The sequence below is a fragment of the Neomegalonema perideroedes DSM 15528 genome (genome assembly GCF_000374145.1).
GTDB lineage: Bacteria > Pseudomonadota > Alphaproteobacteria > Rhodobacterales > Rhodobacteraceae > Neomegalonema > Neomegalonema perideroedes.
In genome coordinates this window covers 1-54,374 of sequence record NZ_KB893666.1, presented here as the reverse complement: position 1 = coordinate 54,374, position 54,374 = coordinate 1, and the positions used below count along the sequence as shown (strand labels likewise).

The following is a 54,374-nucleotide window of genomic DNA, read 5'->3' as shown; positions in this document are numbered from 1 at the left end:
CGCGTCGCCGGGGCCCGCGGGCGTCGTTCTCCAACCCATCGCTCAGGATGAGGAAACTTCGCATGACCGACGAAACCGAGGCCCTCAGACCTCCCAGCCCGGCCTTTTCTTTTGCGCGGGCGGAGGCTTACAGAGTCCCTGTTTGGGGATGATGCTCATGGCCGCAGAGGCTGTGGTCGCCCAGCACCTCGATCACCCGGCAATCCGCGACGACCCCATGGGCGCAATCGGCGATCATGCGCTCAAGCTCCGCCTCCAGCGCCTTCAGACGCAGGATGCGCGTTTTGACCGCAGCCAATTGCGCCTTCGCCGCGCCGTCCGCCGCCGCGCAGGAGCTTTGCGGCTGATCCGCGAGATCCAGCAGATCCCGGATCGCCTCCAGCGGAAAGCCGAGCTCCCGGGAATGGCGGATGAACCTCAGGCGATTCAAAGCTTTGTGGTCGTAGATCCTTTGTCCGCCTTCGCTGCGCGGCGCCTCCGGCAGCAGGCCGATCTGCTCATAATAGCGGATGGTGGGGATCTTCACCCCCGCCGCCGCGCTGAGTTTTCCAATGGTCGACATGCGCGAATCCTCTTGAAGCTCTAGCCGCTATAGGGGGTAGCCCTGACTTCGGCAAGGGAATCGCCCCTCTGCCCGGCCTCTCTGAACGGTTCAGCCGCGGCGCTTCAGCGCTCGGCGGCGACGATCGGAAATCTCAGATCGCCTGCAGGTTGTCGGCGGAGTTCTTGCCGGAACGACGGTCCTGAACGATGTCGTAGCCGATCTTCTGGCCGTCGGCGAGCGAGCGCCAGCCGGCGCGCTCCACGGCGGAGATGTGCACGAAAACGTCCGGGCCGCCATTGTCGGGCTGGATGAAGCCGAAACCCTTGGTGGCGTTAAACCACTTCACAACACCAGTATTCATAACGATCTCCTTCTAAGCAATCGTTGTGGTTCCCGCGATGCCCTGCGGGGTTGGATCGATTCTTTGAAAGGAAATCGGACGAAGCGAAAACTCCGAACCGGCGTCACAAGCAATGGTCGATGCGCGTGATATAGGCCAAATCTCCAGATTTGCAATATGGAAAAGCCATGAAGGCCGCAAGGTTTTCACGCAGCGAAGCGACGCAGCCTCAGAGCGTTCCCCAGCACGAAGACGCTCGACAGCGCCATGGCGCCCGCCGCGAAAACAGGCGAGAGCAGAATCCCGAAAGCCGGATAAAGCGCCCCCGCCGCCACGGGAATCAGGGCGGCGTTATAGGCGAAGGCCCAAAAAAGATTCTGGCGGATGTTGCGGATCGTGGCTTTGGAGAGCGCCGCGGCCCGCGCCGCGCCGCGCAGATCTCCCGACATCAGCACCACGTCCGCCGCCTCTATGGCGATGTCGGTTCCCGCGCCGACGGCCAGCCCCACGTCGGCCTCGGCCAGAGCGGGCGCGTCGTTCACCCCGTCGCCGACGAAGGCCACGGCGCCATATTCGCGCCGCAGACGCCGAATCGCCTCCACCTTGCCCTCGGGAAGAACCTCCGCGACCACCTCGTCGATTCCGAGCCGGGCGGCCACGGCGCGCGCGGTGCGGGCGTCGTCTCCGGTGATCATGGCGGTCTTGAGCCCCAGATCATGGAGCGCCTTGACCGCCTGAGGCGTGGTCTCCTTGATCGGATCCGAAACGGCGAGGATCGCCGCCAGCCGCCCGTCGAGGGCCGCATAGAGGGGCGTCTCGCCCTCCTGCGCCAGACGCTCCGCGATAATGGCGAAAGGCGCGGCGTCGAGCCCCAGAGCCTGCATGAAGCGCCCGGCGCCCACCGCGACGCGCCGTCCTCCGGCCAGAGCCTTCACGCCATAGCCCGTGACCGATTCGAATTCCGAAACGGGCGGCGGCCTCAGCCCTTCCCGTTCGGCGGCCGCGACGAGGGCCTGAGCTATGGGATGCTCCGATTTCGCCTCGACCGCCGCCACGGCCTCCAGAACCTCGGCGCGCGAGAAGCCCGCCGCCAGCTCCAGCTCCGTGAGGCTCGGGCGCCCTTCGGTCAGAGTGCCGGTCTTGTCGAAAGCCACGACCCTGGCGCCCTTAAGTACCTGTAAAGCCTCGCCCTTGCGGAAGAGGATCCCCATCTCGGCGCCGCGCCCCGTCCCGACCATGATCGAGGTCGGCGTGGCCAGCCCCATGGCGCAGGGACAGGCGATGATCAGCACCGCCACCGCGTTGACCAGCGCGAAGCTCAGAGCGGGCGAGGGTCCGAAGATCAGCCAGAGCCCGAAGGTCAGCGCCGCGACCGCCATCACCGCCGGGACGAACCAAAGGGCGATCTTATCCACCAAAGCCTGAATCGGCGGCTTGGAGCCCTGAGCCTCCTCGACCATGCGGATGATCTGCGCGAGGAGCGTCTCGCCGCCCACCGCCGTGGCCGTGAAGGCGAAGGCGCCTTTCTGATTCACCGTCCCGCCGACCACCTCGGCGCCAGGAGACTTCAGCGCCGGAATCGGCTCGCCGGAGATCATGGATTCGTCGACGTAGCTTTCCCCCTCGACCACGCGCCCGTCCACCGGAATGCGCTCGCCGGGGCGGACCTCCAGCAGATCGCCCGCCACGACGGCGGAGATGGGCGTCTCGACGATTTCGCCGCCGCGCCGCACCCGCGCCGTCTTGACCTGAAGTCCGACCAGCCGCTGGATCGCCTCGGAGGTCCGGCCCTTGGCGCGGGCCTCCAGCAGACGCCCGAGCAGAATCAGCGTCACGATGACCGCGGCGGCCTCGTAATAGACGTTGACGGTTCCGGACGGCAGCAGCCCGGGCGCGAAGGTCGCCGCGAGCGAATAGCCGTAGGCCGAGAGAGACCCCGCCGCCACGAGGGAGTTCATATCCGGCGCGCCGCGCAGCAGAGCCGGAATCCCCGTTTTGAAGAAGCGCAGTCCGGGGCCGAAGAGCACGAGAGTCGTCAGGAGGAACTGGAGAATCCAGCTCGCCTGAACGCCGATGGTCGAGGCGATCAGATGATGGACGCCCGGAATGAGATGAGACCCCATCTCCAGAACGAAGACCGGCGCGGTCAGGAGCGCCGCCCGCCGGAAGGCGCGGGTCAGCTCGTGAAGCTCCTCCTCCTTGCGGGCGGAGCGCTCTTCGGCTTGCTCCTGCGCCGCCTCGGGCGCGGCGGAGGCCGGAACGGCGTAGCCGATCTTCTCCACCGCCGCGACCAGCTGCGCCCGATCCACGGAGGCCGAAGCCTGCACGCTGGCCCTCTCCGTGGCGAGGTTCACATTGGCCTCGGTCACGCCGGGCACGGCCCTCAGGGCTTTTTCGACGCGCCCCACGCAAGACGCGCAGGTCATGCCCTCGATGGGCAGAGCGAAGACCGCAGAGCCTGCGGTCCGAACAGGGGCGTCCATGATCGCCTCCTTCATCATTGACTCGAATCGATCGCCTACGGATGTGGGGCCTCCCATCGTGGGAAGGTCAAGCCCGGATTCTCCTGACGCGCCCCTTGACCTTCCCATGGTGGGAAGCCCTAGATCAGAAGGCGGAAGATGGAGCCCTAAGGAGATCTCCCATGCGTTTGCACATCGAAGACATGGCCTGCGGCGGCTGCGCGCGCTCGGTCAAGGCCGCCATCCTCGGCCTCGACGCGCAGGCCGAGGTCGAGGCCGACCTCGCGACCCGAATCGTGAAGGTCGAGAGCGCGGCCTCTCCGGAGGAGCTGCGGAAGGCCCTCGCCGAGGCGGGCTTTCCGGCGACCGCCGCCTAGAACGGCGGCCGCAGCCTTTTTCTTCGTCGCCGGAAAGCTTTTTCCGGGCTAAAGGGGGAGTCTGGCGGATCTCCGCCGCGCTTAGGATTCGGCTTGGCCGGACGAGCGCCCCCCTCCGAAACTGGTGACGAAGATGGATGGAGACGCCTCCTCAGGCGAGCCCGCGCGCATGTCTTTCAGCGAGAGCGCGCCCGCGCGTTCCTGGTTGGAGCATGTGAAGGCCACGATCCGGCTGGGCTTGCCGCTGATCGGGTCGCAATTGGCGCAACTCGCGCTGAACGTCACCAACACCGTGACGCTGGGCCGCCTCGGACCCGACGAACTGGCCGCCGCCGTGCTCGGATGGCAGGCCTTCTTCGTGATCTGGATGTTCGGCTCGGGCTTCGGCTACGCGATCATGCCGCTGGCGGCCAACGCCCTCGGCGCAAGGGATCCGCGCGGCTTGCGCCGCTTCCTGCGCATGGGGCTTTGGCTCGGCTTCGCCTATGCGCTGCTGGCGACGCCTCTGCTCTGGCGCGGCGAGGCGCTGTTTCTGGCGCTCGGGCAGGAGGCGCGGATCTCGGCGCTGGCCGCCGAATATCTGCGGATTCTGCAATGGTCGCTGTTTCCGCAATTGGCGATCATCGCGCTGCGCTCTTTTTTCGGCGCGCTGGAGCGGCCCGGAATCGCGCTTCTGGCGCTGGTGATGGGCGGCGCGCTGAATCTTCTGTTGAATCTCCTCTTGGTCTTCGGAGGCTGGGGGATTCCGGCCATGGGCATGGCGGGCGCGGGGCTGGCGACCTTGCTCTCGACCTCCTGCGTGGCGCTGTTTCTGGCGGCCTACGCCGCAGGGGCGCCTTCTGTGAGGATCCATGCGGCGTTCGGGCGATTCCTGAAGCCCGACCTCCCCGCCCTGCGCGAAGTCTTCCGGCTCGGCTGGCCCATCGGCGCGACCATCGTCGCCGAGGTGGCTTTGTTCAGCGCCACGACGATCATGATGGGGTGGGTCGGCGCGCGCGAATTGGCGGCGCATGGCGTGGCGCTGCAATATAGCGGCCTCGCCTTCATGATTCCGCTGGGCCTCTCGGCGGCGGCGACGATCCGGGTCGGGCGCGCCCAAGGCCGGGGCGACGCCTCCGGCGTCTCGCGGGCGGCGATTGCGGCGCTGGGGGTCGGCGCGGTCTTCGCCTGCCTCTCCGCCCTGGCTTTTCTGACCATCCCCGAGACGCTGGCGGGACTTTACCTTGACCTGAAGAATCCCGAAGCCGCCGCCGTGGCGCCTTTCGTGGTCGGATTTCTGGCGGTGGCCGCCGTCTTTCAGATCGTGGACAGCCTGCAGGGACTCGCCAGCGGCGCCCTGCGCGGGCTGAAGGACGCGCGGACGCCGATGCTCATCGCTTTGGTGAGCTACTGGGGCGTCGGAGCGCCGGCCAGCTACGGATTGGCCTTCGGGCTCGGCTGGGGCGGAATCGGGATCTGGTGGGGATTGGCCCTCGGCCTGACCACAGCCGCCGCGCTGATGACTTGGCGGCTGGCGGGGCGGCTCCGTCGACCTCTGGCCATGGCGGCGGCGGGATAAGCTCCTCATGCGGGAGCGCCTGCGCGCCCTCCTCGCCGCACAAGCGCGGCGGGGAAGGCGTCCAGCGTTTTGATCTGCTTTTTATATGCGATAATATCACAATAAAAGACCCCTACGGATTAAATTCTCCCGAATCTCTCCGCAAATCTCTGGCGCCGCACGGTTTTTCCATCGCGCTTCCAAAGCCCCTTCAGATAAAGGACGCCAAGGCGGATATTTTCCCAAGCCTTTCAATAATCGCATATAAATCAGTTAATTAAATCGAAAACCCCTTCGTATTTCCTCAAGTTTCTTCAAGAATCGCGCCTTTCCGTCGCAGCCTCCCGAGAATTCCACGGATCTTTACAGCCGGACGCCGGGGCGTAAGATCGTTTTTGCGAAAAGATCATATATGCGAATAATTTATAAGGAAAGCGGCGAATGGGCTATCGCATCGGCCTTCTGGATAAAAGCCCCATCCCGCCTGGCGCCTCCGCCGCCGAGGCTCTGGCGCTGACTCTCGCCTATGCGAAGCGCGCCGACGAATTGGGTTATCATCGCTTCTGGCTCGCCGAGCATCACGGCTTCGCGGGCTTCGCCAGCGCCGCCCCCGAGGTTCTGGCGAGCCATGTCCTCGCCCGGACGCGCCGCATCCGGGTCGGCGCGGGAGGCGTGCTGCTCCAGCATTACAGCGCCTATAAGGTGGCCGAGGTCTTCGGCGTTCTGGCCAATCTCGCGCCGGGGCGGGTGGATCTCGGGATCGGCAAGGCGCCGGGCGGCTTCCCCCTCAGCACGCAAGCCCTGCGCGCCGATCTCCAGCCCGCCCCCCATGAGGATTTCGCCCGACGCCTGACCGATCTCGAAGCTTGGCTGCGCGGCGCTCCGCCTGAAGGCGCTCCCGCCGCCGAGGCTCTGCCGCGCGCGGAGATCCTCCCGGAGCGCATCCTGCTCGGCGCCAGCGTGGAGAGCGCCGAACTCGCGGCGCGGCTGGGCTGGGACTTCACTTACGCCGGACATCATGACGGCGATCCTCAAACCATCGAGCGCAGCCTCGCCGCCTATGAGGCCATTGCGGGCGCGCGTCCGAAACTGGCGCTTCTGGCGGTGGCGGCGCGCACGCAGGCCGAGGCGGAGCGTCTGGCGGAGGGGGCGCGGGTCTTCCGCCTCGTGCTGCCGAACGGCCAGAGCGTCAATCTCGGCTCGCCGGAGGGCGCGCAGGAATACGCCCGCCAGCTCGGGGCCGAGGATTTTAAGATCGTCGAAAAGCGCCCCGAGGCTCTGGTGGGCACGCCCGAGAAGGTGCGCGCGCGGCTCGACGAGCTCAGCCGCCGCTTCGGGGTCGAGGAGTTCATCCTCGACAGCCCCATCGCCGAGGCCGCGCCGCGTCTGGCCGCCATCGAGCTTCTGGCGGGCGTTCCCGCTCAGGCCGCCGCCTAGAGGGTTTTCCAGCGAAGCCGTTCGGCTGCGCGTCGCGAAAACGCGATCACAAAAACGCTCCCCGGAATCTTGAGAAAGGACCGCGCCATGAGCCTCGAAGCCGCTCCCCGCAAGCTTTCCTTCGGCCTGATGCTGCATGGCGCCGGAGGCCATATGAATTCCTGGCGGCATCCCTCCGGCCCCGCCGACGCCAGCGTTAATCTCCCCTTTTACGTCGGGCAGACCCGCAAGGCCGAAGAGGCCGGATTCGCCTTCGTCTTCGTGGCGGACGGGCTTTATATCAATGAGAAATCCATTCCGCATTTCCTCAACCGCTTCGAGCCTCTGACGATCCTTTCGGCTCTGGCGGCGGTCACGACGCGGATCGGGCTGGTGGGCACGGTCTCGACCTCCTATTCCGACCCCTTCACCGTGGCCCGGCAATTCGCTTCTCTGGATCTGATCTCCGGCGGGCGGGCGGGCTGGAACGTGGTGACGACGCCGCTGGAGGGCTCGGGGCGCAATTACTCGCGGCCTCATCCCGAACACGCCCTGCGCTATGAGATCGCCGAGGAATATCTTCAGGCGACGCAAGGGCTCTGGGACAGCTGGGACGAGGACGCCGTGATCCGCGACCGCGAGACGGGGCGCTTCTTCGATCCGGCCAAGCTCCACCGCCTCGATCACAAGGGCCGCTTCTTCCAGATCGAAGGGCCGCTCAACGCGCCGCGCTCGAAACAGGGCCAGCCCGCGATCTTTCAGGCCGGGGCCTCCGACGCCGGAATTTCTCTGGCGGGGAGATATGGCGAGGCGATCTTCACCAACGCCGCCGATCTGGAGGAGGCCCGCGCCTTCCGCGCCCGCGTTCAGGACGCCGCCGTCGCTCATGGCCGCGCCCGCGAGGAGGTGAAGATCTATCCGGGGATCCATCCCGTCGTCGGCGCCACCCGCGCAGAGGCGGAAGCCAAATACGCCGCGATTCAGGCCCTCGTGAGCCTTGAGGAGGCCCTCGCCTATCTCGGGCGCTATTTCGATCATCACGACTTCGCGCAATATGATCCCGACGCGCCTTTCCCCGAACTCGGCGAGATCGGGCGCAACAGCTTCCGCTCCACCACCGACCGCATCAAGGCGCGGGCCAAGGCGCGCGGCCTTTCTCTGCGCGAAGTCGCGCTGGAGGAGACGTCGCCGCGCAGCGCCTTCCTTGGTTCAGGGGCGGAGGTGGCCGAGGAGATCATCCGCTGGCTCGACGGGGGCGCGGCGGACGGCTTCATCCTCGGCTTCGCGGTCTCGGCGGAGGGGCTGGAGGATTTCCTCCGCCATGTCCTGCCGGAGCTGGAGGCCCGGGGCCGCTACGACCGCGCCGCCCCAGGCGAGACTCTGCGCGACCGGCTCGGCCTGCCCTTCAAGATCAGCCGCCATGCTTCGCCCTCGGCGGAAGCCTCCCGGAGCCGCAGCGCATGAGCCGCGACCTCGCCCCGCTTTCTCCGCGCGCGCTGAGCCGTCGCCGCGCCATAGAAGCCCGGATCGGGGAGTTCGTCGAGCTGCGCCGCGAGCTGCATCAGCGCCCCGAGCTGGCCTTTCAGGAGCAGGAGACCAGCGAGCGTCTGGCCGGGCTCCTGCGCGGCTGGGGCTATGACGTGGCCTCCGGGCTCGCGGGAACGGGCCTCGTCGCCAGCCTGACGCGCGGCTCGGGAAGCCGCATCCTCGGGCTGCGCGCCGATATGGACGCTCTGCCGATTCAAGAGACGACGGGGCTCGACTGGGCCAGCGTGAATCAGGGCGTCTCGCACGCCTGCGGCCATGACGGACATATGGCGATTCTGCTCGCCGCCGCCCGCTGGCTGGCCGAGGAAGGCGAATTCTCCGGGGTTTTGCGTCTGATCCTCCAGCCCGCCGAAGAGATCGGCGCGGGCGCGAAGAAGATGATCGAGGAAGGGCTCTTCACGCGCTTCCCCGTGGACGCCGTCTTCGGGCTGCATAACTGGCCGGGCGTTCCGGTCGGGAAGTTCGGATTCGTGACGGGGCCGGCCATGGCCTCGGTGGATCTGGCGGAAGTCCGGATCAAGGGCCAGGGCGGCCATGGCGCCGAGCCTCATGAAACCATCGATCCGGTGCTGGCGGCGGCCCATGTGGTCACGGCGCTGCAATCCATCGTCTCGCGCAACGTCGATCCGCGCGAGATGGCGGTGGTCACGGTCGGAGCGATCCATGGCGGGGCGGCGGCCAACGTCATTCCGGAATTCGTGGATCTGCGGCTGTCGCTGCGCGCCTTCACCCCGGAGAACCGCGCCTTTCTGCAAGAGCGCGTCCCCGCCGTGATCAAAGCGGCGGCGGCGGTCTTCGGCGCCGAGGCGGAGGTCCGGCTGAAGACCGGCTTCCCGAGCCTGATCAATCCGGCGGCGCAAATCGCCTTCGCTCAGGAGGCCGCAGAAGAGGCGCTCGGGCCGGAGGCGGTCCTGACGGATTTCCGTCCCCGCACCGCCAGCGAAGATTTCGCCTACATGCTTCAGGCGCGCCCCGGCGCTTACCTTTTCGTCGGGATCGGCGAGGGCGCGCCCCTCCATAGCCCGGCTTATCGCTTCAACGACGCGATTCTGGCTCCCGCCGCGACCTTCTGGGCCGCGCTGGCCGAACGCTTCCTTCAGGAGAGCCCCGCATGACCGATCTCCTTCCCGATCTCCTGATCGAGAGCGGCCCGACGGATCCGCGCGCCCGGCCTTTGGTCGAGGATCTGATCCGCGAATACGACTCGCGTTACGGAACGCTCTTCGACCGCGAGGGCGCGAAGACCGAAGTTCATCGCTATCCGCCCGAGGCCTTCGCGCCGCCCGATGGGAATTTCCTGCTGCTCCTGCGCGAGGGCGAGGCCGTGGCGGGCGGCGCCTTCATGCGTCACGCCGATCCCGGAACCGCCGAATTCAAGCGCATCTGGACGCGCGGCGATCTGCGCCGCCAAGGTCTGGCGCGGCGGATCGTGCGGGCTTTGGAGATTCAGGCGACGCGTCAGGGCTATCGGCGGGTTTATCTGACCACCGGATTCCGCCAGCCCGAGGCCGCCGGACTTTATCTCACCGACGGCTATCGGCCGCTCTTCGAGCCTGATCTCGATCCGGCTTTCTACAAGACCTTGCCTTTTGAAAAGCACATCGGCGCCGAGGCCGGAAAGCCCGGCTCCGCGCCGCTGAAGACGCCGGATCCCGATCTGCCCGCGCAGCTCGGCGTGACGGTCTCCGCCGAAGCCCTCGCGGCTCTGCGCGCCCGCGCCGGACTGGAGGTCCAGATCCGATGACCAGCATTTCAGATTTTCCCCGCAGCCGCCTTCCCGCCGCCGAAAGCTCCGCCCCGCAGGATCTCCCCAAGGATCTCCGTAGCCTGACCATCGTGCCCGCGCGCAATTACGGAAGACTGGCGGGCGGATTGCTCGGCGCGGCGGTCCTGCTGCTGGTTCTGAACTCGGTGCTGGGGAATCCGCGCTGGGGCTGGGACGTCTTCGCGGAGTGGTTTTTCTCGGAGCCGGTCCTCGCCGGACTCGGGCGCACGCTGCTGCTGACGCTGCTCGGCTCGATCTTCGGCTTCGCCTTGGGCACGGTTCTGGCTCTGGCGCGGGTGTCGGGCGCGCCGCTGCTGGCCGCCACGGCCTGGGGCTTCATCTGGCTTTTCCGCTCGATTCCGCTGATCGTGCTGCTGCTGATCCTGAACAACCTCGGCTATCTTTACGAGCGGGTGTCTTTGGGTCTGCCCTTCACCGAATATAAGCTTTTCGATTACTCCACCACCGCGCTGATCACGCCTTTTCTGGCGGCGGCGATCGGCCTGACGCTGAATCTCGGCGCCTTCTCGGCGGAGGCGATCCGGGGCGGCATCCTCTCGGTGGATCAGGGCCAGCATGAGGCCGCCGCCGCTCTGGGTCTGCCGAAGGGGCGTCAGGCGCGGCGGATCGTGCTGCCTCAGGCGATGCGCGCCATTCTGCCCACCGCCTTCAATGAGATCATCGGCTTGGCCAAAGGCACCTCGATGGTCTATGTGCTGGCCCTGCCGGAATTATTCTACACCATCCAGATCATCTACCGCCGCAATCTGGAGGTGATCCCGCTGCTGATGGTGGCGACGGTCTGGTATCTCGTCATCCTGAGCGCGCTTTCGGTGATTCAATATCACGTCGAGCGCCATTACGCCCGGGGCGCGCTGCGCAATCCGCCGCCCAACGCCTTCCGCGAACCCTTCGTCAAGCTCGGGCTGCTGCGCCCCGAGGCCCCTTCCCGCCCTGCGCCGATCCGGGAGACTCCCCGCGCCGCCGCCCCCCTCGCCGGAAGCTGGACCGAAAGCCCGCCTCCCGGCGGAGAAGTGGTCGTCCGCAATCTCTCCAAGAGCTTCGGCGATCTGAAGGTTCTGGACGACGTGTCTCTGACCCTGCCGCCCGGCAGCGTGACGGCGATCCTCGGGCAATCGGGCTCCGGGAAATCGACGCTCCTGCGGGCGATCAACCATCTGGAGCGCGCGGATTCCGGCTTCGTCGCGCTGGACGGCGAGCTGATCGGCTATCGCCGCGAAGGGGATAAGCTCTATGAGCTGCGCGAAAGCGAGATCCTCGCCCGCCGCGCCGACCTCGGCATGGTCTTCCAGAACTTCAACCTCTTTCCGCATCTGACCGTTCTCGAAAACCTCGTCGAGGCGCCGATTTCCGTGCGGGGCGTCCCGCGCGCCGAAGCCGAGGCCCTCGCCCGCGAGCTTCTGGCCCGCGTCGGGCTGGCGGATAAGGCGAACGCCTATCCGCGCCAGCTTTCAGGCGGACAGCAGCAGCGCGTCGCCATCGCCCGGGCTCTGGCGCTCAAGCCGAAGGTTCTGCTCTTCGACGAGCCGACTTCCGCGCTGGATCCCGAACTCGTCAATGAAGTCCTCGACGTGATCAAGCGGCTGGCGCGCTCCGGCGCGACCCTCGCGGTGGTGACTCATGAGATCGGCTTCGCCCGCGAGGTCGCCGACCGCGTGGTCTTCATGGACAAGGGCCGCGTGATCGAAAGCGGACCCCCGGAGCAGGTGCTCGGCGCGCCGAAGCATCCCCGCGCCGTCGAATTCCTCGCCAAAGTTTTGTGACGCATCCTCCCCAGACGAAAGGCTTTCCCCATGACCGTTCAATCCCGAATTCGCGGCCTGCTGCTCGGCGCCGCTCTGGCCTTGGCGCCCGCCGCCGCTTTCGCCACAGAGCGAAACGCTCCGGTCGTCGAGATCGACCTCAGCCCCGAGCAGGCGGGCCGCGTGCGCGCCGAGCCCGTTCCGGCGGCCGTGGCGCTCATCCCCGCCGATTTCAAATTCGCGACGCCCGGCAAGCTGACCGTGGCCTCTGTGCCGGGACATCTGCCCTTCGCGGCCTACGCCACGGATACGAGAACCTCCGTCGGCGCCGAGCCGGACGTCGCCCAGCTGCTCGCCGACAGCCTCGGGCTGGAGCTGGAGCTGATCGCCGTGGCTTGGGCCGACTGGCCGCTCGGCCTGACCTCGGGCAAATACGACGCGGTGGTCCATAACGTCACCGTCACCGAGGAGCGCAAGGATAAGTTCGACTTCGCGACCTATCGTCAGGATCTCATCGGCTTCTACGTCGCCAACGACAGCGGGATCCTGAAGATCGAGAAGCCCGCGGATGTGGCGGGCCTGAAAGTGGCCGTGGGCGCCAGCACCAATCAGGAGCAGATCCTCCTGCGCTGGATCGAGGAGAACAAGGCGGCGGGCCTGCCCGACACGCAGGTTCTCTATTACGACGATCCGGCGGTTCTGGATCTGGCGCTGCAATCGGGCCGCATCGACGCCTATTTCCATCCGAACGCGGTTCAGGCCTTCAAGGCCCGCACGGTCGGGAAAACCCGTCTGGTCGGCGTGTTTTCGGGCGGCTATCCGGAGACGGCTGAGATCGCCGTGGCGGCCCGTAAAGGCTCGGGAATCGCTCCGGCCTTCGCCGCCGCCCTCAACGCTCAGATCGCCAACGGCGATTATCTGCTCGCGCTCAAACGCTGGGGCCTTGAGGCCGAAGCCGTGACGGAATCCCGCGTCAATCCGCCCGGCCTTCCGCGCAAGTGATCCCGCCCCGCGCATGACCTTGCGGCGGCCTCTCCGCGGAGAGGCCGCCCGGATTTGAAGGAGCCGCCGCCGTGACCGATCGCGCAGAGGGCGATTTCGCCAGAGGCTTCACCAGAGGCTTCACCAGAGGCTTCAAAGGAATCTCCGAATTCCATTTCCTCCTCCCCGGCAATTTCGCCGAGGCGAATCCCCGCGCCGGGCTGGAGCGCACGCTCGAGCTCATCGCCGAGGGCGAAAGGCTCGGCTATGCGGGCGCCTGGTCGCGTCAGCGCCATCTGGAGCGCGGAGTCTCCTCGGCGGCGGTCTTTCTCGCCGCCGCGACACAGCGCACGACGCGGATCAAGCTCGGGACGGCGGTGATTCAGCTCGGCTATGAGACGCCTTTCCGCCTCGCCGAAGACCTCGCCATGGCGGACGTCCTCTCCGGCGGGCGGCTTCAGGCGGGCGTGAGCGCCGGGCCGCCGCCTTTCGGCCGTCTGCTCGGCGATCTGCTTTACGACGGCGATCCGGAGAAGATCGACTACTCCCACGTCCGCGCCGAGCGCCTCGCCCGGGCGATCCGCTCCGAGCCGCTCCATGACGAGGCTCTGGCGGGCAACGCCGCGGGGGCGCAGATTCCCCGGCTTCAGCCTGTGGCGCAGGGCCTGGCGGATCGGCTTTGGTATGGCGGCGGCTCGCTGAAATCGGCGGTCTGGGCGGGAGGCGCGGGCTTTCGTCTGCTCAGCGGCAACATCGTGACGGGCGAACAGACGGAGGATTTCTTCGCCGCGCAAAACGCCCTCATCGACGCCTTTCAAGCCAGTTGGCGCGGGAGGGGCGCGGCCGAGGTGGGCTTAGGCCGGGTGATCCTGCCGACGGATTCCGCCTCCCCCTCGACCCGCCGCCGCTACGCCGAATTCGCGGCCTCGCGCGACGCCCGCACCAAAGCGCCGCAAGGCGAGCGCCGGACGCTCTTCCTGCCCGATCTCGTCGGGACGACGCAGGAGATCGCCGAGCGCCTGCGCGCGGATCCCGTCGTCGGCCGGGTCTCCTCCTTGCGGCTTGAAGCGCCCTATGAATTCGAGGCGGAGGATTACGCCCAGATCCTCCATGACGGAACGGCGCTGTTCAGGCTCCTCGCGCCCGCAAGCGCGGCTCCGGCCCTATAGGCGCTTGTCATAGCGCAGCCCGCGCGCCAGCCAGCAGCCGACCCGCGCCCCCGCGACCGCCCCCGAGGCGTCGCGCGAGAGCTGAAGCGTCCAGTCTCCCGGCGCGGGGGCGTCCATGGAGCGGCGCGTCGAGATCAGCCAGAGATCCGGCGCGACGAAGCTCAGAGGCTCGGGCCGCCCCTCGCCGAGGAAGCCTTTGAACCAGACGTGAGCCGCCCCGCCCCGCGCCTCGATCCGCATCTCCGCCCCGCCCAGATCCGCCGAGACGTAACGTCCCGCCAATTCCCCCGCATCCTGAGGCGGAGCCTTGGGAAGCGGCCGCAGGCGCTCGGTCAGATTCTCCGAGGCGCGCCGCAGGATCAGCCCTTCGCCTTCCCGCTCGATCCGGGAGAGGGGCGAGACGAGGGCGCCCTCATGCTCGCGCAGAGGCTCGGCGCCCACCGCGAAGCGCAGCGAGCCGCCGCCCTCATGGCGGGAGATCCGCGCGATCAGCCCCGTCTCCGCGCCGATCCAACTCCTGACCCATTCGGCGGAGATCGGCGCGGCGGGAGAGGCTTCGGCCTCGCCGAGCGCCGCCCGCGCCAGTCTTTGCGCCGCGCCATGGGCGTCGGCCTGATGGTTGAACATCACGACGACCGACAGCCGCGCCGCGCGGATGTTCAGCCGATGGCAGCGGAATCCCCGCAAGGCGCCGCCATGGCCTGTGGCCTCCAGTCCGGCGACGGCCGAGCGGCGCAGCCCATAGCCGTATTCCGCCGGAGTCCCGTCGCGGAAGGCGACGGGCTCCGAAATGCGGCGATAGAGGCCGCGCGGATCCTCGCGCGTGGCGTCGATCCAGCGCTCATAGGCGAGCATATCCTCTAAAGACGCGGAGATTCCCGCGTCTCCGATCCAATAGACCCCGTTGACGGCGGGAATCCAGCCGTTCGCCGCATCGCCTTCATAGCCGGTCACGCGGTCTTCGGGGCGGCGGGTGTCGGCGGTCAGCACGGCGCCCGACATGCCCGCAGGCGCCCAGACATGACGCCGGTAAAGCTCCTCCAGCGGGAGGCCCGTCTCCGCTTCGAGCAGATCGGCGAGCAGGCGGTAATTGAGGTTGCAATAGGAATAGCGCAGGCCCGGCGCGAAATGCCCGCTCCGCAGATGCGCCAGCATGGGCGCGAGATCCTCGCGGCGGAAGGGCTGCTCGGCTTTGGCGCCCTCAAGCACCGTCAAAGCCCAGTAATCGCGCAGCCCGGATTGATTATGGCACAGCTCCGCCAAGCTCGGGCGCGGCCCCACGAAAGCGGGAGCCAGGGCGGCGAGGCGCCCGCTCAGACGCTCCGGATCGGGGAAGGCCGCGAGCAAGGCCATGCAGGTGAATTGCTTGCTGATCGAGCAGATCGGCAGCCGCGTCTCGGAGGTCATGGGGCGGCGCGCGTCGAGATCGGCGTAGCCCCATGCGCGCGCGGCGAGAGGCGCGCCCTCCAGCAGAAGGCCCGCCGCGCCGCCCGGCCCCGGATAGGCCGAAGGCAGGGCGTCGAGGGCGGCTTCAAGGGCGGAAAGATCGATTTTGGTCATGATCTGCTCGGCGAAAGGCGGTTTCCGGCCAGCCATAGCGCGCTTCCGCATTGAAGGGAAAGGCCGCCCCTGATAGCGCTGTCGGAAAACAGGGGGAGATCATGCGGCTCGCGACGATGCAGACTCAGGCGACGCGCGGCGATGCGGAGGCGGCTTTCGCGCGCATCCGCGCCGCGCTGGAGGCCGCGGCCCGCGCCGGAGCCGAAATGCTGGTGGTCCCGGAATTGATCCTCCCCGGCTATAACGACCCCGAAGCCCACGCCCGCGAGGCTCAGAGCCTCGAAGGCCCATGGATCTCGCGGCTTTCGGCTCTGGCGCGCGGGGCCGGATGCGGCCTGACCTTCGGTTGGGCGGAGCGCTCCGGCGCGGCTTGCTTCAACGCCGCCACGGCCATCGGGCCGGAGGGCGCGATTCTGGCCCATCACCGCAAGATCCAGCTCTACGGCGAGATGGAGGAGGCGAGCTTCCGTTTCGGCGAAGAGGCCCCGCCGGTTTTCGAACTGGCCGGACGCCGCTGCGGATTGCTCATCTGCTATGAGGTGGAGTTTCCGCAGCACGCCGCCGATCTGGCCCGCCGGGGCGCGGATCTGCTGCTCGTCCCGACGGCCAATCCTCAGGGCTTCGACCATGTGCCGCGGATTCTGGTCCCGGCGCGGGCCTATGAAAGCCGCCTGACCATCGCCTACGCCAATTATTGCGGCCCGGACGGAGACGTCTCCTTCGGCGGGCTCTCCGTGATCGTCGGGCCGGACGGCGAGCCCCTCGCCGCCGCCGGACGCGCCCCCGCGCTGCTCATCGCCGATCTGCCCGCCCCGGAGGCCTATCCCGAGGGGCGGCTGTCCACTCAGGCCGCCGATCTGCGAAAGATCGGCGATCCTCTTGCTTCTGGTGACCTATGACGGAATTTTCAGCCTTCGGCCCCGATTTCCCCTTCGCTTACGACGATTGGCTGAAGCATCCCTCCGGCCTCGGCGTCCTTCCCCCGGAACGCTGCGGCGAGGCGGTGGCGGTGATCGGCGCGGGGGCGGCGGGCGTCATGGCGGGCCATGAGCTGATGAAGATGGGCCTGCGTCCGATCCTCTATGAGGCGGGGAAATTCGGCGGACGCCTGCGCTCGGAGATCTTCGAGGGCACCGAGGACGTCGTCGCGGAATTGGGCGGCATGCGCTTCCCGATCTCCTCGCGGGCCTTTTATCATTACGTCGATCTCGTCGGCTGCGAGAGCGCGCCTTTCCCCAATCCTCTGACTCCGGCGGCGGGCTCGACGGTGATCGACCTCGAAGGCGAGACGCTCTTCGCCCGGAAGCTCGACGACCTGCCGCCGCTTTACCGCGAGGTGGCCGAGGCCTACGCCGCCGCTCTGGAGGAGGGCGCGCGCTTCTCGGAGATCCGCGCCGCCATGCAGGCCCGCGACGCGGCGCGGGTCAAGGAGCTTTGGGATCCGCTCGTCGCCGCATGGGACGAACGCACCTTCTATGATTTCATCACCTCTTCGCGGGCCTTCAGCAGCCTGCCCTTCCGCCACCGCGAGGTCTTCGGGCAAGTCGGCTTCGGGACCGGCGGCTGGGACAGCGATTTCCCGAACTCCATGCTGGAGATCCTGCGGGTCAATCTCTGCGGCCTCGACGACGACCAGCGTTATATCGTGGGCGGCGTGGAGCAGGTGCCCTTGCGGCTTTGGCGTCAGCCTGCGCCCTGCGCCCATTGGCCGGAGGGAACCAGTCTCGCGGGGCTCAACGGCGGCGCGACGCGCGGCCGGGCGATCCGCATCCGGCGCGATCCGGCGAACGGCAAGCTGGCCGTGACGGATCGCTGGGGCCGCGAGGATCTTTATGAGGCGGTCCTCGTCACCTGCCAGAGCCATTTGCTCACCACCTCCATCGAGACGGACGAGGCGCTTTTCGATCAAAAGCTTTGGATGGCACTGGACCGCACGCGCTATATGCAGGCGGCCAAGACCTTCGTGATGGCGGACCGCCCCTTCTGGAAAGACCTCGATCCCGCGACCGGACGCCCGGTCATGTCCATGACCCTCACCGACCGCATCACGCGCGGAACTTACCTCTTCGACAACGGCCCGGATCGTCCGGCGGCGATCTGCCTCTCCTATTCATGGATGACCGACGCTCTGAAGGTTCTGCCTCTGGAGGCGGAGAAGCGGGTGGATCTGGCTCTGGCGGCTCTGGCGAAGATCTATCCGGGCGTCGACGTCGCGAGTCATATCCGGGGGAATCCCATCTGCGTGAGCTGGGAGCGCGACGAGAATTTCCTTGGAGCCTTCAAGGGGGCTCTGCCGGGGCATTACCGCTATAACCACCGCATGTATGGTCAGTTCATGCAAGCGGATCTGCCGCCCGAGCAGCGCGGAATCTTCCTCGCCGGAGACGGGATCAGCTGGACTCCGGCCTGGGTCGAGGGCGCGGCTCAGACGGCGCTGAACGCCGTCTGGGGGATCATGCGCCATTTCGGCGGGGCCTCGCCCGCCGCGAATCCGGGGCCGGGCGAGCTTTATCCGCAGATCGGCCCGCGCGCTCTGGATTAGAGCGCCTCATATCCGTTCGGATTGCCTGATTGCCAAAGCCATGCGCTGCGGCTCATCTCCGGCAATCCGCGCTCGGCGCGCCAGTTCAGCAAGCGGTTCGCCTTGCTCGGATCCGCGACGCAGGCGGCCACGTCGCCGGGCCGCCGCGCCGTCACCTCATAAGGCAGATCCCGCCCGCAGGCCTCCGAAAAGGCGCGGAGCATCTCATGCACGGTGAAGCCCGCCCCCGTCCCGATGTTGAAGGCCTCCACGCCCTGATGCGCGGCGGCGTAGTCCAGCGCCGCCACATGGGCCCGCGCCAGATCCGCCACATGGATGTAGTCGCGCAAGCCGGTGCCGTCGCGCGTGTCGTAATCGTCGCCGTAGATCGAGAGCTTCGCGCGGCGCCCCACCGCCACCTGAGAAATATAGGGCATGAGGTTGTTCGGAACGTCATGCGGATCTTCGCCGATCCGGCCGCTCTCATGGGCGCCCACCGGATTGAAATAGCGCAGAAGCGCGCCGCTCGCTTCGGGGCGGGCGCGGCCCCAGTCGGCGATGATCTGCTCGGCCATATGCTTGGTGCGTCCGTAGACGCTGGCGGGACGGAGGGGATGGGCTTCGTCGATGGGCAGATATTCCGGCTCGCCATAGACCGTGGCCGAAGAGGAGAAGACGATCCGCCGGCATTGAACCGCATTCATCGCGTCGAGCACGTTCATCGTGCCCGCGACGTTGGTCTCGTAATAATCGAGGGGCTTGGCCTCGCCCTCCCCGACGGCCTTCAGCCCGGCGAAATGGATCACCGCCTCGGGCCGGAACTCCTGAAACAGCGCGATGAGCGCGGCGCGGTCGCGGACGTCGGCGCGGGAGAATGCGAAGTCGCGGTTCGACAGGCTCCGAACCCGGTTCAAAGCCTCCGGGGAGCTGTTGGCGAAATTATCCGCCACATGAATCCTGTGGCCGCAGGCGAGAAGTTCGATCAGCGTGTGGCTGCCGATATATCCGGCGCCGCCGGTGAGAAGCACGTCCATTCCGTCTCCCGCCTCAAGGCGATCTCTGCGCGAAGGATCCGCGCGCTCAGGATCCGGCGGAAAACTAACGCAGGATCTCTTTGAGGTCCATTGACGCGGCGCGGCTGAATTCAAACTCTTGTTGTTATAAAGAACAGTTGTTATAAGCAGGCGCAGGACGGGACAAGCGAGCGCGCCATCATGCCCATCACGCCCATCACGGAAGACCTGACGACGCAGGAGACGGCGGTTCTGGCGCTGATCGCGCGCAATCCCTTCATCGGACAACAGGAGATCGCCGAGACTCTCGGCTTCGCCCGCTCCACCGTGGCGGCCCATGTCTCCAGCCTGACCCGTAAGGGCTTCCTGCTCGGGCGCGGCTACGTCCTGCCGCCGCAGGGGGGGCGCGTGGTCTGCGTCGGGGGGGCGGTCATGGACCGGAGCTATCGCCTGCTCGCGCCCGCCCGCATGGAGACCTCCAATCCGGCGGAGGGCGCCCGGAGCCATGGCGGCGTCGCGCGCAACGTGGCCGAGAATCTCGCTTTGCTCGGCCACAGGCCGGGCTTCGTCTCCGCTTTGGGCGACGACGAGGCGGGGCGGCGTCTGCTGGATCATCTGCGCGGAAGGGGCGTGGACGTCAGCCGCGTTCTGACCCTCCCCGGCGCGCATACGGCGGAATATGTCGCTTTGCTCGATCCTTCAGGCGAATTGGTCCTCGCGGCGGCGGATATGGCGGTCTTCGACCGTCTGACGCCTGAGGATCTCTTGCGCATCTGGCCGCATTTCGCCGCCGCCTCCTGGGTCTTCGCCGACGCCAATCTGACGCCGGAGGCCCTCGCCTGCCTTTGCGCGCGTCAGGGCGGCGGCAGCTATCGCCTCGCCGTGGATGCGGTTTCGGTTCCCAAAACGCGCCGTCTGCCCGCCGATCTCGCCGGAATCGACCTGCTCTTTCTCAACGCCGACGAGGCCGCCGCTGTGCTGAACGCGCCGCGCGCGGCCTCCGGCGAGGAGGCGCTCGCCGCCGCCCGCGCGCTGTGCGCCAAAGGCGCGGGACAGGTGCGCCTCTCGATGGGCGCGGCGGGAGTCGCGCTGGCCGGGCGGGGCGTCGAGGCGCTTCTCCCGGCCGTTCCGGCGCAGGTCGTCGACGTCACCGGGGCCGGAGACGCCGCCATAGCCGGGACTTTGCACGGCCTGCTCAAGGGCCGGGACGCGGTCTCGGCGGCTCGGCTGGGGAGCCTCATGGCCGCGCTGGCGCTTGAGGCGCCGGGCGCGGTGCGCGGCGACCTGACTTCCGAATTTCTGGCCGCTCAGGCTGAACTCAGATCAATCCCCGCTGCGGCGGGAGCCCATGGAGAGGACGCATGATCAGCCGCTTCGCCTTAGAGATCGCCCCCGAAGTCGCCGAGGCGCTGGCCGCCGGACGCGCGGCGGTCGCGCTGGAATCGACCATCGTGACCCATGGCATGCCTTGGCCGCAGAACGTCGAGACCGCGCGGCGCGTCGAGGCGGCGGTCCGGGCGGAAGGCGCCGTCCCGGCGACCATCGCCGTTCTGAAAGGGCGGATCAAAGTCGGGATGAGCGAGGCAGAGCTTGAGGCTCTGGTGAAAGACCCCTCCTGCGTCAAGGCTTCGGGACGCGATCTCGCGGTGGCCATGACGCGCGGAATCTCGGCGGGGACCACCGTCTCTTCGACCATGCTGATCGCGGCGCGGGCGGGAATCCGCGTCTTCGCCACCGGAGGAATCGGCGGCGTCCATCGCGGCGCCGAGGAGAGCTTCGACATCTCGGCGGATCTCACCGAGTTGGGCGCGACGGAGGTCGCGGTGGTCTGCGCCGGAATGAAGTCCATTTTGGACATCCCCAAGACGCTGGAATATCTGGAGACGATGCGCGTGCCGGTCGTGACCTGCGGCGCCGATGAATTTCCGGCCTTCTTCTCGCGGAGTTCGGGCCTGCCCTCGGATCACCGGCTCGACGGCCCCGAGGAGCTGGCCGCCATGATCGAGGCGCATTTCTCGCTGAAGACGGGAACCGGCCTGCTGATCGCCAATCCCATTCCCGAAGCCGACGCCGTCCCCGGCGCGGAGATCGAGGCCGTGATCGCCGCCGCCGTGGCCGAAGCGGCGGCGCAAGGGATCTCCGGCAAGGAGGTCACGCCCTTCCTGCTGGAGCGCGTCAACCGCGCCACCGAAGGCCGCAGCCTCACGGCGAACATCGCCTTGGTGCTGAACAACGCCCGGCTCGCGGCGCGGATCGCCCGGGAGCTGGCCGCGTGACGCCTCGCCTCAGCCCTCGCGCCGCAGCCGCAGGATCACGTCCACCCGGGCGAGCTTCGCCCCTTGAGGCGGCTCCGGCAATCGGGCGATGAGGACGGAATCCGGAGGCGCGTCCTCGATCTCGCCCGTCTCCTCCCAGAAGAAATGCGGGTGGTCGTTGAGGCGGGTGTCGTAATAGCTGCGGGCGGCGTCGATGGGAATCTCGCGCAGAAGCCCCGCCTCGGTGAATTGGCGCAGAGCGTTGTAGATGGTGGCCAAAGAGACGTCGACCTTCGCCGCCTGAGCTTCGGCGAAGAGAGCCTCGGCGGTCAGATGGCGCTCTCCGCCCTTCAGGATCAACCGCGCCAGATCGCGCCTCTGACGCGTCGGACGCAATCCGACGCTCGTCAGCCACAGGATCGGCTGGTCGCTTTTTTCAGGCTTAGACGAAGAGGTCATCTGATTCCTTTCTTCGCCGGAGCTTGCGCCCGGTCGCCCGAGTATAGAGGCGATCTCTTCTCCTTTCCACTGGAGCGACCTTCCGCGAGGTCGCGGATTGCGAAGTTTCTGCGAATCCCCGCCTCAGACGGGAGGCGCCGCCTTCCCGGAGGCTCCGGCTCTCTCGCGGGCCATGGTCATGGCGGCGTCCTGAATCATATCCTCCTGACCGCCGATCATCTTCCTGCGGCCCAGCTCGATGAGGATGTCGCGGGCGGGCACGCCGAAGCGTTCGGCGGCGCGGCGGGCGGGCAGAAGGAAGGTCGAATAGACCCCCGCATAACCCAGAGTCAGCGCCTCGCGGTCCACGCGCACCAGATGATCCATCATCGGGACCACCACGTCCTCCGCCAGATCCATGAGCTTGAAGAGGTCCACGCCCGTCTCGATCCCCATGCGGTCGCAGACGGCGGCCAGAACCTCCAGAGGCGCATTGCCCGCCCCCGCGCCTAAGCCCGCCAGAGAAGCGTCGATGCGGCTGGCCCCGGCGGCTATGGCGGCGATGGAGTTCGCGATTCCAAGCCCGAGATTATGATGGCCGTGGAAGCCGATCTCCGTTTCCGGCCTCAGAGCCTCGCGCATGCGCGAAACGGCCTCGGCCACGTCCTCGGTGAGCATAGCCCCCGCCGAATCCGTCACATAGACCGTGTTCGCGCCGTAGCTCTCCATGAGCAAGGCCTGTTCGGCGAGGCCCCTGGCGTCGTTGAGATGGGACATCATCAGAAAGCCGGTCGCGTCCATCCCGAGCTTGCGCGCAAAGGCGATATGCTGCGGCGAGACGTCGGCCTCGGTGGAATGGGTCGCCACATGCACCGAGCGCGCGCCGCACTCGTAAGCCTCCTGCAATTCGCGCATGGCGCCGAGGCCGGGGATCAGCAGAACCGAGATCTTCGCCTGCTTCACGACTCCCGCCACCGCCGAGATATATTCCGCGTTGGAGGCCAAAGCCCGCCCATGCTGGAGGGAGTTTCCGCCCAAACCCGCGCCATGGGTCACCTGAAGATAGGGCACGCCCGCCGCATCCAGACCGGCGCCGATCTCGACCATCTGCGCCACGGAGATTTGTTCGCGCTTGGCGTGCATCCCGTCGCGCAGGGTCATGTCATGGAGGGCGACCTTGCGGCCTTCGAGCTTGCTTTTGGCCATCATGCGGTCTCCTTCTGCGCGCCTGCGGCTCTCAGGCCTTCGGCGAAAAGCTCCGCCGTGCGGGCGGCGGCGGCGGTCATGATGTCGAGGTTTCCGGCGTAGGTCGGCAGATAATCCCCGAGCCCCGCCACCTCCATGAAGACCGAAACGCGGTTGCCGTCGAAATCCGGCCCGTTCACCAGCTTATAGCCGGGGACGTAGATCTGAACCTGAGCGATCATCTCCAGCACCGAGGCCGTGATCGCCGCCTGATCGGGCGCGCCCTCCACCTCGCAGGAGATGGTGTTGCGCATGATCAAAGGCGGCTCGGCGGGATTGATGATCGCCAGAGCCTTGCCCTTCTTCGCGCCGCCGACCTTCTCCAGAGCGCTGGAGGTGGTGGAGGTGAATTCGTCGAGATTGGCCCGCGTGCCCGGCCCGACGGATTTCGAACTCAGCGAGGCGACGATCTCGGCGTAGTCCACCGGCTGCACCGCGCTGACCGCCGCCACGATGGGAATCGTGGCCTGTCCCGCGCAGGAGATCATATTGACGTTGACCACCCCGCCCTGAGCCGCCAGAGCCTTGAGGTTCACCGTCGGGGCGCAAAGCGGGCCGATGGCGGCGGGGGTCAGGTCGATCATCAGCACGCCCAGCTCATTGAGCTTGCGGCTGTTCTCGGCGTGGACATAGGCCGAAGTGGCGTCGAAGGCGATTTGAACCCCATCGGCGGCCACATGAGGCAGCAGCCCCTCGATTCCCGCATGGGTGGTCTTGAGGCCCATCTCCCGCGCCTTGGCGAGGCCCTCGGATTTTTCGTCTACGCCGACCATCCAGACCGGCTCCAGAATCTCCGAGCGCTTGAGCTTGAAGAGAAGATCCGTGCCGATATTGCCCGATCCGATCAGGGCGCATTTGATCTTGCTCAATGATTTCTCCCGATCTTTCGCCCTCAGGCGATGAAGCGCGCCCCGACGGAGCCCATGTCGAAAAATCGCGCCGCGACGCAATTCCCGGCCTTGACCGGAACCGCCTGAGTGATGGCTCCGCTGAGGACGAGGCTTCCGGCGGGCAAGGTCTCGCCCATGTCGTGCAGCACGCCGACGAGCATCGCCACGGCCTCCGCCGGATGGCCCAGCACCTCCGCCGAGGCCCCAAGCGCGACGATCTCGCCGTCGATCTCCATGACCACGCCGATGGTGCGCAGATCCAGCGCCTCCGGCCGCCGAGGCCGCCCGCCCAGCACGAAGCGCGCCGAGGAGCTGTTGTCCGCCAAGACGCTTTCGAGGTCGAATTTGAAGCCCGTGAAACGGCTGTCGATGATCTCCAGCGCGGGCTGGACGTAATCCGTGGCGGCGAGAACCTCCGCGCGGGAGACCTTCCCCGCCAGCTCCGCCTTGGTCACGAAGGCCAATTCGCATTCGACGCGCGGATGGATCAGATCCGAGACCGTGATCGCCGAGCCCTCGGGCCGCGCCATGGCTTCGGTGAGGAAGCCCACGCCGGGCTGATCGACGCCCATCTGAATCATCTTGGGCCGCGAGGTCAGCCCCGCCTTCCAGCCGACCACCCTTTGTCCGCGCCGCTCATAGCTGCGCCGCAAGGCGGTCTGGACGCGATAGGCGTCGGCGACGGTCATGCCGGGATGATCGTCGGTGAGCTTGCGGATGGCCCGCGCATAGGTCTGGGCCGTCTCGACGCGCTCGCTCAGGCGCGCGACGGCTTCGGCGTCGAGGCTCATGCCTGCGCCCTCCCTGTGAATCGCGCCATGCAGCGCCCGACGCCTGCGATTTCGCAGGTCAATTCGTCGCCGTCCTGAAGCTCGATCAAAGGCGCCTGCGCTCCGGAAAGGATGACGTCGCCCGCCTTCAACGGAATCCCGAGCCGCCCGAGCGTATTCGCCAGCCAAGCCACGGCGTTGACCGGAGAGCCCTGCACCGCCGCCCCGACTCCGGTGGAGTGCAAGGCGCCGTTCTTCTCGATGACCAATCCGGCGAGGCTCAGATCAAGGTCGCGCGGATCCGCCCGCCCCTCGCCGAGCAGGAAGACGCCGCAGGAGGCGTTGTCGGCGACGGTGTCCTGAATCTTGATCCTCCAATCGGAGAACCGCGTGTCGACGATCTCGAAGCAGGGCGAGACGTAATCCGTGGCGCGGATCACGTCGGTCGCCGTGATTCCGGGGCCAAGGAGATCGCGCTTGAGGATGAAGGCGAGTTCGGCCTCGGCGCGCGGCTGCATCAGCTTGCCGAGGTCGATGGCCTCGCCGTTCTGGTGGAGCATCTCGCGGGTGAGCTGGCCGAAATCGGGCTGATAGACGCCGAGCGCGTCCTGAATGGCTTTGCTGGTCAGGCCGATCTTCTTGCCGATCACGGAATCGCCCGCCGCGATCCTTCGGGCGAGCATCCGGCTTTGAATGCGGTAAGCGTCTTCAATCGTGCTGTCCGGCTCCAGCTCGCTGATTTTGGCCGTGGGAACGCCTGACGTCATCGCTTCGTAAAGCGCGTCGCCCAGAGCCTGGATCCTCGTCTCGTCGATCATGCCGCCTCCCCTTTCTGATTTTCGAAAAGGATAGGAAGAGGAGGCCCCATGCTTCAAATACTTTGGACAGGCTGGCTCCATGCGATTTTCGTATGGCTTCAATCCGGGCCTCCATACGAAAAAGCTATGGGACTCCTCCCTGAAAAGCATTGGCGGGCATGGAGAGCCTCGCGCTAGCCTCGCCGCGCCAAAAAGGCGCTACGAAGCGCATCGGGAGGATCCGCCTGTGAAAACTCATGAACTCTTCATCGACGGCGCCTATGCGCCCGCGGCTTCGGGAAAGACCTTCGCCAAGATCTCCCCGGTGGACGGACGTCAAATCTCCGTGGTCCATGAGGCTCTGGCCGAGGATGTGGACCGGGCCGTGCGCGCCGCCCGGGCCGCGCTTGAAGGGCCTTGGGGGCGCATGCCGCTGCGACAGCGGACGAATCTGCTTCTGGATCTCGCGCGGGCCATCGAGCGCCGCGCGCCGGAATTCGTCGAGGCCGAGATTCAGGACACCGGCCATACGCGCCATTTCTCCGAAACCATCGAGATTCCGCGCGGCGCGGCGAATTTCGAGATCTTCGCCAATCTGCTGAAGAACCTCGGCGGCGAATTCTTCTCCATGGACACGCCCGACGGCAAAGGCGCCGTGAATATGGAGCTGCATCGGCCCAAAGGCGTGATCGCGGTGATCTCGCCATGGAACGCGCCTTTCCTGCTGATGACGTGGAAAGTCGGCCCGGCTCTGGCCTGCGGCAACGCCGTGATCGTCAAGCCCTCGGAGGAAAGCCCCGCCACCGCCGCGCTGCTCGGCGAGGTCATGAACGAGGTCGGGATTCCCAAGGGCGTCTATAATGTGATCCACGGCTTCGGCCCCGGCTCGGCGGGCGAATTGCTGACCCAACATCCGGGCGTCGACGGAATCACCTTCACCGGAGAAACCCGCACCGGCGAAGCCATCATGAAACAGGCCGCCGTGGGCCTGCGCGACGTCTCCTTTGAACTGGGCGGCAAGAATCCCGGCCTGATCTTCGCCGATTGCGACATGGACAAGGCCATCGAAGTCACCATGCGCTCGGCCTTCGCCAATTGCGGACAAGTCTGCCTCGGCACGGAAAGGCTCTATGTCGAGCGCCCGATCTTCGCGGAGTTCGTCGCAAGGCTGAAGGCGGGCGCCGAGGCGCTCAAGCCCGGCGGCCCCGATGATCCGGGAACCACCCTCGGGCCGCTGATCTCGGCGGAGCATCGGCGCAAGGTGCTGTCCTATTACGACAAGGCGCGCGAGCTCGGCGCGCAGGTCGTGACGGGCGGCGGCGTCCCGCATTTCGGCGATTCCCGCGATCAGGGCTTCTTCATCCAGCCGACCATCTGGACCGGCCTCGAAGAGGACAGCGCCGTCATCCGCGAAGAGATCTTCGGCCCCTGCTGCCATATCCGGCCCTTCGACACGGAGGAGGAGGCGATCCGCCTCGCCAACGACACGCGTTATGGATTGGCCGCCACGGTCCTCACCGAAAATCTGTCGCGGGCCCATCGGGTCGGGCGGCGGCTGGAGGCGGGGTTGATCTGGGTGAACTCCTGGTTCCTGCGCGATCTGCGGACCTCTTTCGGCGGCTCGAAATCCTCCGGGATCGGGCGCGAGGGCGGCGCCCATTCTCTGGAGTTCTACACCGAGCGCAGCAATCTCTGCGTCAAGCTCTGAGGGCCTCCGCCCTTACGCCTCCGGCGCGGATCTGTCAGACTTGGGCGCATGCGAAGGAGAGGCGCGCATGAACATCCGGCAATTGAAATATTTCATCGCCGCCGCCGAGGAGCTGAACATAGGTCGGGCGGCGGCGCGGCTCAACGTCTCGCAGCCGCCCGTCACGCGCCAGATCCAGCAGCTTGAGGAGGAGCTGAAGGCGCAGCTTTTCCTGCGCACCCCGCGCGGCGTCGAGCTGACTCAGGCGGGCGAGATCTTCCTCGCCGAGGCCCGCAACATCGTCGGCCTGCTCGATCAGGCGGGCGGACGCGTCCGCCGCGCCGCGCAGGGCGAGGAAGGGCGGCTGGACGTGGCCATCTTCGGCTCGGCCATCATCGGCTTCATCCCGAGGATCGTGCTGGAGTTCAAGCGGCTTTATCCCAACGTGCATGTCGCCTTGCGCGCCATGGACAAGATCCAGCAGGTGGAGGGCCTGCGCAGCCGCGCCATAGATCTCGGCTTCAACCGGCTGATGAATCCGGAGGAGGGCCTCATGATCGAGGAGATCGCCCGCGAGCGGCTCGTGGCGGCGGTCTCCAGCGAAGGGCCGCTCGCGGGGCTCGGGCGCGCGACTCTGGCGGAGCTGGCGCGCGAGCCGCTGATCCTCTTTCCGGCGAGCCGGGCCTTCGGCTTCGTGGACGTGGTGAAGGATCTCTTCCGCAGCCAGAGGCTCAAGCCGGAGGTGGCGCAGGTGGTGGGCGACGCCTTCACGGGGCTGGCTCTGGCGGCGGCGGGATTCGGCGTCTGTCTGGCGCCGGAATCCATGAAGTCGGTCAGTCTGCGCGGGGTGGTCTTTCTGGAGATCGACCTCGATCCGGCGCCGACGGTGGATCTGAGCTGCGTCTATCGCGCGGGCGACGTCTCGCCGGTGCTGCGGAATTTTCTGGAGGTCGCCCGCGAGGGCGGCATCCGGGAATTGGGAGATCTCCGGCGCCCTTCCTGACGCGCCTCCATACGCGATCCGCATGAAGGGCGGCCTGAAATAGTATTTGAAGGCAAACCGCGCAGGCGCCTAAATTTTCCGGGCCAGAGGGCGAAGCCGCCCCGCAGAGGCTCCGCGCCGGATCGATGGGGCGGAGGCGCAGGGAGATGCGAAATGCCGATCATCCATGTCCATATGATGGAGGGCCGCAGCCCCGACCAGAAACAGGCGATGATGAAGCGCGTCACCGAGGCCGTGGTCGAGACTCTCGGCGTGCGGACGGAGGCGGTGCGCATCATCCTTCAGGAAATCCCCTCCGGCCATTTCGCCGTCGGCGGAGAGCCGCGCTTCGCGGAGCCTGAAGCCAAGCCGGAGCCTTTCCGGATCGGCGCCCAATAGCCTCCCGCGCGGCCGTCCGGCGCGCGAAGGCCCGCAGAGCCCAATCAAAGCCAGAAGATCCCGGCCCCCGCCGAGGATCTCGCCCCATCCTATCCTCAGGGAGGAAATCATGAGCCGTCAGGAACCCATCCACGATGTGGCGCAGCTCGCCATGGTGGAGATCTTCAGCCCCAAATTCGACGAATCCGCCCGCTTCTTTCAAGATTTCCTCGGGCTTTATAAAAACGACGAAGACGCCTCCTCCGTCTATCTGCGCGCCTATGAGGACCGTTATCATCATTCGCTGAAGCTGACCCGGGCCGATCAGGCGGGCGTGGGCGTGATCTCCTGGCGGGCGATGTCGCCTCAGGCTCTGGAGCGGCGCGTGGCGGCCATCGAGGCCTCCGACTCGCCGGGACGCTGGGTCGAGGGCCATAAGGGCTATGGCCGGGCCTATGAGTTCCATATGCCCGACGGCCACACCCATCATCTGTTTTGGGACGTCGAATATTTCAAACCCGACGAATCCCAGCGCTCCAATCTGCTGAGCCGCGCGCAGAAGCGGCCTTTGTCGGGCGTGCCGGTCCGGCGCCTCGACCATGTGAACCTCATGTGCGGCGACGTGACGGGCAACGCCGAATTCATGCAGAAGCATCTCGGCTTTCAAAAGCGCGAGAACGTCGTCTTCGGCGGCGCCGACGAACTCGCCTGCTGGCTTTCGGTCAGCCCTCTGGTGCATGAGATCGCGCTGACCAAGGACCGCAGCGGCGTTCCGGGCCGCCTGCATCACGTGGCCTTCTGGTACGGCCATCAGGGGCAGATGCTCGACATCGCCGATCTTTTCGCGGAATACGGCGTCCAGATCGAAGCCGGCCCGGCGAAGCACGGCATCAGCCAAGGCTATTTCATGTATTTCTACGAGCCGGGCGGCAACCGCATCGAGCTCTTCGGCGACAGCGGTTATCTCGTCTTCGATCCGGAATGGAAGACCGTCACCTGGACGGAGCAGAATTTCTGGACTCAGGGCGGCACTTGGTACGGCGGCCAGCTGCCGCAAGACTTCTTCGTCTACGGCACGCCCATCGTCGAGGCCGCGCAAAAGGCGGCCGAACCGGCGGAGTAAGGCCCTCCCGCGCCGAGGGGAGGACCGGACCGGCGCGCCTTCACGGGGCGCCGGAAGCCTTCTCCGCCTCCTGAACCGCCAGCTCCGCCATCCGCAGGATCGCCTCCCGCGTCCCGGCGACGGCGATGAAGCGGGCGTTATGGCAGAAAATCGCCCCCTTGACGCCGCTGGCGGCTTCAAGCGCCGCATCGGTCAGGCCCGCCCAAGCCTCCGGCAGATCGGCGCGCTGCGCGAATCCGTCCTTGTTCAAACGGATTCCCACCAGCGCCCAATCCCGCCCCCGAGGATGGACCGCGAAAAGCAGATGCTCCGCCCCGCTCTCCTCCAGCGCCGCCTGAAAGGGCATGCCCTGCGGCAATTCCAGAACCCGGCCCGCGCCCGCCTTGGCGACGGCCTCCAGCACCGCGGCCCGCGCGCGCAGCTTGGCCGCCTGACGCGAGATCGCGGCCTCGACGAAGCTGCGGGCGATCCCCAGAGCCTCGTGAAAGGCGCGCTCTTCGGCCTCAGGAGAAGCCTCGTCGAAGGCCGGCTTCAGGGTCTCCAGCAAGACCGGCAGAGTCAGCCCCGCCAGCAAAGGCCCGGCCGTCGCGGGACTCAAGGCGCCGTTGTCCATCAGATCCACCGGCAGGACGAATTTCGCGTCGACATGCGCATGGATCGCCTCCAGATCGCGTTCCGGGACCTGCGACGCGCGCAGATATTCCGCGCCGAACCGCCGCCAGATCAGCCCGAAGGAGCTGAAAGGCTGGCCGTCGTCGCGCAAAGGCGCCCCGTTCTGATGATGGTCGAAGATCCGCTCGCCGTCATAGGCGCCCCCGACGTCGTAGACGACGCGGTCCGGAGCGGGCGAAGTCCAGGCCTTGTCGCGGCTGCGGATCAGACGCGCCTGCGGAAAAACCCGCGTCAGGATCACTGTGGAGAGCAGTTCGTCCGCATGGAAGCCGCCGGAATGAGTGACGAGGAAATCAGGAATCATCGGTTGGTCTCGCGAAGTTCGGGGCCTGAGCCGGATCAAAGCGAGGCGATAGCGCAATTCCGCTCTTCTGTCTCGGGCGCTCTGGCCCGCCCGACCCTTCAGGCGGAAGCGGGCAAAGAGGCGCTGAGCCGCGCGGAGGCCCAATCGAGGAAGCTCCGCACCCGCGGCGACAAAAGCCGCGCATGCGGATAGACCATGCGGATCGGCGCGCCCGGAATCTCGAAATCCCGCAGGATGCGGATCAGACGCCCCTCCGCCAATTCCCGCGCGACCTGATAATGCAGCAGCCGCGCGACGCCCAGACCCTCCAGACAAGCCGCCCGCGCCGCCCGCGCCTGATTGGTCGAGAAGACCGCCGGAACCTCCACCATCCGCGCCTCGCCCGCCTCCCGGAACTCCCAGAGCGGGCCGGGCGGATGAAAGACGACGCAGGCGGCTTCGCGCAGATCCTCCGGGCGCCGGATCGGCCCGAGCCGCTCCAGAAGCTCCGGCGCGGCGCAGACCACCGGCCGCGTCTCGCCCAGCCGCGCCGCGATCAGCCCTGAATCCGGCAAAGGCCCGATGCGGATGGCCAGATCCATCCCCTCCTCCAGCAGATCCACCACCCGGTCCAGCAAAATCAGCTCGACCCGCATCTCAGGATGGGCGCGCAAATAGGCGTTGACCAGAGGCGCCGCGTATAGCGCGCCGAACTCCGCCGGGGCGGTCAGACGCAGCAGGCCGCCCGGCGCGGCGCGGCGCGCCTCGAAGCTCTGCTCCAGCGTCTCGAACTCGCCGAGGATGCGGCGGCACCAGAGCAGATACTCCGCCCCCTCGTCGGTCAGCGCGAGGCGGCGCGTGTTGCGGTTCAGCAGCCGCAGCCCCAGAGACCGCTCCAGAGCCGCCAGATTCCGCGCCACCGAAGCGTTGGAGCATCCGAGGCGCTCGGCGGCGGCGGTGAGGCTGCCCGCCTCCACGATGCGCAGGAAGGTCTCCATGGCCTTGAGCTTGTCCAATCCGGAGCCTCCATCTTTGCGTCCGGCGCAGAAGTCTTCTCCGCGCGGCGGCGTTTCTCCCGGCGAGGGGATCGGCGAAGAATGGTCCTCATCCGCGAGGCGGAAGCAAGGAGGACCCGCATGACCCCAGACCAATCGACGAGGCCGGAGGAGGCTCCTCCGCGCAGCCGCGCCCGGATCTCGGCCTATGACCATGTGGGGATCCGCGTCAGCGACCGCCGCCGCGCCATGGCCTTCTACGAGGGGCTCGGCTTCGTCGAGCGCGCGCGTTTCCCGGCCTATGAAGCCAATGAGATGGTCAGCGCCGACGGGGTGCGGATCAATCTGATCTTCAACGCCGCCCGACGCCCCGGCCTGCGCAACGCGCTGCTCGACGAGCCGGTGAAGCTGCCCGGCGTGACGCATCCGGCCTTCGTGGTGGATGATCTGGAGGCGCTTCAGGAATGGCTGAGCGCTCAGAACATCCGGATCACCGAAGGCCCCAAGCCCATCGGCCCGCGCCGGATCGCGCTCTTCATCCGCGACCCGGACGGCAACGTCCTCGAATTCAATCAATTGATTCCACAAAGGGGGGAATGATCATGAAGCTTTACGACCTCGGGCCTTCGGGCAATTGCTATAAGGTGCGGCTCTTCGCGGCTCTGGCGGGGATCGACGTCGAGATCGTCCCGGTGGATTTCCTCGGCGGAGAGCATAAGCGTCCGCCGCTGACCGACCTCAATCCCTGGGGCGAATTGCCGATCCTCGTGGACGGCGATCTGGTCCTGAGGGATTCCCAGGCGATTTTGGTCTATCTGGCGGGCGCCTATGGCGGAGCGGCCTGGCAGCCCCTCGAGCCCGCCTTGCAGGCTCAGGTCGCGCAATGGCTCTCGACCGCCGCCAATGAGATCCAGCATGGCCCCGCCTCGGCGCGGCTGGCGGATAAATTCGGCTACGACCTCGACAAGCCGGGGACTCTGCGTCTGTCGGCCCGCATCCTCGGCCTGCTGGAAGCGCATCTGGCGCGACAGGACTGGCTCGCCGTCGGACGCCCGACCATCGCCGATTGCGCGGTCTATCCCTATGTGGCGCTCGCGCCGGAGGGCGGGATCGATCTTACGCCCTATCCGGCCATCGGCCGCTGGATGGACCGCATCGCCGCTCTGCCGGGATATGCGCCGCCTCCGGTCTGAGAGGCCGCGGGCGGGCCTTTCCGGGGCCCGCCTTCTTCTTGCGCGGAGGGGCATGCGCATGCGTCGCGCGCGGCTGCGGCGACCGGGGTCAAAGACGAAAAAAGCAGTTGGTCATGCTTTCTAATTCCATAAAAACTCGAAAATTTCGGTCTATGGCTCAGAGCGTCACGCAATTCTCCGCGCCCGCCCATGCTCGGCGGGGGCGGATTGGGGGAAGACCGCATGAGCGAAGAATCCGCCGCCCGGCGCACCTTAAGCGAAGCCGCCGCGCGCCAACTCGCCAACGCGACCAAGACCCGGGCTCAATGGTCCGGAGTCACGCCGCGCTGGCTGGTGTCCTTTCTGCCCTGGACTCCGGTCGAGGCGGGCATCTATCGGCTGAACCGCGTCAAGGAGGAGGCCGGAGGCCAGATCGCCGACGCGCAGGTCGAATGCTCGCCGGCGCGCGACCGCGACCCGGACCTGCCTGAGGCTTTCGTCGATTACGAACTGAATCCGCGCGAATATTCGCTGAACGCCGTCACCACGGTGCTGGACGTCCAGACCCGCGTTTCGGATCTCTACAACGCCCCCTACGACCAGATTCAGGAGCAGCTTCGCCTGCTCGTCGAAAAGGTCAAGGAGCGGCAGGAAAGCGAGCTGATCAACAACGCCGAATACGGGCTTCTGGCCAATGTCGATAAGCGGCAGAAGGTCAAATCCCGCACCGGCGCGCCGACTCCCGACGATCTCGACGAATTGATCTCCCGAGTCTGGAAGGAGCCCTCCTTCTTCCTCGCCCATCCGCGCGCCATCGCGGCCTTCGGACGCGAATGCACCCGCCGGGGCGTCCCGCCGCCGACCGTCACGCTCTACGGCCAGCCCTTCCTGACCTGGCGCGGCCTGCCGCTGGTGCCCTCGGACAAGCTCTATATCGACCAAAACGGCAAATCGAACATCCTGCTTCTGCGCACGGGCGAGAAGAAGCAAGGCGTGATCGGCTTGTTCCAGCCGGGCGTCCCCGGCGAGATCCAGCCGAGCCTTTCGGTGCGCTTCATGGGCATCAACCGCAAGGCCATCGCGTCTTATCTCATCTCGCTCTACTGCTCCTCGGCGATCCTGACTCACGACGCCATCGCGGTTCTCGAAGACGTGGATGTGACGAAATATCATGCCTATCCTGACTCCTATGTCTGAGCCGGAAGGCGGATCGGGCGGAGGAGCGGCGCCTCCGGGCTGGCCCGACGCGGGCGCGATCGCCGCTTTGGCGAACGCCCTGTTTCAGGCGCCGCCCGGCGCGGCTCATCCGCAGGCCCAGCCTCTCGCGGCGCCCTCGCAGGCCGCCTCGCAGACGCCGAAGCCCAGCTTCGGCGGAAGCTTCGGGGGATCGCCCGCCCCCAGCCCGGCCCTCGGCCCCTCCGAGACGGGCGGGATCGAGCCGCCTCATGTCCAGCCTCTGGCGGCGCCCTCCGCCGCGGCGCTGCATGCGCCGCGTCCCGGATTCAGCGCCGGCGGCTTCGGGCTTCCTTTCCCGCCGCCGCAGGAATTGCCTCAGGTTCTGGCCGAGTTGCTGAAGCTCGCGCCGCACGCCTATTGGGAGGGCGAGGCGCCGGAGGCGTCCGCCCATCCTTCCCCGGAAGGCGGCTACGGCTTTCTTCAGGAGGCGCGCGGCCCTGAAGCCCGCGCCCCCTTGGCGGAGGCCCCCCGCCTCCCTCAGGCCGAAGCGCGCCCGCCCGCTGCGGCGCGCGCGCCGGAGATTTCTCCAAAACTCGCGCCGGGGCTGAGCCGCGATCTGGATCAAGGCCCCCGGATTTTCGACGTGGCTTCGATCCGCAAGGATTTCCCGATCCTCAGCGAGCGCGTCCATGGCGAGCCGCTGATCTGGTTCGACAATGCGGCCACCACGCAAAAGCCTCAGGCGGTGATCGACCGGCTGGCGCATTTCTACGCCCATGAGAACTCGAACATTCATCGCGCGGCCCACGCCATCGCGGCCCGCGCGGATGAAGCCTATGACAAGGCCCGCGAGACCGTGGCGCGGTTTCTCGGCGCGGGAAGCTCAAGCGAGGTGGTCTTCGTCCGGGGAACCACCGAGGGAATCAACCTCATCGCCAAAAGCTGGGGCCGCGCGAACCTCCGCGAGGGCGACGAGATCCTCGTCACCCATCTGGAGCATCACGCGAACATCGTCCCCTGGAGCCAGCTTTGCGCCGAAACCGGCGCGAAGCTGAAGGTGGCTCCGGTGAACGACGATGCGGAATTGCTCGTCGAGGAGTTCGAGCGCCTGATCACGCCGCGCACGAAATTGGTCTCCTTCACGCAGGTGGCCAACGCCGTGGGCACGGTGAATCCGGTGGAGATCCTGACCGCCGTCGCCAAGCGCCATGGCGCCACGGTGCTGGTGGACGGCGCGCAATCGGTTTCGCATATGCCGGTGGACGTTCAGGCCATCGGCTGCGACTTCTTCGTCTTCTCCGGCCATAAGGTCTTCGGGCCGACCGGCATCGGCGCCGTCTGGGGCCGTAAGGAGATCTGGGAGAAGACTCCGCCTTGGCAGGGCGGCGGCAATATGATCGCCGACGTGACTTTCGAGCGCATCGTCTATCAGCCGCCTCCCTCGCGCTTCGAGGCGGGGACCGGCAACATCGCCGATGCGGTGGGGCTGGCGGCGGCTCTGGATTACGTCGAGCGGATCGGGCGTCCGGCCATCGCGCGCTATGAGCATGACCTGCTCCTCTACGCGACTCAGCGCATGCGCGAGATTCCAGGGCTGAAGCTGATTGGAACCGCCAAGGAGAAGGCGAGCGTGCTGTCCTTCACGCTGGAGGGCTGGGAGACGCGGGCCGTCGGGCAGGAGCTGGATAAGGAAGGCGTGGCGGTGCGGGCGGGGCATCACTGCGCTCAGCCTATCCTGAGGCGTCTCGGGCTGGAGACGACCGTGCGGCCTTCGCTGGCCTTCTACAACACCTGCGAGGAGGTCGACGTGATGATCGACGTTCTGCGCCGCCTTCAGCAGGGGCGCCGCGCGCGTCGCTGAAGCCGCACACGGTCGAAAAACGAGCCCCCTCTCTTGCGGGAGGGGGCTTAACTTTTTGGGCCTCAGGCGAAGCTGCGGAAGCGCGTTTCGTCCGGGACGAAAGTCTTGGCCGCGAGGGGCGCCTCATTGGAGCCGAAAGGCATCTGCGCCATCAGCTTCCAAGAGGTCGGGAGATTCCAGGCTTTCGCCACCTCGGCGTCGATCAGCGGATTATAATGCTGAAGGCTCGCGCCCACGCCGATATTGGCCAGAGCGGTCCAGACGGCGAATTGCGCCATGCCGCCCGACTGCATCGAGAATCCGGGGAAATTCGCGGCGTAAAGCGGGAATTTCTCCTGAAGATCGCGCACCACGGCTTCGTCTTCGAAGAACAGGACCGTTCCGGCGCCCGCCGCGAAGGAATCGATCTTCTTGTCGGTGTTGGGGAAATCGGCGGCCGGAACGATGGGGCGCAGAGCCTCCTTGACGATGTTCCAGAACTTCACGCTCTCCGCGCCGAAGAGGATGACCGCCCGCGAGCTTTGCGAATTGAAGGACGAGGGCGCGAGACGCACCGTCTCGCGGATCAGGGCGTCGATCTCCTTGGGCGGCAGCGGCAGGTTCTTGCCGAGCGCATATTGCGTGCGGCGCTTCTTGAAGGCTTCGATCATTGGGGAACTCGCTCCGTCTTCATCGCTCCCCCGCCGCTTCAGGCCGTGAGGCGCGGCGTCCGGGATATTGCGATGCGATAATCCAAGCAAGGTAAGCCCGGATTTTCCCCGGCGCAAGATGGGCGGGGTCGGAGTTTCTCCTCACAAATGATTGAACAGGCGGAGAAAGGCGGCGCGGCGCCTCGATTTTCGCGACGCGGCGCCGATTTCCCCGACCATCTTCAGATCGCGACCGCGCGCCCCTCCTTCACCGAGAGCAAGGCGGCCTCCGCGATCTCCAGAGCCTTCAGCCCGTCATGGCCGCTCGGAGAAGGCGCGGCGCCCTCGACCGCCATGCGGATGAAGGCGGCGATCTCCGCCTCATAGGCGGCGGCGTAGCGGGTCATGAAGAAATCCTGCAAAGGCGGCCGCAGATAGCCCGCCTTCGTGGCCAGCTCGATGTCGTAAGCGCGCTGATTCTCGGCGGAGATCATCCCTTCCGAGCCATGGACCTCGATGCGCTGGTCATAGCCGTAGCTCGCGCGGCGCGAATTGGAGATCAGCGCCTGACGCCCCGAAGCCGTAGCGAGAATCACGCTGGCGCTGTCGAAATCGCCGAGCTCCGCCACGCGCGGGTCCACGAGCGCCGCCGCGCTGGCCTGAACCGTCGCGATCTCCTCGCCGAGCAGATGCCGCGCCATGTCGAAGTCATGAATGGTCATGTCGCGGAAGATCCCGCCCGAACGCGGCAGATAATCCAGATGGGGCAGGCCGGGATCGCGGCTGGTGATGGTCGCCATCTCCACCTCGCCGATCTTGCCGGCCTCGATGGCCGCCTTGACCGCCGCGAAATGCGGATCGAAACGGCGGTTGAAGCCGATCATCAATTTGCCGCCGACCGCCTCCACCGCCTTGAGGCAGGCGCGCACGCGGTCGATGTTCAGATCCACCGGCTTTTCACAGAAGACCGCCTTGCCCGCCGCCGTGAAGCGCTCGATGAGGTCGGCGTGGGTGTCGGTGGGAGTGCAGATCAGCACGGCGCCGATGGCCGGATCGGCGAGGATCTCCTCAAGGCTCCGCCGCGCGCAGCCATGGGCCGCCGCCAGAGCCTGCGCCGCCTCCGCCGAGGCGTCATGCACCGCGACCAGCCGCGCCGAGGGCTGGGCCGCCACCGCCTTCGCATGGACCTTGCCGATGCGGCCCGCGCCCAGAAGGGCGATGTTCAGCGTCATGATTCGAACTCCGAAAGGCGGACCCTCCGCCCCTCCCGGGCGGCCAGAGCCACGGCGTGGATGAAAATCTCGATTTTAAGGGCTTCGGAGAAATCCGGACGGGCGGGCGCTCCGCCGCCCAGATCGCGCAGCAGCTCCGCCGCCTCGATGGTCTTAAGGTCGAGGAAGCCGAGCTGATGCCCCGGCGCGGGCACGAAGCTGCCGAAAGGCGGATGCTCCGGCCCGGTCAGGATGGTCCGGAAGCCCTGCGCCGCCTTGGGGCCTTCATCGACGTAAAGCTGAAGCTCGTTCATGCGCTCCTGATCGAAGATCAGCATGCCCTTCAGCCCATGGACCTCCCAGCCGAGGCGGTTCTTGCGGCCCCAAGCCGAGCGCGAGGTCGTGAAGACGCCTTGCGCGCCGCTCTCGAAGCGGATCAGGGCGTTGGCCACGTCCTCGTTTTCGACCGGCCCGCGCCCGCCGCCCTCCGGCAGAGGCCGCGTCTCATGGATGATCTGAGTCTCCGCGAGGAGGCTCTCCGCCGGCCCCATCAGCTCGCTCATGAAGGAGACGAGATGACAGCCGAGATCGCCCAGAGTCCCAAGGCCCGCCTCCGAGAGCTTCGCGCGCCAGGTCCATGGCAGATCCGGATCGGCCTGATAATCCTCGTCCACCCAGCCGCGGAAATGCACGGGGCGCCCGATGACGCCTTCGCGGATGAGCTTCAGCGCATGGCGGAAAGCGGGATTGCGGATGTAGTTATAGCCCACCAGCGTCTTGCGCCCTGAAGCGCGGGCGGCGGCCTCCATGGCGCGGACCTGCTCCAGCGTCAGAGCCATGGGCTTCTCGCACCAGACATGCTTGCCCGCCGCCAGAGCCGCCAAGGCCATTTCATGATGCAGGGCGTTGGGCGTGGTGATCGAAACCACGTCGATTCGCGGATCGGCCATGAGCGCGCGCCAGTCCTCGGTCGCGGCGGCGAAGCCGAATTGATCCGCCATGGCCTCGGCGCGGGCGAGCGGCTGATCGCAGAGAAGCTCCAGTCTCACGGAGGGCAGATCGCCCCCCATCGTCGCCCGCGCGCCTCGCCAAGCCAAAGCATGGGTCTTGCCCATGAAGCCCGTTCCGACGAGTCCGACGCCGATGCTCCGCTGAGTCATGGCCGGATCGCCCTCCCTGATTTAGAATTGGAATTTTTTATCCATTCGCTGGATGATGCGGAACAGAGTTTCCGTCTGTCAAGTCGAAAGGCGCGCATGGCTTCTCCGCATTCCTCCTCCGCCCCGCCCCCTCCCGCCGATCTGGAGGCGCTGCAAAAACGCATCGCGGCGCTCGCGCCGGATCTGCCTAAACGTCTGCGCCAATGCGCGGAATGGGTGCTGGCCCATCCCGACCGCGTGGCCGTCTCGACGGTGGCGCAGTTGGCGGCGGGCGCCGAGGCGCCGCCTTCCGCCTTCGTGCGGTTTTGTCAGGCGCTGGGCTATGCGGGCTTCTCGGATTTCCAGACCGTCTATCGCGAGGGCTATCTCTGGCCGGATTACGGCGTGCGGCTGGAGAAGCTCCGCGCCCGCGGCGACCGCAGCGCGCCGGGCCTGCTCGCGGCCTTCGTCGAGGCCGGGCGCGATTCGCTGGAGACCCTCGCCAAGACCCTCGATCCGGCGGATCTGGAGGCCGCCGCCGCTTTGCTCGCCCGCGCCCGCATGATTCACGTCATGGGCCTGAGGCGCGCCGGGCCGGTGGCGGGCTACCTGGCCTATGTCTTTGAGAAAATGGAGATTCCGGCCATGAACCACGATCTCGCCGGGCGGCTGGAGCGGCGGGCGGCGCTGCGTCCCGGAGATGCGGCTCTGGCGATCTCCTTCGCGCCCTATTCCGAGGAGACCGTGGCTTTCGCCGAGGCCGCCGCCGCGCGCGGGCTTCCGGTCGTCGCCTTGACCGACACCCTCGCCAGTCCGCTGCATCCGCATATCCGGCGGGCTTTGCTGGTGAAAGAGGCGGATGTGGGCGCCTTCCGGCCGCTGACGGCCACGCTCTCGCTGGCTTCGGCTTTGGCCGTGGCGGTGGGCATGAAGCGGGAGGAGGCGCTTTCAGAATAAAAAACTGGACAAATCCAAATTTTGGAATAAATTTTCCAAAAATAAGGGCGAACAACAGCCCCTTCACCTCTAGGGAGGATCCCATGTCCAAAACTCGCGCCGCCCTCGCGGCCGCCCTCGCCTTGACGGCCGGCGCCGTCGGACCGGCTCTCGCGGAGGGCGAGCGCTTCGTGCTCGTCAGCCACGCCCCCGATTCCGACAGCTGGTGGAACACCATCAAAAACGCCATTCAGGTGGCGGGCGACCAGATGAAGGTCTCGGTCGAATACCGCAATCCGCCGACGGGCGATCTGGCCGACATGGCCCGCATCGTCGAGCAGGCGACCGCCGCCGGAGCCGACGGCATCATCGTCACCATCGCCGATTACGACGTGCTCTCCGGCCCGATCCGCGCGGCGGTGGACGGCGGCATTCCGGTCATCACCATCAATTCCGGCACGGTGGCGCAATCTCAGAGCCTCGGGGCGCTGCTGCATGTCGGCCAGCCGGAATACGACGCGGGCCATGGCGCGGGCCTGCGGGCCAAAGCCGACGGCGCGACGAATTTCGTCTGCGTCAATCATTACATCACCAATCCCGCCTCGGTGGAGCGCTGCCAGGGCTTCGCCGACGCGCTCGGCGTTTCGCTGGACGGGCGCATGATCGACTCGGGCATGGATCCCGGCGAGGTCTCCAATAAGGTTTCGGCCTATCTCAACGCCAATTCGGACACCGACGCCATTCTCGCGCTCGGCCCGAACTCCGCCGAGCCGACGCTGAAGGCGTTGCAGGATCAGGGCCTCGCGGGCGAGGTCTATTTCGCCACCTTCGACCTCTCGCCGACCATCTCCGAGGGGATCAAATCCGGCGCCATCGCCTTCGCCATCGACCAGCAGCCCTATTTGCAGGGCTATCTGCCGGTGGTGATCCTGACCAACCTCGCCCGCTACGGCGTGGTTCCGGGCAACTCCATCAACTCCGGCCCCGGCTTCGTGACGAAGGACAACATCGGCCTCGTCGAGGAATTGGCCGGCGTTTATCGCTGATCCTTCAGACGGCTCCAGAGATCTCCGGCGGGCGGCCTTCCGCCCGTCTCCTCGAAGCATGTCTTGAGGAGTCTTTCCGATGAGCGCCCCAACCGCCGCCGCAAAGATCGACGACGAAAGATTGAAGCAAGTCTCATGGCTTCGTCAGGCCTTGGTGCGGCCTGAACTCGGAGCGATCTGCGGGGCGATCCTCGTTTTCGTCTTCTTCCTGATGGTCGCCGGAGACAGCGGCATGTTCGCGCCGCAGGGAATCCGCAACTGGACTCTCGTCTCGGCGCAATTCGCCATTCTCGCGGCGGGCGCCTGCCTGCTCATGATCGCCGGAGAATTCGACCTCTCCGTGGGCTCGATGATCGGCTTCGCGGGGGTGGTGATCGCCATTCTCTCGGTGCAATGGGGATGGCCCGTCTGGGCGGCGATCCTCAGCGCCTTCGCGGTCTGCCTCTTCATCGGAGCGGTCAACGGCTTCCTCGTCATCAAGACAGGTCTGCCGAGCTTCATCGTCACGCTGGCCTTTCTCTACATCCTGCGCGGGCTGACCATCTGGCTTTCCGTCGCCACGACCCGCCAGACGATCATCGGCGGCGTGGGGCAGGCGGCGCAGGGCGACTGGCTGGCGCCGATCTTCGGCGGAATCGCCTTCCGGGGCCTCTTTCAATGGATGGGGGACCAAGGCTGGATCGCCACCTTCACCCGCGGCGCCCGCATCGGAGAGCCCGTCGTCGAGGGAATTCCGGCTCTGGTCTTCTGGGCTCTGGGGCTGATCCTCTTCGCTCATGTCCTGCTGACCCGCACCCGCTTCGGCAACTGGATCTTCGCCTCGGGCGGAGACGCCGAAGCCGCCCGCAAGGTGGGCGTGCCGGTGAGCCGGGTGAAGATCCTGATGTTCATGTTCTCGGCCTTCTGCGCCTGCGTCTTCGCGACCTGTCAGGTGATGGAGTTCGGATCGGCGGCGGCGGATCGCGGCCTGCTCAAGGAATTCGAGGCCATCATCTGCGTGGTGATCGGCGGCGCGCTTCTGACGGGCGGATACGGCTCCGTGATCGGGGCGGCGCTCGGGGCGCTGATCTTCGGGGTGGTGCAGCAGGGATTGTTCTTCGCCAACGCCGAAAGCTCGCTGTTCCGGGTGTTTCTGGGCGTGATCCTGCTCATGGCGGTGATCATGAACACCATCATCCGCCGCATGATCACGGGAGAACGCTGATGTCCGAAGCTGCTCCTATTCTTGAGATGCGCGGCATTGAAAAGCATTTCGGCCCGGTGGTGGCTCTGGCGGGAGTCTCCTTCGACATCCGCCCCGGAGAATGCCATTGCCTGCTCGGCGACAACGGCGCGGGGAAATCCACCTTCATCAAGACCATGTCGGGCGTCCATCGCCCCACGCGCGGCGAGATCTTCTTCGAGGGCCGGCCGCTCCGTTTCTCCAGCCCCCGCGACGCCATGGAGGCGGGAGTCGCCACGGTGTTTCAGGATCTGGCGATGATCCCGCTGATGTCGGTGACGCGGAATTTCTGGATGGGCCGCGAGCCTCAGAAACGCCTCGGCCCGCTCAAGCTCTTCGACCGCGCCCGCGCCGAAGCGGTGGTCGCCGAGCAGATGCGCGAGATGGGCATCAATCTGCGTCAGGCGGATCAGGCCGTGGGCACGCTTTCTGGCGGCGAACGCCAGACGGTGGCCATCGCGCGGGCGGTTTATTTCGGCGCCAAGGTGCTGATCCTCGACGAGCCGACTTCCGCGCTCGGGGTGCGCCAGACCTCGCATGTGCTGGCCACCATAGACCGCGCGCGGGCGCGGGGCGTGGGGGTGGTCTTCATCACCCATAACGCCCGGCACGCCCTCGCGGTGGGCGACCGCTTCACGGTGCTCAATCGCGGGCGCACCCTCGGCACGGCCCGCAAGGGCGAGGTCGCGATCACGGAGCTTCAGGATCTCATGGCGGGCGGCGGCGAAATGGCGGATATGTCCGCCCTTGGAGAAGGGGCGCTCTGATGGCGGAGAAGCCGAAGCTCGACGTGATCACCATAGGACGCAGCTCCGTCGATCTTTACGGCGCGCAGGCGGGCGGGCGTCTGGAGGACATGGGCTCCTTTCAGAAATATCTCGGCGGATCTCCGGCGAACATGGCGGCGGGCGCGGCGCGGCTCGGTCTGCGTTCGGCGCTGCTGAGCCGCGTCGGCGACGAGCATATGGGCCGTTTCCTCCGCGAGGAGCTGGCGCGCGAGGGCGTCGACGTGCGGGGCCTGCGCACCGATCCCGACCGTCTGACGGCTCTGGTGATCCTCGGCATCCGCGACGAGACGAACTTTCCGCTGATCTTCTACCGCGAGAATTGCGCCGACATGGCCTTGTCCGAGGAGGACGTGGACCCGGCCTTCATCGCCGAGGCCGGGGCGGTGGTCGCCACCGGCACCCATCTCAGCAATCCGCGCACCGAGGCGGCGGTCTTCAAGGCGCTGACCCTCGCGCGGGCCAACGGCGCCCGAACCGCGCTCGACATCGATTACCGCCCGAATCTCTGGGGACTCTCCGGCCATGGCGACGGGGAGAACCGCTACATCGCCTCCGGCATGGTGACGGAGCGTCTGCAAAGGCGGCTCGGGCTGTTCGACCTGATCGTCGGCACCGAAGAGGAGTTCCGCATCGCCGGGGGCTTTGAGGACACGCTCGAATCTCTGAAGGCGGTGCGCAGGCTGACTCCGGCGGTTCTGGTCTGCAAGCGCGGGCCGATGGGCGCCGCCGCCTTCACGGGAGAAATCCCCGAGACCCTCGACGAAGGGATCTCCGGTCCCGGCTTTCCGGTCGAGGTCTTCAACGTGCTGGGCGCGGGCGACGGCTTCATGGCGGGCCTGCTGCGCGGCTGGCTGCGCGGCGAGGACTGGCCGACGAGCCTCACATGGGCCAACGCCTGCGGCGCCTTCGCGGTGAGCCGCCACGGCTGCGCCCCCGCCTATCCGAGCTGGGAGGAGCTTCAGTTCTTCCTCAGGCGCGGCGTCGTCACGCCCGCCCTGCGCCATGACGCCGAGCTTGAGCGGCTGCATTGGTCCACCACCCGACGCGGCGCATGGCCGAGCCTCAAGGTCTTCGCCTTCGACCACCGCGCCCAGCTTGAGGAGATCGCCGCCAAGGCGGGAGTCCCTGCGGCGGAGGCCCCCGCGCGGATCGGCGCCTTCAAGCTGCTCTGCCTTGAGGCGGCCAAACGCGTGGCCGGAGGCCGCCCCGGCTACGGCTTCCTCTCGGACGGGCGCCTCGGCGCGCGGGCCTTGCATCGGGCGGCGGGCTCGGGGCTCTGGATCGGACGCCCCGCCGAGCTGCCCGGCTCGCGGCCGCTCGCCTTCGAACCCGAGGTGGGCGAGGATTGCGGCGGCTTGCAGGAATGGCCGCTGGAGCATGTGGTGAAAGTCCTTTGCTTCATCCATCCCGACGACCCGCCGCAGATGCGCGCCGAGCAGGAGGCTTCGGTGAAGCGCCTCTTCCTCGCGGCGCGGCGGGCGCGTCTGGAGTTCCTGCTGGAGATCATCCCCTCCAAGGTGGGTCCGGTCGGGTCGGAGACCACCGCCGATCTGATCCGCCGCTTCTATGAGATCGGCGTTTATCCGGATTGGTGGAAGCTGGAGCCCTTCGAGGACGAAGCCGCTTGGGAGGCCGCCTGCGCGGCGGTCGAGGCCCATGACCCGCATTGCCGGGGAATCGTGGTCCTCGGGCTGGAGGCGCCGGAGGCGCTTCTGGCGCGGTCCTTCGCTCTGGCGGCGAAACAGCCCCTCGTGAAGGGCTTCGCGGTGGGGCGCAGCATCTTCGGCGCGACGGCGCGGCGCTGGTTCGCCGGAGACCTCGAAGACGCGGCGGCGGTCGAGGAGATGGCGGCGCGGTTCTCGGCGCTCTGCGGGCTTTGGGACGCCGCGCGCGAAAAGGAGACGGCGCGATGAGCAAGACCCTGCGTCTGACGGCGGCGCAAGCGATGGCGCTTTGGCTGACCCGTCAGGAGTCCGAAGCGGGCGGACGCTTCATCGAAGGCTTCTGGGCGATTTTCGGACATGGCAACGTGGCCGGAATCGGCGAGGCGCTCCACGCCTGGCGCGAGGAGCTGCCGACCTGGCGCGGCCATAACGAACAGACCATGGCTCACGCCGCCGTCGCCTACGCCAAGGCCATGAACCGCCGCAAGGCCATGGCCGTGACGACCTCCATCGGGCCGGGCGCGCTGAACCTCGTGACGGCGGCGGCTCTGGCCCATGTGAACCGCCTGCCGGTTCTGCTGGTTCCCGGAGACGTCTTTGCGGATCGCGGGCCGGATCCGGTGCTTCAGCAGGTCGAGGATTTCGGCGACGGAGCCGTCTCCGCCAATGATTGCTTCCGCCCGGTCAGCCGATATTTCGACCGCATCTCCCGTCCGGAGCATCTGCTCACCGCCCTGCCCCGCGCTCTGGCGACCTTGACCGATCCGGCGCGCTGCGGCCCGGCCACGCTGGCTTTTTGCCAAGACACGCAATCCGAGGCCTTCGATTATCCCGAAAGCTTCTTCGCGCCGAAACTCTGGCGCATCCGGCGCCCCCGGCCCGATCCCGTCGAATTGGCCGAGGCCCTCGCGGCGATCCGGGCGGCGAAGGCTCCGGTGATCGTGGCGGGGGGCGGCGTGCATTATTCCCTCGCCTGCGAGACTCTGCGCGCCTTCGCCGAGGCCCATTCCATCCCGGTGGTGGAGACTCAGGCGGGGAAATCCGCGCTGGTTTGGGATCATCCGCTGAATTTCGGACCCGTCGGCGTGACCGGAGCCGCTTCGGCCAATGCTCTGGCGGAGGCGGCGGATCTCGTCATCGGGATCGGCACGCGGCTTCAGGACTTCACGACCGGATCATGGGCGCTCTTCCGCAATCCGGAGCGCAGGCTCCTGACCATCAACGTCCAAGCCTACGACGCCGCCAAACATGGCGCGCGAAGCCTCGTCGCCGACGCCAGATCGGCTCTTGAGGAGCTGACCGCCGCCCTCGGCGGACATCGCGCCGCCGCGCCCTCCGCCGCGCTGAAATCCGCGTGGTTCGCCGAGGCCGACAAGGTCACGGCGCCGCCCGAGGCGGAGGCCAACGCCCTTCCCACCGACATGCAGGTCATCGGCGCGGTCCAGAGGTCGGGCGGGCCCGACACCGTGGTCATGAGCGCCGCCGGAACCATGCCCGGAGAACTCCATAAGCTCTGGAAGGCCCCGCAGGGCGGCTATCATATGGAATACGGCTTCAGCTGCATGGGCTATGAGATCGCCGGAGCCATGGGAATCAAAATGGCGCGTCCCGAGGCGGAGGTGGTCTGCATGCTCGGCGACGGCAGTTATATGATGGCCAATTCCGAACTCGCCACGGCGGCCATGCTCGGGATCAAGATCACCGTGGTTCTGACCGATAATCGCGGCTACGGCTGCATCAACCGCCTGCAAAAGGCGACGGGCGGCGCGGCCTTCAACAATCTCCTCGACGACAGCCTTCATGCGAACCCGAGCCATATCGACTTCGCCGCCCACGCCGCCGCCATGGGCGCGCGAACTGAAAAGGTCGCGGGGATCGAGGCTCTGGAGGCCGCGCTCCTCCGCGCCAAAGCCGATGAGGGCCCGGTGGTCCTCGTGATCGACACCGACCCCGGACCCTCCACCGAGGCGGGCGGCGCATGGTGGGACGTGGCTCCGCCGGAAGCCTCCGCCCGCGCCGAAGTCCGGGAGGCCCGCGCCCGCTACGACCAAGCCCGCCGCAACCAACGCGCCGATTGAGGCCCATCATGATCCTTTACGGAACCAATCCCATCGCCTGGTCCAACGACGACGACCGCCGTCTGGGGGCCTCGATTTCTCTGGAGCGCTGCCTGAGCGAGGCCGCTCAGATCGGCTTCGACGGCATTGAAAAGGGCCATAAGATGCCCACTGAGCCGCAGGCGCTCAAGGCGGCGCTCGCGCCCCATGGGCTGCGCTTCGTCTCGGGCTGGTGGTCGACCAATCTGCTGGCCCATGATCTGGAGGCCGAAAAACAGGCCATCCAACCGCATCTGGATCTGCTCAAGGGCATGGGCTGCAAGGTCTGCATCGTCTGCGAGACCTCCAACGCCATCCATGGCGAGGATGGAACGCCCCTCAGCCGGCGCCCCGTCCTGCCCGCCGAGCGATGGCCCGCCTTCGGCGCCGCGATTGAGGCTCTGGCGGCCCATCTGGAGACGCAGGGCCTGACCTTGGTCTATCATCATCACATGGGCACCATCGTCCAGACGCCCGAGGAGATCGACCTGCTGATGGCCCATGTCGGCCCCAAGACGCGGCTGCTCTTCGACACGGGCCATTGCTTCTTCGGCGGCGGAGATCCGGCGAAAGTCGCGGCGAAGCATATGGACCGCGTGGCGCATCTGCACGCCAAGAACGTTCGGCCCGAGATCATGAAGCAGGTGGAGACGGAGGGCCTGTCCTTCCTCGAAGGCGTGCGTCGGGGCGTCTTCACCGTGCCGGGAGATCATGAGGGCGGCGTGGATTTCGCGCCCGTGCTGAAGCTCGCCGCGGATCACGGCTATCAGGGCTGGCTGGTCATCGAGGCCGAGCAGGATCCCGAGGTCCGCGATCCTCTGGTTTATCAGAGCATGGGGCTCGAAGCCCTGCGCCGCATGGCCCGCGAGGCGGGCCTCGACCGCGCCTCAAGCTGAAGGAGGCCGAGATGTCCCATCTGCGCCGCAAGCCCCTCGCCGAACATGGCCTGATCCATGACGTCACGCCTGCGAGCGCCGGATGGCGCTATGTCGGCTTCGCGCTGCATCGGCTCGCGCCGGGCGAGCGCGCGGAGGCGCGGACGGGCGGCCGCGAGGCGATCCTCGTGCTCGTCGAGGGCAAGGCGCGGCTCTCGACGCCGGAGGAGGATTTCGGCGAAATGGGGGAGCGCATGGAGGTCTTCGAGGGAACGCCGCCTCATGCGCTTTACGTCCCGGCGGAAAGCGCATGGCGCGCCGAGGCGACGACGCCTTGCCTTTTAGCGGTCTGCACGGCGCCGGGCGGCGGAGATTTCAAAGCCCGCCGCCTCGGGCCGGAAGGGATCCTCGCGGCGGAGCGCGGGACGGGAACCAATCTCCGGCGCATCCATAACGTCGCCATGGAGGACCGCGAGGTCGCGCGGAGTCTGCTGGTCACGGAGGTCTTCACCCCGGCGGGACATTGGTCCTCCTATCCGCCCCATCGCCATGACGAAGACGATTTCCCGCGCATGACCTCTCTTGAAGAAACCTATTACCACCGCCTCAGACCCGCGAAAGGCTTCGGGATTCAGCGCGTCTTCACCGAGGACGGATCGCTTGATGAAACCATCGCCGTGGCGGATCACGACGTGGTGCTCGTGCCGCGCGGACATCACCCTTGCGCGGCGCCTCATGGAATCGAGATGTATTATCTCAACGTCATGGCCGGCCCCTTGCGCAAATGGCGCTTCGCGGCCCATCCGGATTTCGACTTCCTCGGCTGAGCGGCCTCAAGAGCGGATGTTGCGGCGGAGATAGCGCTCCATCGCCAGACCCACGGCCCAGGATCCCATGATCCAATAAAGCAGATACATCGGGTCGTAGATCGGGGATCGGTAACTCGCCGCGACGCCCTCGCGCATCATTTCGGTCGTGTGGAAGATCGGATTCCAGGACAGAAGCTGCGCCAGCGGGAGCGGAATCTCCGACGCGGCGTACATCACGCCTGAAGTGAAGAGCAAAGGCCGGTTCATCACCTGAATCAGAACCCGCAAATTCGGCCGCAAGGTCTGGACGCACATCAGAACCAGACCGACCCCCCCGCCCAGCAGCCAGGCCGCGACCAGAGACATCAGAGTCTCCAGAGGGTCATGAAGCTGCGGAACCGGATTGAACTGATAATTGACGGCTAAGATGATCGTGCAGGTGGCGACGATCGTCACGCCCTCCAGAGCCGCGAAGGAGAAGACGAAATCCAGCGGCCGCACGCCCGGATAATACAGCAGGGCCCGATTGGAATCGAGCCCGTTGGAGGCGCCGCTCATCGTGGTCCGGCAGAGGAGAAAGGGGAAGAACCCGACCAGCAGCGAGGTCAGCAGATCCACCGGAAGCACCGAATGCGCCCCGATCGCCCGCCGCATGAAATAGAAGATGCCGATCAGCGCCAGATGCGTGACGATCAGCCTCAGATAGGCGAAGCGCCCCTCCCCGAGCCGCGACCGCGCCTCCCGCAGGAAATTGGCGATGAAGACGCGCCGAACGCCCATCAGGCCGTCCAGGAAGCCGCCGCGGCGACGGACTTGCTCCGGGATCGCGCTCATATCTTCGCATGCTCCCGGATCGCCATGAAGATGAGCGCCAGAATGTTATAGAGAAAGAAGAAGAAGACCAGCACCAGCAGCGTCGAGCGCATCACCTGAGGATAACGCGGATCGATGGGCGCCAGAGGATCGTTGATCACCGCCAGATAGCGATGCTGACGCAGAGCCTCGGCCTGAGCCTGCTCGGAGGCGGCCACGGCGCTGGTCCAGATCGTCTGACGGGTTTCGCGCTCGAAGAGCGCCGCCTCGAATTCGTTCAGCCGGGGCGCGCTGGCGGCGATCTCGCCGCCGACCTGCCGGGAGACGTCGCGCAGAGAATCGATCTCGGCCAGAAGCTTGCGGCCCGCCTGCGTGCCGCGCCCGTCGCCGCCCGGATTCCACTGCATGGCCTGATATTCGGCGTTTTTAGTGGCGATGGTGGTCTCCAGCCCCGCGAGGCGGCTCACCATGGTGGCGAGGATCGACTGCGGATCCGGCTCGCCGTAGCGCTGCTGGAGGTTCAGCACCGCCTGACGCGCGTTGCGCAGATCGACCCGGCGCTGCTCAAGGGCGCGGTCGGCGGTGCGTAATTGGTCGTCGCGGATGCGCGAGGAGATGTCGTTGATCTTCTCCTCGCTGTAGCTCAGGAGATGGCCCACGATCTGCTGCGCGGTGCGCGCGTCCGTCGCCTGAGCCGAGAGGGTCATCACCTTATCATTGGGGTTGAAGGAGACCTTCACCCGCTTGCGGTAGAATTCAAGCTGCGCGTCTTCGTCGGCCTCGGCGGAGAGGCGGCGCAGAGGATCGACCTTCTCCGAACGGAAATGGCTGAGATAGCCCTCATCCTCCTGAATGCGCCGCATGGTGTTGCGCGAGAGGATGAACTCCTGAATGGTCGCGGCGTCCTGCGCGTTGGCGACGCCGGTGAACTGGCCGCCGAGCGTCTCCAAGGAGGGGATGGAGCTCGTTTCCGAACTCTGAATGGTGAAGGTGGTCTCGCTCTCGTAATAGGGCGTGGCCCAGTAATGCAGATAATAGGCCGTCAGCAGGGTCGGCGCGATCACGAAGAGAAACAGCCGAAGGCCCACCATCCGGCTTTTATGCCGCCTCTGGCGCTCGGCTTCGCGGCGCGCGCGCTCCAGAAGCCCGTCCGGCACCACCGCCGAGGCCGGCGCCGGAGCCTGAGGGCCTTTCGCCTCCGGAGCGGGCTTCGCCGCCGGAGGAGGCGCAGGCTTCGCCGCCGGGGCGGGGGCGGCTTTCGCCGCCGCGGGGGCTTGGGCGGGCGGAGCGGCGACAGGGGGCGCCGAAGCCGCCGCCGCAGGCGGAGGAGCGGCGGGCGGCGGCGCTTTCGCGGCGGGCGCCGGGGCGGCCGCCACCACCACAGGACGACGCGCGGCGCGCTCCGCCTCGACCGCCGGCTTGCCCGGCGCGGCGGCGGCGGGGGGAGCGGCCGCAGGGGGCGCTTTGGGCGGGGCGGCGGGGGAAGCTTTGGGCGGAGCCGCTTCAGATGCGGCGGGCGGTTGAGGCGGCGGTTTTGAAGCGGCGCTGTCCGTCATGACCGAATCCTGATTCTTAGAGTTCATGCGCGCGACGCGCGTCTTGCAAATCGTCGTAAAAGGTCAGCTCGCCGCTTTTGAGCACGGCGGCGCAATCGCAGAACTCCGCGATGGTGGCCGCCTGATGCGACACGATCACCATGGAGGAGCGGCCCTTGCGTTCATGGAAGAATTTTTTACACTTCTCCCGGAAAGCCTTATCGCCCACCGCCAGAACCTCGTCGATCAGATAGACGTCGAAATCGACGGCGGCGGTGAGCGCGAAGGCCATGCGCGCCCGCATGCCCGAGCTGTAGGTGCGCACCGGCATATAGAAGTAATCGCCGATTTCGGCGAAAAGCTGACTATAGGCGACCGTCAGGCCGGGATCCTGATCATAGAGACGCGCCGCATAGAGCACGTTCTCCTCGCCGGTCAGTTTGGGATTCAGCAGCCCGCCGAAGCCGATGGGCGGCGAGATGCTCCGGTCATAGACGATCTCGCCCATATCCGGGGCCTCCACGCCTGCGATCATCCGCATGAGGGTGGATTTGCCCGCGCCGTTGCGGCCGAGCACGCCGACGTTGCGATCCGTCGGCAAAACGACGTTCGCGCCTTCGAGGATGACTTTCGCGCCTCGGCTCGTCTGATAGGATTTGAAGACGTTCTGAAAAGCGATCATGGAAGCGACAAGAGGTTCACGCGACGAATACGCCCCCAATGTGCGACGCGCGTCCCCTTTCCGCAAGGGGGGCGCCGCAAGAGGGAGCTCAAGTCTCAGACGCGGAGGCGAGCGGGCGCGCGAGGATCTTGTCGATCCGGCGTCCGTCGAGATCCATGATCTCGAACTCCCAGCCTTCGGCCTCGACCTTGTCGCCCACCTTGGGCAGCATGCCGAAAGCCTGAATCAGGAAGCCCGCCGCCGTCTCATAGCCGCGCTTTTTAGGCAGGACGAGATTCAGAGCCTCGGCCACGTCGCTGATCGGCGCCCAGCCCGAAACGAGGACCGATCCGTCCTCGCGCGTGACCATCGCCTCCTCGTCCTCCTCCTCGGAGCCGCTGGCGAAGACGCCCACGATGGCCTCCAGCACGTCGGCGGGGGTGATCACACCGAGGAAATTGCCGTATTCGTCGTGGATCAGGCCCATATGGGCCGGAGATTTGCGCAGCACGTCCACCGCGTCGAGGGCGTCCACGCCCTCAGGGATGATCGGCGCGTCGCGCACCAGCGAGCGCAGATCCTCGGTCTTCAGGCCGTTTTTATCGAAGAGGTCGCGGATCCAGATGACGCCGATGATCTCGTCGGGATCGCCCTCATGCACGGGGAAGCGCGACTGGCGGCTGCCCATCACCAAGGCGACGTTCTCCTCGACGGGCTCGGAGAGGTCGATCATGTCCACGTCCACGCGGGGCGTCATGACGCTCTGCACCTGACGGTCGCTCAGGCGCATCACGCTGGAGATCATGCGGCGCTCGCTCGGTTCGAGAACGCCCGCGCTCTCGGCCTCCGCGACGATGCTTTTGACCTCCTCCTCGGTGATCGATTTCTCCTCGTCGCCGCTCTGGCCGAGCAGCCGCAGCACCAGCTTGCCGGATTTATCCAGCACCCAGACGATGGGCGAGGCCACCTTGGCCAGCCCGGTCATGAAGGGCGCCACGAGGCAGGCGATGCGCTCGGGATCGCGCAGGGCGATCTGTTTGGGCACCAGCTCGCCGATGATGAGCTGAAGATAGGTGATCAGCGTGACCACGATTCCGACGCCCAGAATCCCGGCCAGCCCCGGCGCGAGCCCGGCGCTCTGCAGCGTTCCGCTCAGCCTCTGGCCGAGGGTCGCGCCGGAGACCGCGCCCGACAAAATGCCGATCAGCGTGATGCCGATCTGCACCGAAGAGAGGAATTTTCCGGGATCCGCCCCGAGCGCGAGGGCTTTTTCGGCGCCCGCCACGCCCTTCTCCGCCATGGGCCTCAGGCGCGCAGGACGGGAGGAGACGACCGCCAGCTCCGACATGGCGAAGGCGCCGTTGATCACGGTCAACAGCAGCACCAACGCAAGCTCAAGGTAAACCATTGGGTCCGATCACTCAGCTTCGACAAGCGGGGCGGACTATGGACCGACGCCCCCATGGACTGCAAGGGCTCTGACGGAGGGAAAAGCCGCGTCGTCGTCGCAGCCGCCGTCCCTCGGGGAAGGCTCCCGCCCTCGTGAAGCGCCCCGCCGGGGGGGTCAGAGGCGATTCGCACCGTGATTCGCACCGTGATTCGCGCCGTGATTCGGGGCCCGATTCGATCTCTGATCCGGTCTCTGATCCGGTCTCTGAATTCTGGGCCCGGTTCGACATCGCCGCGCTCAGCGCAGAGAAGCGCGGCTCGGCAGATCCGGCTCCGAAGTCACGGCGCTCAGGCGGCGGCGGTCCTCCTCCAGCGTCAGGGCCGCCTCCGCGCGCTCCAGAGCCATGGCCGCCTGAACCCGGGCCGCCTCCTGAAACTCCGCGTCGCCCATCCGCGACAGCCCGAGCAGCGCCTTGCGCAGACGCAGCTGCACCTCGATCAGCCCGGCGCCGTCCCGCCCGATGAGCATGAAGGCGTCGTCGAAGAGATCCGCCGTCCGCAAAGGCGGGACGTGAACCCGCGGATGAGCCGGGGCCTCCTCCGGCGCGGGGGCCGCCGCGATCCCCCGTCCCCAGAGGCTCAGCATCGCCGCCAGACGCCCGATCATTCCGATGGCCGTGCCCGGATCATTGGCGGTCGGCGGCAAGGCCCGCGTGGCGATCTCGCTCATCACGGAAAGCCCGAAGCGGGGATCCTGCTCGTAATCGCGCTCCAGACCGAAGGAGAAGGCCGCGCGCAAGCCGCTCCGGATCTCTTCGGCGCGTTCTCCCGTCTCCTCGGGCGGCTCCAGCCAGAGCAGCGGCGTGTCGGGAAAGACGAAGGCGCCGGGCAGGACGGAAAGGCGGATCCCGCGGTCGGTCCCGGCCGCGATGCGGGCGAGCTCCTCCATATCCACATGCCGCAGATAGCCGACTTCCCCGGCGCGGATCTCCCAAGACCCGGCGGGCGGCGTCCGGTCCTCCTCCTTCAGCCGCTCTCCGCCGAGATAGGGCGCCTTGAGCCGCGCCTCCAGAGCCGCGCGGGCCGCCGCCTCGACGCGCTCGGTGGTCTCGCCCAGACGCCCGAGCTTCAGCAGATGGTCGATCCAGCGCAGCAGCGCCAGCACCACGAGGGCGATCACCAGAATCGTGGCGGCGAAGAGCACCACGCGTCCCCGGTCGCCGTAAGCGCCCGTCTTCAGCATCACGATCCCCACGATGCTGAACAGAAAAGACCCGATGAAGGTCGAGAGCGCCCCATGGGTCACGCGGTCGTTCATGAGCAGCTTGGTGGCGCGCGGCGTGGCCCCGCTCGCGGCCGAGCCATAGGCCGAGGTCATCACGCTGAGCGAAAAGGTCGTCACCGCCAGCATGCTGGAGGCGATGACGTTCAGCACCGAACTCACCGCGTCGGCGTCGAGCTTCGTCGAGAAGCGCCAGGGCAGAAAGGGCTCGGCGAAGGCGGAGATGATCGCCGTCGCCACGCCGAGCAGGCCGTAAAGCGCGGCCCGGACCCAGAGGCGTCCCGCAATCTCCTGCGCCCAGCGTCTCCAGCGCGTCATGGCCTCTCCTCCTCTTTCCGCTCGCGCCGGGATTCAACCCGAGCCGCTCGTCCCTGTCGACGCCTTTGGCGTCGCCCCCCGCGCCGGAGGATTCCGCGTAACAATCTTGCGAATCCACAACCTTCATGAGACAAGATATTTCGAGACGCCGCAAAGATCGCAGGAGGATCGCGGATCTGAAGAATCCGGCGGCGCGGCCGTCACAGGCCGGACAAGAGCGGCCGTCACAGGCCGGACAAGA

Annotated in this window: 49 protein-coding genes; 29 read left to right on the top strand and 20 right to left on the bottom strand. The window is 66.9% G+C overall.

The window, feature by feature from the left end; translation table 11 throughout:
- Positions 1-127 precede the first annotated feature (127 nt).
- The 3 genes from B161_RS0115450 to B161_RS0115440 form a co-directional block, all read right to left on the bottom strand.
- Positions 128-562 (bottom strand): MerR family transcriptional regulator, encoded by a 435-nt coding sequence (locus B161_RS0115450; protein WP_018634351.1) that lies wholly within the window; start codon positions 560-562, stop codon positions 128-130.
- A 133-nt stretch (positions 563-695) separates the two neighbouring features.
- Positions 696-905: a cold-shock protein gene (locus tag B161_RS0115445; protein ID WP_018634350.1), complete on the bottom strand. Its 210-nt coding sequence runs from the start codon at positions 903-905 to the stop codon at positions 696-698.
- 185 nt (positions 906-1,090) lie between these two features.
- The gene (locus tag B161_RS0115440; RefSeq protein WP_407635467.1) at positions 1,091-3,475 is read right to left on the bottom strand and encodes a heavy metal translocating P-type ATPase; all 2,385 of its coding nucleotides are present in this window, start codon (positions 3,473-3,475) and stop codon (positions 1,091-1,093) included.
- A gap of 53 nt (positions 3,476-3,528) precedes the next feature.
- On the opposite strand from B161_RS0115440, the gene B161_RS0115435 reads away from it, so the two are divergent.
- The 9 genes from B161_RS0115435 (at position 3,529) to B161_RS0115390 (ending at position 13,902) form a co-directional block, all read left to right on the top strand.
- The gene (locus B161_RS0115435) at positions 3,529-3,723 is read left to right on the top strand and encodes a heavy-metal-associated domain-containing protein (protein WP_018634348.1); all 195 of its coding nucleotides are present in this window, start codon (positions 3,529-3,531) and stop codon (positions 3,721-3,723) included.
- Between the two features lie 169 nt (positions 3,724-3,892).
- Positions 3,893-5,281, top strand: coding sequence for an MATE family efflux transporter (locus B161_RS0115430; RefSeq protein ID WP_040790259.1), 1,389 nt, complete (start codon positions 3,893-3,895; stop codon positions 5,279-5,281).
- A gap of 420 nt (positions 5,282-5,701) precedes the next feature.
- Entirely contained in the window at positions 5,702-6,697 is a 996-nt protein-coding gene (locus B161_RS0115425) for an MsnO8 family LLM class oxidoreductase (protein ID WP_018634346.1), read from the top strand.
- Between the two features lie 87 nt (positions 6,698-6,784).
- The gene (locus B161_RS0115420; RefSeq protein WP_018634345.1) at positions 6,785-8,140 is read left to right on the top strand and encodes an LLM class flavin-dependent oxidoreductase; all 1,356 of its coding nucleotides are present in this window, start codon (positions 6,785-6,787) and stop codon (positions 8,138-8,140) included.
- On the top strand, positions 8,137-9,339 hold the full coding sequence (locus B161_RS0115415; RefSeq protein WP_018634344.1) for a M20 aminoacylase family protein: 1,203 nt from the start codon (positions 8,137-8,139) through the stop codon (positions 9,337-9,339). The genes B161_RS0115420 and B161_RS0115415 overlap by 4 nt, the downstream gene beginning before the upstream one ends.
- Positions 9,336-9,968, top strand: coding sequence for a GNAT family N-acetyltransferase (locus B161_RS18300; RefSeq protein WP_018634343.1), 633 nt, complete (start codon positions 9,336-9,338; stop codon positions 9,966-9,968). Before B161_RS0115415 ends, B161_RS18300 begins: the two co-directional genes overlap by 4 nt.
- Positions 9,965-11,773 carry an amino acid ABC transporter permease/ATP-binding protein gene (locus B161_RS20380; RefSeq protein ID WP_018634342.1) on the top strand — a complete coding sequence of 603 codons (1,809 nt, stop codon included), beginning with the start codon at positions 9,965-9,967 and terminating at the stop codon, positions 11,771-11,773. The genes B161_RS18300 and B161_RS20380 overlap by 4 nt, the downstream gene beginning before the upstream one ends.
- A gap of 30 nt (positions 11,774-11,803) precedes the next feature.
- A complete protein-coding gene (locus tag B161_RS0115395; protein ID WP_018634341.1) occupies positions 11,804-12,754 on the top strand; it encodes a transporter substrate-binding domain-containing protein in 951 nt (316 codons plus the stop codon).
- A gap of 71 nt (positions 12,755-12,825) precedes the next feature.
- A complete protein-coding gene (locus tag B161_RS0115390; RefSeq protein WP_018634340.1) occupies positions 12,826-13,902 on the top strand; it encodes an LLM class flavin-dependent oxidoreductase in 1,077 nt (358 codons plus the stop codon).
- On the opposite strand, the gene B161_RS0115385 is transcribed toward B161_RS0115390, so the two are convergent.
- Positions 13,897-15,498 (bottom strand): D-aminopeptidase, encoded by a 1,602-nt coding sequence (locus B161_RS0115385; protein WP_018634339.1) that lies wholly within the window; start codon positions 15,496-15,498, stop codon positions 13,897-13,899. The two genes, B161_RS0115390 and B161_RS0115385, sit on opposite strands and share 6 nt — an antisense overlap.
- Before the next feature lie 65 nt (positions 15,499-15,563).
- Between B161_RS0115385 and B161_RS0115380 the strand changes: the two genes are divergently transcribed.
- Positions 15,564-16,361 carry a carbon-nitrogen hydrolase family protein gene (locus B161_RS0115380; RefSeq protein ID WP_018634338.1) on the top strand — a complete coding sequence of 266 codons (798 nt, stop codon included), beginning with the start codon at positions 15,564-15,566 and terminating at the stop codon, positions 16,359-16,361.
- The gene (locus B161_RS0115375) at positions 16,358-18,004 is read left to right on the top strand and encodes a flavin monoamine oxidase family protein (protein ID WP_018634337.1); all 1,647 of its coding nucleotides are present in this window, start codon (positions 16,358-16,360) and stop codon (positions 18,002-18,004) included. The genes B161_RS0115380 and B161_RS0115375 overlap by 4 nt, the downstream gene beginning before the upstream one ends.
- Here B161_RS0115375 and galE read toward each other — a convergent pair.
- Complete coding sequence (gene galE, locus B161_RS0115370) at positions 18,001-19,017, bottom strand: UDP-glucose 4-epimerase GalE (RefSeq protein ID WP_018634336.1); 1,017 nt, start codon at positions 19,015-19,017, stop codon at positions 18,001-18,003. The genes B161_RS0115375 and galE overlap by 4 nt on opposite strands.
- Positions 19,018-19,197: 180 nt before the next feature.
- Between galE and B161_RS0115365 the strand changes: the two genes are divergently transcribed.
- Positions 19,198-20,361 carry a carbohydrate kinase gene (locus B161_RS0115365; protein ID WP_018634335.1) on the top strand — a complete coding sequence of 388 codons (1,164 nt, stop codon included), beginning with the start codon at positions 19,198-19,200 and terminating at the stop codon, positions 20,359-20,361.
- The gene (locus B161_RS0115360; RefSeq protein WP_018634334.1) at positions 20,358-21,272 is read left to right on the top strand and encodes a pseudouridine-5'-phosphate glycosidase; all 915 of its coding nucleotides are present in this window, start codon (positions 20,358-20,360) and stop codon (positions 21,270-21,272) included. Before B161_RS0115365 ends, B161_RS0115360 begins: the two co-directional genes overlap by 4 nt.
- Positions 21,273-21,281: 9 nt before the next feature.
- Here the strand turns inward: B161_RS0115360 and irrA are convergent, their stop codons facing one another.
- The 5 genes from irrA to B161_RS0115335 all read right to left on the bottom strand — a co-directional run bounded on the left by irrA (position 21,282) and on the right by B161_RS0115335 (position 25,412).
- A complete protein-coding gene (gene irrA, locus B161_RS0115355) occupies positions 21,282-21,710 on the bottom strand; it encodes an iron response transcriptional regulator IrrA (protein WP_018634333.1) in 429 nt (142 codons plus the stop codon).
- 123 nt (positions 21,711-21,833) lie between these two features.
- The gene (dmpG, locus tag B161_RS0115350; RefSeq protein WP_040790246.1) at positions 21,834-22,898 is read right to left on the bottom strand and encodes a 4-hydroxy-2-oxovalerate aldolase; all 1,065 of its coding nucleotides are present in this window, start codon (positions 22,896-22,898) and stop codon (positions 21,834-21,836) included.
- The gene (locus tag B161_RS0115345; RefSeq protein ID WP_018634331.1) at positions 22,895-23,803 is read right to left on the bottom strand and encodes an acetaldehyde dehydrogenase (acetylating); all 909 of its coding nucleotides are present in this window, start codon (positions 23,801-23,803) and stop codon (positions 22,895-22,897) included. Before B161_RS0115345 ends, dmpG begins: the two co-directional genes overlap by 4 nt.
- Positions 23,804-23,826: 23 nt before the next feature.
- A complete protein-coding gene (gene dmpH / locus B161_RS0115340) occupies positions 23,827-24,615 on the bottom strand; it encodes a 2-oxo-3-hexenedioate decarboxylase (protein WP_018634330.1) in 789 nt (262 codons plus the stop codon).
- Positions 24,612-25,412, bottom strand: a complete 801-nt coding sequence (locus B161_RS0115335; RefSeq protein ID WP_018634329.1) for a fumarylacetoacetate hydrolase family protein — start codon at positions 25,410-25,412, stop codon at positions 24,612-24,614. Before B161_RS0115335 ends, dmpH begins: the two co-directional genes overlap by 4 nt.
- A gap of 226 nt (positions 25,413-25,638) precedes the next feature.
- On the opposite strand from B161_RS0115335, the gene B161_RS0115330 reads away from it, so the two are divergent.
- From B161_RS0115330 to B161_RS0115315, 4 genes are all read left to right on the top strand, one after another.
- Positions 25,639-27,099, top strand: coding sequence for a 2-hydroxymuconic semialdehyde dehydrogenase (locus B161_RS0115330; RefSeq protein WP_018634328.1), 1,461 nt, complete (start codon positions 25,639-25,641; stop codon positions 27,097-27,099).
- Between the two features lie 67 nt (positions 27,100-27,166).
- Positions 27,167-28,081: a LysR family transcriptional regulator gene (locus B161_RS0115325; RefSeq protein ID WP_018634327.1), complete on the top strand. Its 915-nt coding sequence runs from the start codon at positions 27,167-27,169 to the stop codon at positions 28,079-28,081.
- Positions 28,082-28,090: 9 nt separating this feature from the next.
- Positions 28,091-28,459: a 2-hydroxymuconate tautomerase gene (locus B161_RS0115320; RefSeq protein WP_322785911.1), complete on the top strand. Its 369-nt coding sequence runs from the start codon at positions 28,091-28,093 to the stop codon at positions 28,457-28,459.
- A gap of 109 nt (positions 28,460-28,568) precedes the next feature.
- Positions 28,569-29,561, top strand: coding sequence for a VOC family protein (locus B161_RS0115315; RefSeq protein WP_018634325.1), 993 nt, complete (start codon positions 28,569-28,571; stop codon positions 29,559-29,561).
- 40 nt (positions 29,562-29,601) lie between these two features.
- Here B161_RS0115315 and B161_RS0115310 read toward each other — a convergent pair whose 3' ends face one another.
- Together B161_RS0115310 and B161_RS0115305 are read right to left on the bottom strand one after the other, a co-directional pair.
- Positions 29,602-30,537 (bottom strand): MYG1 family protein, encoded by a 936-nt coding sequence (locus B161_RS0115310; RefSeq protein WP_018634324.1) that lies wholly within the window; start codon positions 30,535-30,537, stop codon positions 29,602-29,604.
- Positions 30,538-30,635: 98 nt separating this feature from the next.
- Positions 30,636-31,532, bottom strand: coding sequence for a LysR family transcriptional regulator (locus B161_RS0115305; RefSeq protein WP_026310482.1), 897 nt, complete (start codon positions 31,530-31,532; stop codon positions 30,636-30,638).
- A gap of 120 nt (positions 31,533-31,652) precedes the next feature.
- On the opposite strand from B161_RS0115305, the gene B161_RS0115300 reads away from it, so the two are divergent.
- From B161_RS0115300 to B161_RS0115285, 4 genes are all read left to right on the top strand, one after another.
- On the top strand, positions 31,653-32,111 hold the full coding sequence (locus B161_RS0115300; protein WP_018634322.1) for a VOC family protein: 459 nt from the start codon (positions 31,653-31,655) through the stop codon (positions 32,109-32,111).
- A 2-nt stretch (positions 32,112-32,113) separates the two neighbouring features.
- Positions 32,114-32,704: a glutathione S-transferase family protein gene (locus tag B161_RS0115295; protein WP_026310480.1), complete on the top strand. Its 591-nt coding sequence runs from the start codon at positions 32,114-32,116 to the stop codon at positions 32,702-32,704.
- Between the two features lie 222 nt (positions 32,705-32,926).
- Complete coding sequence (locus tag B161_RS0115290; protein ID WP_018634320.1) at positions 32,927-33,880, top strand: family 2A encapsulin nanocompartment shell protein; 954 nt, start codon at positions 32,927-32,929, stop codon at positions 33,878-33,880.
- Entirely contained in the window at positions 33,855-35,720 is a 1,866-nt protein-coding gene (locus B161_RS0115285) for a family 2A encapsulin nanocompartment cargo protein cysteine desulfurase (RefSeq protein ID WP_240471634.1), read from the top strand. Before B161_RS0115290 ends, B161_RS0115285 begins: the two co-directional genes overlap by 26 nt.
- Before the next feature lie 62 nt (positions 35,721-35,782).
- Here the strand turns inward: B161_RS0115285 and B161_RS0115280 are convergent, their stop codons facing one another.
- The 3 genes from B161_RS0115280 to B161_RS0115270 form a co-directional block, all read right to left on the bottom strand.
- On the bottom strand, positions 35,783-36,370 hold the full coding sequence (locus tag B161_RS0115280; RefSeq protein ID WP_018634318.1) for a nitroreductase family protein: 588 nt from the start codon (positions 36,368-36,370) through the stop codon (positions 35,783-35,785).
- Between the two features lie 221 nt (positions 36,371-36,591).
- Complete coding sequence (iolG, locus tag B161_RS0115275) at positions 36,592-37,581, bottom strand: inositol 2-dehydrogenase (protein WP_018634317.1); 990 nt, start codon at positions 37,579-37,581, stop codon at positions 36,592-36,594.
- Positions 37,578-38,720 (bottom strand): Gfo/Idh/MocA family protein, encoded by a 1,143-nt coding sequence (locus B161_RS0115270; RefSeq protein ID WP_018634316.1) that lies wholly within the window; start codon positions 38,718-38,720, stop codon positions 37,578-37,580. The genes iolG and B161_RS0115270 overlap by 4 nt, the downstream gene beginning before the upstream one ends.
- Before the next feature lie 96 nt (positions 38,721-38,816).
- Between B161_RS0115270 and B161_RS0115265 the strand changes: the two genes are divergently transcribed.
- From B161_RS0115265 to iolB, 8 genes are all read left to right on the top strand, one after another.
- Positions 38,817-39,656 (top strand): MurR/RpiR family transcriptional regulator, encoded by an 840-nt coding sequence (locus B161_RS0115265; RefSeq protein ID WP_018634315.1) that lies wholly within the window; start codon positions 38,817-38,819, stop codon positions 39,654-39,656.
- An 83-nt stretch (positions 39,657-39,739) separates the two neighbouring features.
- A complete protein-coding gene (locus B161_RS0115260) occupies positions 39,740-40,681 on the top strand; it encodes a sugar ABC transporter substrate-binding protein (RefSeq protein WP_018634314.1) in 942 nt (313 codons plus the stop codon).
- A gap of 79 nt (positions 40,682-40,760) precedes the next feature.
- Positions 40,761-41,885, top strand: a complete 1,125-nt coding sequence (locus B161_RS0115255; protein WP_018634313.1) for an ABC transporter permease — start codon at positions 40,761-40,763, stop codon at positions 41,883-41,885.
- Positions 41,885-42,670: an ATP-binding cassette domain-containing protein gene (locus tag B161_RS0115250; RefSeq protein ID WP_018634312.1), complete on the top strand. Its 786-nt coding sequence runs from the start codon at positions 41,885-41,887 to the stop codon at positions 42,668-42,670. The genes B161_RS0115255 and B161_RS0115250 overlap by 1 nt, the downstream gene beginning before the upstream one ends.
- The gene (locus B161_RS0115245) at positions 42,670-44,604 is read left to right on the top strand and encodes a bifunctional 5-dehydro-2-deoxygluconokinase/5-dehydro-2-deoxyphosphogluconate aldolase (protein WP_018634311.1); all 1,935 of its coding nucleotides are present in this window, start codon (positions 42,670-42,672) and stop codon (positions 44,602-44,604) included. The genes B161_RS0115250 and B161_RS0115245 overlap by 1 nt, the downstream gene beginning before the upstream one ends.
- Positions 44,601-46,433 (top strand): 3D-(3,5/4)-trihydroxycyclohexane-1,2-dione acylhydrolase (decyclizing), encoded by a 1,833-nt coding sequence (iolD, locus tag B161_RS0115240; RefSeq protein WP_018634310.1) that lies wholly within the window; start codon positions 44,601-44,603, stop codon positions 46,431-46,433. The genes B161_RS0115245 and iolD overlap by 4 nt, the downstream gene beginning before the upstream one ends.
- Before the next feature lie 8 nt (positions 46,434-46,441).
- Entirely contained in the window at positions 46,442-47,347 is a 906-nt protein-coding gene (iolE, locus tag B161_RS0115235) for a myo-inosose-2 dehydratase (protein ID WP_018634309.1), read from the top strand.
- An 11-nt stretch (positions 47,348-47,358) separates the two neighbouring features.
- On the top strand, positions 47,359-48,153 hold the full coding sequence (gene iolB, locus B161_RS0115230; protein WP_018634308.1) for a 5-deoxy-glucuronate isomerase: 795 nt from the start codon (positions 47,359-47,361) through the stop codon (positions 48,151-48,153).
- Between the two features lie 6 nt (positions 48,154-48,159).
- On the opposite strand, the gene B161_RS0115225 is transcribed toward iolB, so the two are convergent.
- The 5 genes from B161_RS0115225 to B161_RS0115205 all read right to left on the bottom strand — a co-directional run bounded on the left by B161_RS0115225 (position 48,160) and on the right by B161_RS0115205 (position 54,133).
- Entirely contained in the window at positions 48,160-48,969 is an 810-nt protein-coding gene (locus tag B161_RS0115225; protein WP_018634307.1) for an ABC transporter permease, read from the bottom strand.
- Complete coding sequence (locus B161_RS0115220; RefSeq protein ID WP_018634306.1) at positions 48,966-50,504, bottom strand: hypothetical protein; 1,539 nt, start codon at positions 50,502-50,504, stop codon at positions 48,966-48,968. The genes B161_RS0115225 and B161_RS0115220 overlap by 4 nt, the downstream gene beginning before the upstream one ends.
- Before the next feature lie 16 nt (positions 50,505-50,520).
- Positions 50,521-51,165, bottom strand: a complete 645-nt coding sequence (locus B161_RS0115215) for an ABC transporter ATP-binding protein (RefSeq protein WP_018634305.1) — start codon at positions 51,163-51,165, stop codon at positions 50,521-50,523.
- 88 nt (positions 51,166-51,253) lie between these two features.
- Positions 51,254-52,552 carry a hemolysin family protein gene (locus B161_RS0115210; RefSeq protein WP_018634304.1) on the bottom strand — a complete coding sequence of 433 codons (1,299 nt, stop codon included), beginning with the start codon at positions 52,550-52,552 and terminating at the stop codon, positions 51,254-51,256.
- 279 nt (positions 52,553-52,831) lie between these two features.
- Positions 52,832-54,133, bottom strand: coding sequence for a DUF2254 domain-containing protein (locus tag B161_RS0115205; RefSeq protein ID WP_018634303.1), 1,302 nt, complete (start codon positions 54,131-54,133; stop codon positions 52,832-52,834).
- Between the last annotated feature and the right edge of the window lie 241 nt (positions 54,134-54,374).

Excerpts from the sequence above, each read along its gene's own strand:
- B161_RS0115450 (WP_018634351.1), bottom strand. The coding sequence starts at position 562 with ATGTCGACCATTGGAAAACTCAGCGCGGCGGCGGGGGTGAAGATCCCC.
- B161_RS0115445 (WP_018634350.1), bottom strand. The coding sequence starts at position 905 with ATGAATACTGGTGTTGTGAAGTGGTTTAACGCCACCAAGGGTTTCGGC.
- B161_RS0115440 (WP_407635467.1), bottom strand. The coding sequence starts at position 3,475 with ATGGGAAGGTCAAGGGGCGCGTCAGGAGAATCCGGGCTTGACCTTCCC.
- B161_RS0115435 (WP_018634348.1), top strand. The coding sequence starts at position 3,529 with ATGCGTTTGCACATCGAAGACATGGCCTGCGGCGGCTGCGCGCGCTCG.
- B161_RS0115430 (WP_040790259.1), top strand. The coding sequence starts at position 3,893 with ATGTCTTTCAGCGAGAGCGCGCCCGCGCGTTCCTGGTTGGAGCATGTG.
- B161_RS0115425 (WP_018634346.1), top strand. The coding sequence starts at position 5,702 with ATGGGCTATCGCATCGGCCTTCTGGATAAAAGCCCCATCCCGCCTGGC.
- B161_RS0115420 (WP_018634345.1), top strand. The coding sequence starts at position 6,785 with ATGAGCCTCGAAGCCGCTCCCCGCAAGCTTTCCTTCGGCCTGATGCTG.
- B161_RS0115415 (WP_018634344.1), top strand. The coding sequence starts at position 8,137 with ATGAGCCGCGACCTCGCCCCGCTTTCTCCGCGCGCGCTGAGCCGTCGC.
- B161_RS18300 (WP_018634343.1), top strand. The coding sequence starts at position 9,336 with ATGACCGATCTCCTTCCCGATCTCCTGATCGAGAGCGGCCCGACGGAT.
- B161_RS20380 (WP_018634342.1), top strand. The coding sequence starts at position 9,965 with ATGACCAGCATTTCAGATTTTCCCCGCAGCCGCCTTCCCGCCGCCGAA.
- B161_RS0115395 (WP_018634341.1), top strand. The coding sequence starts at position 11,804 with ATGACCGTTCAATCCCGAATTCGCGGCCTGCTGCTCGGCGCCGCTCTG.
- B161_RS0115385 (WP_018634339.1), bottom strand. The coding sequence starts at position 15,498 with ATGGCTGGCCGGAAACCGCCTTTCGCCGAGCAGATCATGACCAAAATC.
- B161_RS0115380 (WP_018634338.1), top strand. The coding sequence starts at position 15,564 with ATGCGGCTCGCGACGATGCAGACTCAGGCGACGCGCGGCGATGCGGAG.
- B161_RS0115375 (WP_018634337.1), top strand. The coding sequence starts at position 16,358 with ATGACGGAATTTTCAGCCTTCGGCCCCGATTTCCCCTTCGCTTACGAC.
- galE (WP_018634336.1), bottom strand. The coding sequence starts at position 19,017 with ATGGACGTGCTTCTCACCGGCGGCGCCGGATATATCGGCAGCCACACG.
- B161_RS0115365 (WP_018634335.1), top strand. The coding sequence starts at position 19,198 with ATGCCCATCACGCCCATCACGGAAGACCTGACGACGCAGGAGACGGCG.
- B161_RS0115360 (WP_018634334.1), top strand. The coding sequence starts at position 20,358 with ATGATCAGCCGCTTCGCCTTAGAGATCGCCCCCGAAGTCGCCGAGGCG.
- irrA (WP_018634333.1), bottom strand. The coding sequence starts at position 21,710 with ATGACCTCTTCGTCTAAGCCTGAAAAAAGCGACCAGCCGATCCTGTGG.
- dmpG (WP_040790246.1), bottom strand. The coding sequence starts at position 22,898 with ATGATGGCCAAAAGCAAGCTCGAAGGCCGCAAGGTCGCCCTCCATGAC.
- dmpH (WP_018634330.1), bottom strand. The coding sequence starts at position 24,615 with ATGAGCCTCGACGCCGAAGCCGTCGCGCGCCTGAGCGAGCGCGTCGAG.
- B161_RS0115335 (WP_018634329.1), bottom strand. The coding sequence starts at position 25,412 with ATGATCGACGAGACGAGGATCCAGGCTCTGGGCGACGCGCTTTACGAA.
- B161_RS0115325 (WP_018634327.1), top strand. The coding sequence starts at position 27,167 with ATGAACATCCGGCAATTGAAATATTTCATCGCCGCCGCCGAGGAGCTG.
- B161_RS0115315 (WP_018634325.1), top strand. The coding sequence starts at position 28,569 with ATGAGCCGTCAGGAACCCATCCACGATGTGGCGCAGCTCGCCATGGTG.
- B161_RS0115310 (WP_018634324.1), bottom strand. The coding sequence starts at position 30,537 with ATGATTCCTGATTTCCTCGTCACTCATTCCGGCGGCTTCCATGCGGAC.
- B161_RS0115300 (WP_018634322.1), top strand. The coding sequence starts at position 31,653 with ATGACCCCAGACCAATCGACGAGGCCGGAGGAGGCTCCTCCGCGCAGC.
- B161_RS0115295 (WP_026310480.1), top strand. The coding sequence starts at position 32,114 with ATGAAGCTTTACGACCTCGGGCCTTCGGGCAATTGCTATAAGGTGCGG.
- B161_RS0115290 (WP_018634320.1), top strand. The coding sequence starts at position 32,927 with ATGAGCGAAGAATCCGCCGCCCGGCGCACCTTAAGCGAAGCCGCCGCG.
- B161_RS0115285 (WP_240471634.1), top strand. The coding sequence starts at position 33,855 with ATGCCTATCCTGACTCCTATGTCTGAGCCGGAAGGCGGATCGGGCGGA.
- B161_RS0115280 (WP_018634318.1), bottom strand. The coding sequence starts at position 36,370 with ATGATCGAAGCCTTCAAGAAGCGCCGCACGCAATATGCGCTCGGCAAG.
- iolG (WP_018634317.1), bottom strand. The coding sequence starts at position 37,581 with ATGACGCTGAACATCGCCCTTCTGGGCGCGGGCCGCATCGGCAAGGTC.
- B161_RS0115270 (WP_018634316.1), bottom strand. The coding sequence starts at position 38,720 with ATGACTCAGCGGAGCATCGGCGTCGGACTCGTCGGAACGGGCTTCATG.
- B161_RS0115265 (WP_018634315.1), top strand. The coding sequence starts at position 38,817 with ATGGCTTCTCCGCATTCCTCCTCCGCCCCGCCCCCTCCCGCCGATCTG.
- B161_RS0115260 (WP_018634314.1), top strand. The coding sequence starts at position 39,740 with ATGTCCAAAACTCGCGCCGCCCTCGCGGCCGCCCTCGCCTTGACGGCC.
- B161_RS0115255 (WP_018634313.1), top strand. The coding sequence starts at position 40,761 with ATGAGCGCCCCAACCGCCGCCGCAAAGATCGACGACGAAAGATTGAAG.
- B161_RS0115250 (WP_018634312.1), top strand. The coding sequence starts at position 41,885 with ATGTCCGAAGCTGCTCCTATTCTTGAGATGCGCGGCATTGAAAAGCAT.
- B161_RS0115245 (WP_018634311.1), top strand. The coding sequence starts at position 42,670 with ATGGCGGAGAAGCCGAAGCTCGACGTGATCACCATAGGACGCAGCTCC.
- iolD (WP_018634310.1), top strand. The coding sequence starts at position 44,601 with ATGAGCAAGACCCTGCGTCTGACGGCGGCGCAAGCGATGGCGCTTTGG.
- iolE (WP_018634309.1), top strand. The coding sequence starts at position 46,442 with ATGATCCTTTACGGAACCAATCCCATCGCCTGGTCCAACGACGACGAC.
- iolB (WP_018634308.1), top strand. The coding sequence starts at position 47,359 with ATGTCCCATCTGCGCCGCAAGCCCCTCGCCGAACATGGCCTGATCCAT.
- B161_RS0115225 (WP_018634307.1), bottom strand. The coding sequence starts at position 48,969 with ATGAGCGCGATCCCGGAGCAAGTCCGTCGCCGCGGCGGCTTCCTGGAC.
- B161_RS0115220 (WP_018634306.1), bottom strand. The coding sequence starts at position 50,504 with ATGACGGACAGCGCCGCTTCAAAACCGCCGCCTCAACCGCCCGCCGCA.
- B161_RS0115215 (WP_018634305.1), bottom strand. The coding sequence starts at position 51,165 with ATGATCGCTTTTCAGAACGTCTTCAAATCCTATCAGACGAGCCGAGGC.
- B161_RS0115210 (WP_018634304.1), bottom strand. The coding sequence starts at position 52,552 with ATGGTTTACCTTGAGCTTGCGTTGGTGCTGCTGTTGACCGTGATCAAC.
- B161_RS0115205 (WP_018634303.1), bottom strand. The coding sequence starts at position 54,133 with ATGACGCGCTGGAGACGCTGGGCGCAGGAGATTGCGGGACGCCTCTGG.